The following is a 54,805-nucleotide window of genomic DNA, read 5'->3' as shown; positions in this document are numbered from 1 at the left end:
CTACAAGTCTTAGCTCATATTTTTGAAAAAGCTTAGAAGATTTGATTGTTTGAGCACAGCGAGTTATCAAAGATTCTTAGCTTTTTTAAAAATATGGGCTTTAGACTTGTCAAAAGTATTTATCGTGCTGGAAGAATGTAAATATATCCCGTAGCATAAGTTAAGTGTCGGCCGTGGATATCTATAAGTGCAACAGCCTTCTTTATATCTCTTATACTAATATTTCTTTTAAATCTCGTTTTCAAGTACTTATTGGTGCCAATTTAAATTGTTCAACCAATACATTCTACTTAATTTGTACTTGAGTCATCTCCAAGTTCCTTGTTTAAATCTTGTAATAATTTATCTAAACTTATTCCATGAACAGCTGCTGCTTGTTCTAATGATTCAGCTTGTGAAGATGGACATCCTACACATCCCATACCATTCTTCATTAATACCTCTGCAGCCTTGCTATTTAATCTTAAAAGTTCTCCAATTAACATATCGCTATTTATCTTCATTTTTTACTCCTCCTCATTAATACACAATTTCTTTGCAATTTAAATTCTGTTGTTTTCCCGTTAATGACTACATTTTATCAACAATATTCTAATAAATCGGTAACCAGCGTTACAGAAAAAAAGTTTGTTTAATAATATAATAAGTGCATAGAATAACGCTTATAGAAATCAAATTTTAATGTCATGTTTCTATCCTTATTACTTAGGATAGAATGTAAATATTTTTGTTATCTTGAAAGGAGATATAAGAATGAGTAAATTTTTAGCGCCTATTCATACATGGTTATTTAATAAAATAAAATTATATGAAAATTTAGAGGCAAACTTAGTTAAAGCATATCAAGACAAATATGGTGATGAAGTAACAAATTTATATAACAGCATAGCAGAAAAGTATGGTTATCCATTGCCTAACAAACCTCTTGAAGAGTTAATAGATGTATCCAATATTCATGGATGGCTTCAGAATAAAATATCAATTGCTGAAACAAGACATGCAGCTTTCATAACAGAAATATCGAATAAGTATAATAGCGATGATGTCTTAGATATAGCTTTAACTTCATATTCAGAACAAGGGGCAGAATGTGGAGAATTTGAAAAAGAAAACTCTTCATTTTCAAGTGCAGAAGAATTTTATAACACTATAAATAATTACATTATGGAAGGAATGCCATGTGATAGAGTAAACTCTATCACCCTAAGTACTGAAAATAAAGTTCAATGGGAAACCGAAAGATGTCTCCATAAAAGCCATTGGGAAGAAGTTGGTGGCAATATAAATATTTTTTATAAGCTTAGAGAAGTATGGATTAGATCTTTTATTGAAAGCATAAACAGTAATTTTACTTATAATGTAACCTATAATAATGAAACTACCCCAATACTTATTCATGAAATTACAAAAAAGTGATTTACATGAAATCCACCAAAAATTAAAGTGCACGTAGAAGTTTATATTTTAAAACCTCTACGTGCACTTTATCTTTGTCAAAGAATATGTAATCTTTAGTTTGGTTTATTATGGAATAAAAGCCTTATAATATGGTAATACTGTGATTAATAGTTGATATAATAGGAGGCTACAAAATGAGAATTCCAAATCATATTGGTATTATACCAGATGGAAACAGACGTTGGGCCGTTAGAGAAGGGTTAGGTAAAGAGCAAGGTTATGGTCCTGGACTTAATCCCGGATTGCAATTATTTAAAATATGCAAAGAACTTGGAGTAAAAGAATTAACTTACTATGGTTTTACTACTGACAATACTAAAAGACCAGCACTACAAACGAAAGCCTTTACTGCAGCATGTATAGAGGCAGTAAAAATGTTATCTAAAGAAGATGCTTCCCTTTTAGTTGTCGGCAATAGCTCATCACCCATGTTTCCAAAAGAACTTCTTCCCTTTACTAAAAGAAAACAATTTGGAAAGGGAGGAATGAAGGTTAATTTCTTAGTTAACTATGGCTGGGAATGGGATTTAGGAAATGCAAATGATTTATCTACAAATAATAGAAATACTATACTAAATTACTTAAAGTCTTCTGATATTACTAGAGTAGATTTAATTATAAGGTGGGGTGGAAGAAGACGACTTAGCGGCTTTTTGCCAGTTCAATCAGTATACTCAGACTTTTACATAATAGATGATTACTGGCCTGATTTCAAACCTTCACATTTCTATGAAGCCATTGATTGGTATGATAAGCAAGATATTACTCTTGGAGGTTAAAATATATTTTATTCGTCTATATTCATATGCTTTATGCTAAATCTTTACGATGACCAGTAAAAAGTTGAAGGATAAATTTTTAGCCTTCAACTTTTTTTATTTAACCTTATTATGTAGTATCTAGCTCTTCTGATGCCTTTTCTAATTTTATAAGCTTTTATCTCTCTGAAATTTATTATAATTTAAAATATAGAAAGGTCTTTACAGCTTTGGAATCAATTCAAATTTAAATTTCTACTTATAATTATGAATTTCTCATCATATAGTTTTTTCATGAAAAATTATTCATATACCTATATTGCTGATTAAAACTAATATATTAATCCATGATTTAATATTTCAAGTTTAACATCTACATTTACTTGAGCAGTTTTATAAACTTCTTTCCAGTTAACCTTTTTCCAATAATCATTATGTTTAGCTCTTACTATATCTCCAATTCCCAAGGGGTCACTCCCCACTTCTTGAGTATACTTAATTATATTGATACATTCATTTTTAAGCTCATCAGTTATATTGCTTTGTACTTCTCTATACTTCTCTTCTTTGTCCATGCTATCCCATATATATTCATCAATCATTCCTCTAAATTTTAGTTTTATATTTATATTCGGTTTTCCATTGTCTATGCTTACATTTATTTTTTTTTTCGAATCCTTAATAGTAAATGCTATACCACTTTTAGTATTGCTATGAGCATCTTCTATATTAGGAACTTTGCATATATATTCTGCTGCTCGGTTTATTTTTTCTCTCATTGCTACCATTAAAGTTGTTTGTTTGACATCAATATTTCCTACCATTTTATCTCTTGAAAATAATGCTGATCCTACAATTTTAACTGAATTTGTTTCTAATTTTACAATAGGCATTATGGTGTCTAATCCCTCTGCATAATATTGGGTATCAAAATTATAAATTCTGGATTCTACTATTTTTGAATCTTTTGAAGCAGCTTCAAGGAGTTGATGTATGTATATTCCAACTCTTGGCTTGTCTGGAAAAAGAATTGATTTTTTACATAACTCATTAGGACTTCCATCTACCACAACTAAATCTGCTAATGCAGGATTTAAAGGATCCCGAGAGAATATTGATAATAGGTCATGAATTCCTCCTTTTTCCGCCAATTCTTTTGAAATAAGAATCTCTTGAATTTTTCCTGCCTCTAATGGCCTGGAAGCTTTTGTCCTCGCTATTTCCCTTGCTTGCCTCAGCAAATCTGCTTCTTGGACATTTAATTCTACTTGATTTTTTCTACCTAGTCCTATAGCAGGATTTGCATAAGTAACTAATAATTTTTTATGCTTTTCCTTTGAAGACTCTAATCCTAATAACAATATAAAACCAACTCTTTCATAAATTTTTTGATCCCAGCATCCTGTAAAAATTGTACTTGAAAGAGTAGTTATTATAAAAACTATAATAATTCTTTCTATTTTTTTTTTAATTACTCCCTTCATTATCAACTACACCTCTTTTGTTAGCAAAGGATAATGCATAACTTATCAAAAGAAATCCTATAACTGAAATACCATATATATTAACCAGCTTTCCAAGCTTTTCAACTTGTATTACATTTTTAGGTATTCTACTCACAACCACAGTTGTAATTAGTACTAAAGTATGAAGAACTTTAGGTTTTTTTATGTTTAAAAGCCTGTAACAGCTATCATATGTACAAAAATAATAATTGCGCATTGCTCCAGTGGTAATAGGCATCCAAAACGATATAAAGAATAAGTCTACTCTCTCAATTACTTCAGATTTGTATATTCTAGATAAACTAAAGGTTGGGAATGTCATGAATTTCATTCTATTTTCTCCAAATACACCTGTACATACTATAACTATTAATACATAAAAAATTCCTGATAAAAAAGTTGCAATTATTGTAGATTTAACAACTTTATTCTTATCCTCAATATTAGGATAAATAAAGGATAAGAGTTCATAACCCAAAAATGAAAAGGATACGGTACCAACACCTTTTATAATAGTCATAAGGCCAGCTTCTCCTACCGGCTGAAGAAATGTTATTCTTATATTTTTGCTAACTAGTACTAGTAAAAGCAGCATAGTTGCCATAGATGCATAAAACAATTTACAATACCTGCATATAGCTTTTAATCCATACCAAGTTAAATAAATAGTAGGTATTGTAACAAAAAAACTTAAAATAACAGACGGCGTATTTCTTAAGATAGAAATTTTTATAAGTTCACTAAATCTCCTTAATATATATGAAGATATTAAAAATGTATATACTACTAGTACATAATTAATAAATGTACCTATATATTTGCCATATAGAAGTTTGTTAATTTCTAAAATTGATCTGTCGGAATATCTTTTAAGAAAAAATGCAATTAGTATACCTGCAACTATTGATATAAAGCATGCGGCTATTACACAAATCCATCCATCGTGTCCGACACTTTTAGCAAGGTCTGCTGGAAGTGAAAGTATTCCTACTCCTATTTCAGCAGTTAACATAAATAGTCTTGCTTGTGTAGAGTTTATACTATTCCTATTATTCTCCATTATTTTTTCCTCTTCTTTTATCTAAAGGCTTTGCTATCTCTGGTCTCTTTTTTAATAAATTAAGTGGTGCTCTTATAATAGTATCTTTCAAATCCTTCATCTTTAAAGGAATAATTGGCTGAAAATATGGTTGACCTAAAGATTCCAATACAACTAAATGAGCAATTATCATTGCCCCACATATAACGATTCCTACTATTCCAAATATAGAAGAAAAAATCATTATAATAAATCTTATAAATCTTATAGCTAAACTCATATCATAGGTAGGTTGCACAAAAGATGCAATTGCAGTTACTGATACTATAATTATAAGCAAATCACTTACAATTCCAGCTTGAACTGCAGCCTGACCTATAACAATACCTCCTACTATGCCTATTGATGATCCTACATATGTTGGAAGTCTAATAGCAGCCTCACGTAAAAATTCTATAGTTATCTCCATAACCAATGCTTCAAGAATAGGCGGTAGAAACACTCTTGATCTGGACTCAGCTAATGGTACTAGTAGATTTAAAGGAATCATATAATAATGAAAAGTTGTGATTGCTATATATAGACCTGGAAGAAAAATCGCAATAATTAAAGCAAAAAACCTCAATAGTCTCAAGAAGCTTCCAAACAACCAATTAATACTATAATCATCAAATGCCGTAAAAAATGCAAAAAAATTTACTGGAACAATAAGTGCAACAGGTGTTATATCTAATAAAATTACTAATCTTCCTTCCATAAGTGCTGCAATGGCTCTATCCGGCCTCTCTGTGGCTTGATATTGAGGAAATGGTGACTTTTTAAAATCTGTTATAAGCTGCTGTATATATCCTGTAGCAAGAAGCCCATCATAATCTATGGCATTCATTTTATTATATAAATTATCTATAAGCTTGGGATTTGCTATATCTTCAATATATGCTATCACGGCATTTTGATGGGTAGTAGTACCTAACTTTAATGTCTTGAATTTGAGATTATTGTTTCGTATTCTTTTTCTTAGTATGGACATGTTCACCTTTAAATCTTCTATAAAACCTTCATGTGGCCCTTTAACATTTTTTTCTGTTTCTGGCTCATCTACACTTCTTTTTTCAAATTTTCTACTTTCACAACACACTGCATAATCCATACCATCTAAAATAAAGACTGTTATACCTGAGACTATGTTTTGTAAAATCTCATTTAAGTCATAAACAAAATAAATATTGCTAGCTGGTATGTTCTCTATATTTTTTTGATTAAGTATTTCCTCATATTTCATCAAAATTATAGGATTTATAAAATCTCTTTGTGTTAAATTCACATCAACAAGTCCCTCTATATATATAAAATATCCCTCTTTATTATTGTTTAAATATATCCTTTTCCATATAACGTCCGGACAATCGTTAAGCTTTGTTTTTAATTTATTTATGTTATCTGTAAGAACCTTACTTAATTTCATATTCTTTAAATTATTATTCATCATATTAAAAAACACCACCATTTATGATGTTTGATTTATCATTACAGTAAATTAAAGTTATATAAATCACTTTCCAACAGTTTTATTACTTACTTGCTGCTTAACTTTTCTTACAATATTAGAAATATCTTCATAAGCTTTAAGGGTTCCATAAGTTACTATTGGCCTACCAAAAGATACAAGATTTAGCGCTCTTGAACTGAAACCTCCAATTTTCATCCATATATTAACAGTAGGATGTGTATCTATAACTAGTAAATCATTTGTATTTCCATGAGCAATAGCATACATACTTTCTATTGCCGGTATAACCAATTTAGGCTTATATTTCCGTCCAATAGTATAAACCTTTGTTCCAAATTCATCTTCTCCAATATACAATAAGGTACCTATTTGACTTTTAGTTAACTTGTCAAATGTAGGTAAATTAACTAATTGTTCTTTCGTGGGTATTGAATCTATAGGTAACTTTCCTATATGAATATTTGCTGCTGTAGCTGTAGAATGTGTACCTCCAACATCATGATAAACAACTATCATAGCTTTTCCTCCTAAATATATACATAAGTCCAACTCAATATGTCTGTAATATTGACTTATTGTTTTTATAACAACATAAATTGTCCTTTATTATATTAAAATACCTTAAATCTCACATTTCTATTCAAACCTTAATTTGGAACTAATTTACCTACACTACTTATTTAACCTATATTGTAATACATGGTATAAATTTCATTAATAGCTTTTACTTCTTTGAAGATAATAATATTGAGGAGGGGATATAATGGAAAAAAATAGATTTAAAGAACGTTTTATGGGAGTTCCTATAGAAAATCATACTACTGCTGCATGGGCTAATATGGAAAATACAAAACCAGTTTCTAATGTCAATCTGCCTAGCGAAACAGAAGTTATGAATGCAAAGGAATGGGTTGACACAAACGAAAAATAGTACTTATAAGAAAAGGGTTACTGGCTATATCAGTGACCCTTTCTTATTTATATAATTTAGATTTAATATTTCATTTCTGCCAAACGCTTATAGAATTCGTATCTTTCTTTCGCGTTCTTTTCAGCATCATCAAACATTTTATCTGCCACTTCTGGGAACACAGTCTTTAATGAAGTATATCTTATTTCTCCCTGAATGAAATCTTTAAATGGTTTTGTTGGTTCTTTTGATTCCAATACAAATGGATTCTTACCTTCATCTCCAAGCAGTGGGTTATATCTGTATAGATGCCAGTATCCAGATTCAACTGCCTTCTTTTCTTCAGCTATACTAGTTCCCATGCCAGTTTTTATACCATGATTAATGCATGGAGCATATGCTATTATAAGTGATGGGCCTTTATAATTTTCAGCCTCAATTATAGCTTTAATTGTTTGATTCATATTAGATCCCATAGCAATTTGTGCCACATATACATATCCATAAGTCATAGCCATTGCACCAAGATCTTTCTTTCTCATTCTCTTACCTGCTGCTGCAAGTTTAGCTACTGCACCAGTTGGTGTAGATTTTGAAGACTGACCTCCTGTATTAGAGTATACTTCTGTATCCATAACAAATACATTTACATCATCTCCTGATGCGAGAACATGGTCTAATCCTCCATATCCAATATCATATGCCCAACCATCTCCACCTATAATCCATTGAGATTTCTTAATTAGGAAATCTTTTCTTTCTACTATTTGTTTTACAGTAGCATCATTATTATAATCATAGTTCTTTAAAGTTTCCAATATCTTTGCTGAAGCTTCCCTTGATTGATCTCCATCATTCATTCCTTTTAACCATGAATCAAAAGCTTCTTTTAATTGTTCGTTTCCATCGGATTGTATATATTCCTTCATCAAATCAGCTAGTTTTTCTCTTATCTGCTTAACTCCCAAATACATTCCGTATCCATACTCAGCATTATCTTCAAATAATGAATTTGCCCAAGCTGGACCTTTTCCTGCAGCATTTGTTGTATATGGTATGGATGGAGCACTTGCACTCCAAATTGAAGAACAACCAGTAGCATTTGCAATTATCATTCTGTCACCAAATAATTGAGTAAGAAGTCTTATATATGGTGTTTCTCCACATCCTGGACAAGCACCATTGAATTCTAATAATGGTCTTACAAATTGACTGCCTTTTAAGGTCTTAGTATCCATAACATCATCTTTAGCTGTTACAGTCATCGCAAATTCCCAATTTTCTGCTTCCATTTCAATTTCATGATCTGCAGGCTGCATTATTAATGCTTTTCCTGGCGCTGGACATATATCTGCACAATTTCCACATCCCGTACAATCTAACGGACTAACCTGAATGCGATATTCATACTGTTCAAGCCCCTTTCCAACAGCTTTCTTTGTTTTAAATGTATCTGGAGCCTTTTTAACTTCATCTTCATTTAATAAAAATGGTCTAACTGTTGCATGTGGACATATATAGGAACACTGATTACACTGTATGCATTTATCTATCTGCCACTCAGGTACCATTACAGCTATACCTCTCTTTTCATATGCAGAAGTTCCTAATGGATATGAACCATCTTCCATACCTACAAATGTACTAACCGGAAGTTCATCTCCATCATGTCTTGCTATTGGTCTTTGTATATTTTTAATGAAATCAGGTTCTTTCTTAACTGGTGAATTCATATCTTGAGCTTCTGCCCACCCAGATGGAATATTAACCTTAACCAAAGAATCTATTCCTCTATCTACAGCAGCCTTATTCATCTCAACAATCTTTTGACCCTTTTTACCATAAGTTTTTTCTATAGAATCCTTCAGATACGTAACAGCATCTTCTATTGGAATTACATTAGCTAATTTGAAGAATGCAGATTGCATAATCATATTTATTCTTCCGCCTAATCCAATTTCTCCCGCAATAGATACTGCATCTATTGTATAAAAATTAATACTATTTTGAGCGATATATCTCTTCAAAGTCGCAGGCATCTTCTCATCTAACTCTTTTTCATCATACGGACAATTTAGTACAAAAGTACCACCTTTTTTAAGTCCCTTTAATAAATCATAATTATATATAAAAGATTTATTATGACAAGCTATATAATCAGCATTATACACTAGATAAGGTGACTTTATAGGCTTCTTTCCAAATCTTAAATGCGATACAGTTGTTCCTCCAGACTTTTTACTGTCATATGAAAAATATGCCTGAGCATACAAATCCGTTTTATCTCCTATAATCTTAACTGCACTCTTATTTGCTCCAACAGTACCATCTGAGCCCAACCCATAGAACTTACAATTAATAGTGCCCTCTGGAGTTGTTTGTATAATATCTCCCTCTGGAAGTGATGTATGTGTTACATCATCTACTATACCAATAGTAAATCCATCCTTTGGATTCTCTTGTTTCAAGTTATCAAATACAGCAAGTATTTGTGATGGTCTTGTATCCTTAGATCCTAAACCGTATCTTCCTCCTACAATTACAGGTCTATTGTCACTCTTATCATATAATTTAACAACATCAAGATATAAAGGCTCTGCTAATGACCCTGGTTCTTTTGTTCTATCTAAAACTGCTATTTTCTTCACAGTCTTAGGTAATACATCAAAGAAATATTTCAAAGAAAACGGCCTATACAAATGTACTTTTATAGATCCTACTTTTTCTCCTTTTGCCATTAAATAATCTACAGTTTCATCTATAGTATCACAAACTGATCCCATTGCTACAATTATGTACTCAGCATCTGGTGATCCATAATAATCGAATGGATGATAGACTCTTCCTGTAACCTTTTCTATTTCTCTCATATAGTTTTCCACAACATCTGGCACTGCTAAATAAAATGGATTTGAAACTTCTCTTCCTTGGAAATAAATATCTGGATTTTGAGCAGTACCTCTTACTACTGGATGTTCTGGATTTAAAGCTCTATCTCTAAATTGTTTTATAGCTTCATAATCAACTAGCTTTGCAAGCTCATCATATTCAATAACCTCTATTTTTTGATATTCGTGCGATGTTCTAAATCCATCGAAGAAATGTAAAAATGGAACCCTTGATTTAATAGCTGATAAATGCGCGATGCACCCTAAATCTAGCGCTTCCTGAACACTAGAAGAAGCTAATAATGCAAATCCTGTTTGCCTACATGCCATTACATCTTGATGATCACCAAATATTGACAATGCATGTGCTGCTATTGCACGAGCTGATACATGGAAAACTCCTGGCAAATGTTCACCTGCTATTTTATACATATTAGGAATCATTAAAAGCAATCCTTGTGAGGCCGTATATGTTGAAGTCAACGCTCCCGCTGCAAGGGAACCATGTACTGACCCCGATGCCCCTGCTTCCGATTGCAATTCAGCTACTTTTACTGTCTGACCAAATATATTTTTCTTTCCATGAGCAGCCCATTCATCTACGCCTTCTGCCATAGGTGTAGATGGTGTTATTGGATATATAGCAGCAACTTCTGTAAATGCATAAGATGCATAAGCTGCTGCTGCATTTCCATCCATAGTTTTCGTAACCTTTTTCATGAAATTAATCCTCCTAACCAAAACTCATAATATTTTCCTAACTTATTATTTGATATAGAAAGAATCTCATACATAAAATTAAAAATTATTTATAAAAATTTAATTTTACTACATTTAAAACTTAGACTCATATCTATATTATTGAATTGTGATTAATTTTCTTTATCAATTGATAATGTATATCATTAATTTTTTATTGACTTTTAAGGATTCATGGCGTATTATTGTGTTATAATCCTTTATCAAATGATAATAATAATTTTATGGAGGAATTTATAGGAATGAATAAAAAAACCAATGTCGCTAGACTTTCTATATTGTCTAATTCAAGTCTTATTATTATGAAACTATTTGTTGGAACTTTTACTGGATCAGTAAGTATAGTATCTGAGGCTATACATTCCACTATGGACTTAGCTGCAGCAATTATAGCGTATTTTTCAGTAAGAATTTCAAATAAACCAGCAGACGTTGATCATCCCTATGGCCATGGAAAAGTTGAAAACATTTCTGGGGTAATAGAAGCTCTTCTTATATTTGCAGCGTCTGTATGGATAATCATTGAAGCCGTTAAAAAAATTCTTCACCCTGAAGCCGTTGAATCAATAAGCATTGGTTTTATAGTTATGTTTATTTCTGCTGCTATAAATTATTTTGTATCTCAAAAGTTATACAAAGTAGCTAAAGAAGAAGACTCTATAGCTTTAGAAGCTGATGCTCTTCATCTAAAGGCAGACGTATATACATCGCTTGGCGTAGGTATGGGACTATTTCTAATTTGGATTACAAAACTCCATTTTCTTGATCCAATTGTTGCAATTATTGTTGCCATATTTATCTTAAAGGAGTCTTTTGAATTATTAAAAAATGCCTTCAACCCTTTACTTGATGTAAAACTTTCGGATACAGAAATTAATACTATAGAAACTACTATAAGTAAATTTAAATCAGATTATTGTGAATTTCACAACTTAAGAACAAGAAAATCGGGAAATATAAAATACATTGATTTGCACATGGTTTTTCCTGAAAACATGTCTTTAAAGGATGCACATGATATATGTGATGATATAGAAAATGGTCTTGAAAATTCATTAAAAAATACAGAAGTTCTAATTCATTTAGAATCCTGCACACACAGTTGTCCTACTTGCGAACATAAAAACAATCTAAAAAATGAATAAATAAAAAATCACAGGAATAAAATATTTATCCTGTGATTTTTCATTTACCTATTAAGCTAATGAATTTAATGCTCTTAATAAGTTATCAAGATCTATGCCATGCACTTGAGCAGCCTGCTCTATAGATTCTGCTTGCGCTGAAGGGCATCCAACACATCCCATACCAAAGTTCATTAAAACTTCAGCATATTTAGGATTTAATCTTATAGTTTCTCCTATTGTCATATCCTTTGTTACTTTTTCCATAAAACAATACCTCACTTTTCGTTTTTCTTATACTAGAATTAGTATATATCTTTATTATAAATTTATTATATTTTTATTTTGGTTTAAATGCAAGAAAGAACTTTTTAGTTAAATAGTACCCTAAATGATACCTAAGTATTATTGAGCTATTTATTTATCAATTTAAATTCATTATTAGTTATTTTAAAGTTATCCTTTAATCCTTCTGTCACATAAACCTCTTTATTTTTTGTTATAAATATTGCTTCAACTCCAGGTAAAGATTTCTTGACATACTCGGGACCTTTTTCTACTCCAAGATAAAAAATATATTTTGTCATAGCATCAGCATCAAAAGATACATCTGTAAAAACTGTTACGCTAGCTAAAGAATTATCCATAGGATATCCTGTAAATGGATTTAATATATGATGATATTTCTTTCCATTTTTCTCTATATACCTTTCATATATACCCGATGTAACTATAGTTTTATCAGTAGCGCCTAATACGCCTACCTCTTTTCCTCTGGTGTCAAAAGGATTTTGTATTCCTACTCCCCATGGTTTCCCATCTGGTTTACTACCAATAACTAGCACATTACCTCCTAAGTTTATAATTGCATGCTTTACTCCATATTGTTTCAACACCTTTGCAGCTTCATCTGCCGCAAAACCTTTTCCTATTCCACCTGCATCAATTGACATTCCTGCTCTCTTTAGCATTACTTTCTTATTTGCTTCATCTAGCACTAAATCCTTATATCCAACTAAAGCTTTTGCTGCATCTATTTCTGATTGTGTTGGAACTTTAGCTTTGTCTGTTCCTATTCCCCAAAGCTTAACTAATGGTCCTATTGTTATATCAAAAGCCCCCTTAGATTGCTGAGAATAGTATAATCCTTTTTTTATAACAGCAAAGGTATCATCAGACACTTTTACAAAATTCTTTCCAGCAGCATTGGCTACCGCATCAAATTCAGTACCTTCTTTATTTATACTCATTTCGTTTTCTATCTTTTTGACTCTTTCAAACGCCTTTGCAAGGGCTTCATCCTTCTTCCCATCATAAACCTGTATTGTACATATAGTACCAAGCATAAATTCTGTATTTTCAGCTGGTTCTGTATTTTTCAAACTACAGCCGTTTAAAAAAATAGATATAAACATAAGTATTACTAATAGAATAGGAAAGTTTCTTTTAAAAAGCTTTTTCATTATGTAAAATCCCCTTTTTATGTAATATAATTATTTCAACTTTAAAGGAAGTCCACAGGATACCAAATATACTTCATCACTTATGCTTGCCATAAATTGATTTATATGACCTAGCATATCACTAAAAATTCTGCCTAGTTTATGTTCTGATACTAATCCCCAGCCCACTTCATTTGTAACAATAATTAATTCCTTGTCATTTTCCTTCGCTGCTAATATTATTTTATTTATTTCATTTCTTATACTAATACTTAGTCTCTGTATTTCTGTCTGATCCATATTATCAAAATCATGATTTTCGCTAAACATTAAATTTGTTACCATAGTTCCTATACACTCTAACATTATATATTTATTAGTATGCTCTTTTAATGCCTTATCTAATTCCTTAAAACCTTCATATGTATCCCATTTTTGATTTCTACTTTTTTTGTGTTTTTCAACTCTCTTTTCCATCTCTTTATCTGTTACTATTGCAGTTGCAATGTATAATACATCATCTTTATCTTCTAAAAGCTTTTCTGCAAAAGTACTTTTGCCACTTCTGCTTCCTCCAGTAACTAAAGTTATTTTTGACATACTAATTCCTCCTAGTATAATTTATTTAAAGCTATAGCTTTAACATAGCTGCAATTATAATTAATGTTAATATTTCCACTAATTCGTTATTAGCACCAAGAGTATCTCCCGTGAGGCCTCCTATTACTTTTTCACAGAATATATTGAGTATCGAAGCTAATACTAACGCAGAAACTAACAAAATAACTATATGTACTGGTGACATCATCAGCATTAATGTTCCTCCTGTAATCACCAATGCAATAATAAATTGAATTATTCCAACATTTCCTATAAAAAAGTTACCTGTGCCAGTACTTTTGGCAGTCTTCCCCTTAAATCCTAAAAGTAGTGTAGAATATCTCGATATCATTGGTGCTGCTATGATTGCAAAAGAAAACCTTGGAGCTACAAAAGATAAAACTGTATATCTAAGAAGCAAGTCCATTATTATGGCAATGCATGCATATGTCCCTATTCTACTATCCTTCATTATTTCTATCACTCTGTCATTACCTTTAAACGCAAAGAAACCATCGCAAGTATCTCCAAGTCCATCTATATGTATTGCACCAGTAACTATAATTCCAATTACCAAAACTAAGACTATTACTACATTTAAGGGTAAAATTTTTATAAGAGCCTCATATACTCCCCACTGAATTCCACCTACTACTAGTCCTATAACCGGAAAAAATATTGACGCTCTTCTAAAGTTATCCTTTTCACAAGGTAAACTTATATTTACGGGAATTCTAGTTAAAAATTGAATCATCAATAAAAAATTACATACGATTTCTTTCATAATTATAATGCCTTCCTTCCATACTAAACCTATACGTGAATTATGCTATCTATATACAAATTACCATACTCATATTTTATAACACTTATATCACCATTATTGGAACCAAAGTTCCAAAAATAATCCATGTTTCCTCCAAGGATATAGCAATATATCGATCTTATAACCCCTCCATGAGTTACTATAAGTATATTTTCATCATTTAATTTTAAAATATCATCCATATAATTCTTTACTCTTTTGTAGAGATCTATATAGCTTTCTCCTCCAGGTGGTGAAACGTTTTTCCAATCTTCACACCATTGTTTCCATTCTTCTGGATAGAGCACTTCTAATTGTTTATGGTCCTTACCTTCAAAATCTCCAAAATCTCTCTCATTTATTCGTGCATCGGTCATTAATTCATATTTTTTATTTTCCAACAAAATTTCAGCTGTATTTATCGCTCTTTTTTTTTCACTTGCATATACCTTATCAAAATCTATATGCTCTAATAATTTTCCTGCCTTCTCTGCTTGTAGAATACCGTTATCGGTAAGTTCTACATCTAACCTACCATAGTAACATTTACTTTTGTTTTTTTCAGTTTCACCATGTCTTACAAAATATAAATTCACATTACTCCCCCAATCTAATTAGCAGCTAATTATCTTGTTACATTTCAATTATAACAAAACTAGCCAGAACCTGACAGATAAATTTTAAATGATAATGCATTTAAGGGATATCTCAAACCTGAGATATCCCTTTTCTTTTTACTTAAAATATCTATTTAATAATCCTTTAAATGCCATACCATGTCTTGCTTCATCTTTACACATTTCATGTACTGTATCGTGAATTGCGTCATAGTTTAATTTCTTAGCTAAAGTAGCCAAATCTTTTTTGCCTTGACAAGCTCCATGCTCTGCTTCAACTCTTACCTGTAAGTTTTTCTTTGTATCAGCAGCTACTACTTCTCCAAGTAATTCTGCAAATTTTGCAGCATGTTCAGCTTCTTCAAATGCTATTCTCTTATATGCTTCTGCTACTTCAGGAAAACCTTCTCTATCTGCTTGACGGCTCATAGCTAAGTACATTCCTACTTCTGTGCATTCACCAGTAAAGTTAGCTCTTAATCCTTCTATTACCTCAGGGTCTACTCCTGCTGCAACACCTACTTTATGTTCATCTGCCCAACTCATTTCTCCTTCTACTTTTTCTATAAACTTATCAGCTGGAGCTTTACATTGCGGACACTTTTCTGGAGCCGCATCTCCTTCGTGAACATAACCACATACTGTACAAACAAATTTTTTCATTATATATCCTCCCCATCTAAATATAATTTAATATAAGTTTTTCATAATTTAAAACATTTTTACTAACAATTATTATTATATGATACTAATTCCTTTTTTTCAAGTAGTTTTAATAATAAAAATTTATGTTTTTTAAATCTTTTTATAACTAGATTTCACTTCTTATTGAAAGTAGTGCTTTTCTAGGGTATAAAAAAACAGTAGAGATATCTGTTATATCTCTACTGTCCTTATTATAGATTATTTTAAGCTATGTCATCATCCGCTTTTTTAAATTTGCTCTTTCTAGCTTTATAAACAGGGAATCCTATTAATGTAAGTACAATTCCTAACCCAGCATTTAAAGGTTGAGTCAATAAAGTATTAAATATTATATATAACCCTCCAAGTATTGCTATGATAGGTACTATAGGATATAGAGGTACTTTATATGGTCTATGAAGATTTGGCTGATTTTTTCTAAGAACAAATACAGCATAAAACGTCATAACATAGAACATCCATATAACAAATACCAACAAGTCTGTTAACTGATCAAATTTACCTGAGAATATTAATAATATTGATATAATAGCCATTAATATACTGCTGTTTATTGGAGTCTGGAATTTTGGACTTAATTTTCCTAACCAGCTGCTTCCTGGCAACTTATTTTCTATTGCCATAGCATATGGAATTCTAGCTCCTGTTAATATATAACCATTTAATGCTCCAAATATTGATATCAATATACCAATTGTTATAATTTTTCCACCCGATGGTCCAAAAATTACTGTTGCAACATCAGCAGCTGGTGTTTTTGTAGCTGCTAAAGTACTTGCAGGTAATACAAATAGATATGCTACGTTTATTATTACATAAACAGCCATAACTAATGATAATCCACCAATAATTGCTCTTGGTAAGTCTTTACCTGGATTTTTCATTTCTCCAGCTATAGCACCAACGTTTATCCATCCCTCATAAGCAAACATTGTAGCAACAAGTGCTGATCCTAAACTTGTACCGATTGGATGATTAGCCATTGTCATTGGGAATAGTCTTACTACTCCGCCATCACCCTTCATAAGACCAACAACTATGATTGCAAATAAAGGTACTAATTTACCAATAGTAGCTACAGTTTGAATAGCACCACCAGTTTTTGATCCGAATGAGTTCATAACGGTTAAGAAAAGAGTAACTATAATTGCGATTGGTATTATCGTTCCGTCGCCTAAACTCATTAATGAAGCAGCTTGTGTTCCAAATATTATTGCAAGAGCAGCTATATTTGCTGGGAAATATATAATTGTTTGAGCCCATCCTAAAAGGTACCCCCAAACATCTCCATATGCTTCCTCCAAATATGCTACCATACCACCTGTTTTAGGTATTGCTGCAGATATTTCAGCAGCTGTTAGTCCACCTGCCACAGATATAATTCCTCCTAGATCCAGGCCATCATACCTAGTCCTGGTGCTCCAGTTGCACTAAATACAGCTTTAGGTTTAAAGAATACTCCAGAACCTATAACCATACCGATAACGATTGCAAGAGCGGGTATCAAACCAATTTCTTTTTTCAATTCATTCTTGCTCATTATGCACTTACCTCCCCATAAAGTATTGTGATTAATATTTTTCATTCCGATAAAATTTTAACATGAATAATTCATTAAATCAAGTAGATTCTTCACAATTATTTCATATTTTGCTGCTAATATTGTATAATTTTACATATTTCACAATATTATTTTATAAATTTTTATACTGAAAGACATTTTTTAAATTTTGTTTTTTATGAAATTGTTATTTATATAATTATTTTTTCATTTAAAAATTCATAAAAAAAGTATATTTTTTCATTTTTGAATAAAATAATTCATAATCTATAAATAATCGAATTATATATTTCTTTATATTGCTTCAATATAATTTATTTCGTTTCGTTTTACAATTACACTTTACTTTATTTTGTAAAAGTGAAATAATATTTGTCTTTTCATTTATAATTAATATTTGTGTAAAACTTATCAAGTTATTCTTTCCTAAATGAAATTGATATTTTAAAGCTAATTAATAATCTTATTTCTTTCTAACACCATATAAATAATTATTTCCTAAAAACTACTTTTGACAGGTAATAATTTTTATTATATAATATAATTAATTATATAGTAAGGAGGGTGTAAATGAATAACCTAACTGGAATTTTTAGAGAGAAAAAACTAAAACTTACTCCACAACGTATTGCTGTGTATAAATTCTTAAAATCTACAAAAGAACACCCATCTGCTGAAACTATATACAAAGCTCTACAACCGGAATATCCTACAATGAGTTTGGCAACTGTTTATAAAGCTTTAAAAACATTAGTTGAAGTGGATTTAGTTCAGGAAATTAACGTAGGAGAAGGTAATTTCAGATACGATGGGACTGTAGAACCCCATCCTCATGTTCAATGTTTAAATTGTGGTAAAGTTGATGACATTGAAGGAATTACTTTCTCAGATTTAAATGACAAAGTAAAAAGTTACACTAGCTATGATATTGTTGATAGCAAAATATATTTTTATGGGGTTTGCAGTTGTTGTAAAAACAATACTACACCTCATTAATAAGCAAAAAATATAAAGAGCAGTTTGAAAAGAACTGCTCTTTGTATTTTTTATTTATATGCCTCATCCACAGCCTCTTGCCATTCCTTTCCAGTATGTTTTCCATTTAATATTTGATCTATTTTTGATGTTATGCTACTCCTTAATTTATCTGGTATATTATAAACGTATACTATACTATCATCTGAACTATTTTCAAGATGCTTTACAATACTCGCTTTTGCTCCTCCTACTATATTACTATTAGCTTTTTTATTTCCGGTTATAAAACCTTTCTCTACAAGTTTTTTATTTAATTCTTCACTTATTATAAATTTCAAAAAATTCCCCATTTCCTCCCCATTCTTACCGTTTATAGGTGTACAAATAATCGCATTGCTTATAATAGGTATATTCATTTTAGTTGAAGGATCATTCGAACTATCTGCAGCTATCATTATATTATTATCCTTAAAATAATTTGAGTAATAGGACGAACAGACAATTAAAGGTATATCTCCTTTAGAAAATTTCTCTATACTAGCTTCGTTACCGATTTCAAACGTATTTTTATTTATATTTCCACTACTAACAAGTCCATATATAGTATCAAAAGCCTGCTGCATTTCTGTTAAAGATTTATAGGCTGCTGGACCACTATCAAACATACTTTCTAACTTTCTAATACTCACTCTATTATTTATTACTACTGAAGCTAATCCACTATTGATATCTATGTCATCAGTGAGTATTACAGGTATTCTGGTACCTGCATCATTTAACTTTTTTAGTACTTCTCTTAAGTCATTTATTGTAGATGGTGTAGTTAAGTTTAATTTAGCAAATACACTTTTATTGTATAATATCTCTATTGTAAAAGGAATCAAAGACATACCATAATATTTATCTTCAAATCTTCCATAAGCATTCATAATTCTATAATATTTTTCACTTACTTTATTTTCATCATACTGACTTCCTAAATCATTTAAAAGTCCTTTTCTGCTTAATTTTATCATATTATTTCTGGAAGTAATCACTATATCTTGTTCGCTTCCCTTGCTTATATCCTCTTCAATATTTCCTCCTATAGCGTTGTTTACAGTAAGTTTTACTTTAGAATTAGATTTCTTGTATTCATCTGTGATAATTTTTACTATATTCAAAGATTCTTTATCTTTAACATCAACATATATGTTCAATTGCTTTTCCTTAGGGGTATCTTTTCTAAAAGAGCAAGATGCAATGTTAAAATTTAATATTATTAATAAAAAAATAGTTAAAACTCTTTTCTTATATAGCATATGTTTCTCCTTTCACATAGATTATTTTTTCAAATGATCACCTTCTTTTTTCTCAAAATACTCCTAATTTTATTTTGTACATAATAATTAAATATATAATAAATTCATATAATTAAATGGGGGTGAAATGTATGAAATTTAGGGTTATATTTCTAAAGAAGAAATATATTTATTTTTCAGTTTTAATTTTTATTACTTTACTATTATTAACAATCATTTTAATATCAAATAATTCATCTTTAACTTTTAATAATTTTTCTAATAATAAGGAATTTAAAGCAGATTTTAATGGAGATGGAAAGGAAGAAACTTTATATGTCAAAAATGTTAATGGTAATTACACCTTGACACTCAAAGCCAAAGATAAAAATTACTCTATTATAACAGCGGATAACTCATCACCAATAGGATCGTATTGCTCTTATTGGCCTATGAGGGTCTCTCTTATAGACGTCTCAAGAGATAAAATTCCTGAGATTTTTGTACAAGCTTCGAATAATAATTTACCTCTTCAACATGTATTTTTTTGGAAAGGAGATAAATTTGAAAATGTTTTTTCTAACTCTAACAACATATTAGGATTTATAGATTGTAAAAATAATAGAACACCTAAAGTTATATCAGGAAGATTACAAAATGATACCATATGGTTATCAAATTATATATTTTTAAATTACAAATTTAAAAATTATAATTACGAAAGTAACAACACCTTTGTAGGTAAGGATACTGTCTTCACTTTTATTAAATTTATTCAGAGCCTTCCTCAAAACAAAGAATATAAACCAAAAGAAATTTTTTCTTCTAACATGTCTAACAAAAGTTTATCTATGATAGATAAGCTATCTGAGGACAATAACACCTACATATTTCAGGATGCTATATTCTCAGAAAATAAGTGTGATAAAGATGGTAATACATCTGAATTTATTTGGAGTCTAAATTTCAGAGGAGTTTCTAATAAAGATAAAAATGTAATTAAAAATTATACTTTAAGCATTACTCTAACTCCAGATGAAAATAGCAAAGAAAAATACTACTTCAAGATCTCATCAATTAATCTGAAATAATAAAAAGGGATCGCATATGCGATCCCAAGGGGGATGGGGGGTTATTGCATCAAGTAGAGATTGTTATATACTTGATGCTTTAGGAGATTTTATCTCCGAATTACATTTTTTATTTTATCCTATTCCCCACTATTTATACATTATATAATAAAATTTTTAATATTTTTTATAAATTTGTTCTATTTCCATTTTCAACTCATCTCTAAGTTTTTTAGGCTCTACAATCTCTGCATATTTTCCCAAACTCATAACCCAATTCTTTATTTCCTCTGTATCATCCAAATATAAATTAAGTAATATTGATCCGTCTTCTTGATCTTCTATTTGTTGATTAATATGCCATTTTCCATTTTTTATGAAATCCGAAACATTTTTATCAAACTTTATAGAAACCTTTATTTTCTCACCTTTAAATACTCCCCAATTATTATTTAAGTATTCCTTTAATGAAAAAGTACGAGGTATCATATATATTTCCTCTGTTACTTTTAGTGTTTTAATTCTTGACAGCTTAAAAGTTTCTACCGTATTATTCATATGACAGTATCCAATAATATACCATCCACCTTCTCTAAATAATAAATTATAAGCATCTACTTTTTTTACTGTTAGACTACTCCTATTTAGAGAAAAATAATTTATACTTATGCTTCTACCTCTATTTATAGCATAATTTATTTTTGATATTTTATCCTCCAAATCTTGTAAATTTCCAATTTCATTCATTCTAAAGAATCCAGTCTCATTTAAGCATTTTAACTCTTCATTGTCATTTATACATATATTTTTTATTTTGGACACAGCCGTCTGTAAGTTTTTTTCTAAAACAAAACCATTCTTTTCTGTAAGTATTTGTGTAGCCATAAGTAATGCTTGTAACTCTTCTTCACTAAGCTTTGATGGCTTCATGTAAAATTCTTTGTCTATGTAGAAACCTCCATATCTTCCTTTCTTCGTGTGCACAGGTATATTAGCTTTATTTAAACTATTTATATATCTGTATATTGTTTTTTTGTCTACTTCTAGAGCTTCAGCTAAATCTGCTGCTGTAGTAAGTCCTTTGTACTGTAGTGTAATTATCATCTCCAACAAATGAGAAATTTTAGACATATGTTTTCCCTCCAGAATATAGTTATCCTAATCTTTACTTTTATCGTATTATTTCAAAATTTTTTTAGTGCATTTTCATATTATTTTAAAATTTATATTACATTTCACTAAACTTCATCTATGATATTTTTTATAATTTTAATTTAATTACCTTTTTGTTGTGTCAAATCCATAATAAATGAATAGTATATACTATAAAACAAGCATAAAAAAGTTGTAAAGAGACTAATGATTAGAAAATGCTATTACCTAAGATATAAAGTAAAAAGAATTAAATAAAGCCATAGCCTAGAAAAGGGGGAATAGATATGTGTTGTAAACATCACCATCACTGCAGCAACAATAATAATAGTAATATGCCAATAACAGCTTTAGCAGCTTTAATAGCACTATTTTTATTAATATTCGGAAGATGTAAAGGAACTCGTTATGCTGTTCTAATTATACTTGCTGTATTGATAGTTTGTGGTTGTTCCTATTACAACAGACATTAATAACTTAAACTTTTAAAGGAGAAGTAACATTATATCTTACAGGTTGATATATGCTACTTACTTCCAAACGTAAGATATACTGAACTCTCTAGAAAAAAAGTTAATTAACTTAAGATATAAAGTAAAAAGAGTAAAATAAAACCACAGCCCAGAAAGGGGGGTAACGTATGTTTAATTATGGTAATTCATGGTTAATATTAGCAGCTATAATCGGTTTACTGTTATTAGCATTCAATAGAAGAAGAGGTGCTCGTTACGCTGTTCTAATTACACTTGCTATCTTAATAGTATGTGGCTGCAGCTGCAACCACTAAAACTAGCTTCAAAAGTAAATATATAGGTAGGGAGAGCATTTAAATGCTCTCCTTAACATAAAGGAGTGATAAAATGGGAAAGCATCATCGTAAAAGTAATGTTTCTCCAGTAGGTGGATTTAATATTGGTGATTTACTAAAAAATATTGATATAAATCAAATTGTATCTATAATCAGCTCTTTAGTAGGAGCCAATAATATGACTACTAACCAGCTGAGCTCTATGCTTAGAAACTTTGACTTAAGTGCTTTAGCAGGTGCTAGTGATTCAGTTAATTTAAATGAAAGCGAAGTAAAATCTCAACTTTCAGCCCTTGCTGATAGATTGGATGATATAGAAAAAGGGCAAAGCAGAAATGTTCAGGATGAAGTACTAAACGCTGTAAAATCTCTTCAGTCCTCTCCAGATGGACAGGAAGTTTTAGGAAATCTTTTAAAAGAAGCATTAAATAATAAAGATGGAAGAGATGGAAGCAAAAGAAGATAATATACATGAACTTATACAAAAAATTAAAGACATAGTTACAATAAGTAACATATGTCTTTAATTTTTATATTTTCAGTTAAAATTTTATCATTCCTAACTTTTCAAATAACAGCACCATCGTAGTCACAGAATTAAAAGTAAAATGATTAAACACCGAATACCAGTATCCCTTTTTATTAATAAGGTAACAATTGTATAAACCTATACACACCAATATAGGTAGAGCTCTTAAGTTGAAATGTATAAACGCAAAAAGTATACTACTTAATATTGCTGATAGATATACACCTATCCTAGGTCTAAACACTTTCTCAAATAGTAGCCACCTAAAAACAAATTCCTCAAGCACAGGTGCAAATATTATGACAACTGGAATTAATATTAAAAATTTATCTAGTGGCATATCAGACATCCATGTAACTATTTCCTGCTGCTTGGGTTCAATACTCATTTTAGAAAAAATAGCAGTTGAAACTGCAGAGATTAAAATTGTTATTAAATATGACTGAAGTGCATACTTAATAGCTAATAATAAATTTAGTTTCTTAATACTAAATTTAAATCTACTATAATCTTCTGCTAATCTGTTGCTTATAGTAAACTTGTTATTAAAATTCGACTCAAATGATAACATGTACTCATTTTTTGCATTGCTGTAGTAGGACGATTCTGCACTTCTTAGATATCTAATATTTAATAATACAAAGATAAATGGAATCAGGTTTTGCGTAAATAAAGAAATTATAATGTACAATATACTAATTATCACTAGTACTAAATTATTTCTTTTTCTTTCTCTTAAGAATCTTATAAATACTATAAGTGGTGGTAAATAAACAAATAGAAATACAAGGAAATCCTTACCAATATCAATTTTAGTCATTTAAATTTCTCCTTGTTTACACTTATTTAAATTTACAAAACTTCACTAATAATATCCAGTAGCTCTTCTTTTCCATATTTTTTTAGTGAAGAAAATGTTAACAATTTTTCGCTTGGATCTAATGATAAAGTTTCCCTTATCATTTTTAAATTCTTTTGTAGTTCATTTTTGGTTAGCTTATCTATTTTTGTTGCTACAACAATAATACCGTAATTATAATGTTTTATCCACTTATACATATTTATGTCATCACTACTTGGTTTATGTCTACAGTCAACAAGAAGTATTATTTTTTTTAATTGTTCTCTGTTAGTTAAATATGCTTCAATTACCTTACCCCAGCTCTCCTTCTCAACCTTTGAAACTTTTGCGTATCCATACCCAGGCAGGTCAACAAAATAAAATTCATTATTTATCAGAAAAAAGTTAACCAATCTAGTTTTTCCTGGAGTTCCGCTTACTTTAACTAACTTTCTTCTGTTAGTTAAAGTATTAATTAAAGAAGATTTTCCAACATTTGATCTTCCCACAAAAGCTATTTCTACTCTATTATCTTTAGGATATTGAGCAGGAGCTACTGCTGAAATAATAAATTCCGATTGCTTTATTTCCATAAATTCTCACTCTCTAATCGTTTTTTACCAAAGCATTTTCTAATACTATGTCTATATTGTCTGCTAATATAAACTTTAGTTTACTCTTTACTGTCTTTGGTATTTTTAATAGATCTTTTTCGTTCTCCTTAGGTATTATTACCGTATCGATACCAGCTCTATATGCTGCTAAGCTCTTTTCTTTAAGTCCTCCAATAGCAAGTACTCTACCGGTCAAAGTTATCTCTCCCGTCATAGCAACATTGTGTTTTACTTTTCTTTCACTTAAAGCAGATACCATCGCCGTAATCATAGTAACACCTGCAGATGGACCATCCTTTGGCACAGCGCCTTCAGGAACATGTATATGAATATCTTTATTTTTATAAAAGTCCGCTTCTATTCCATATCGGTGCGCATTAGCCCTAACATAACTATAACCAGCCCTTCCTGATTCTTTCATTACATCTCCAAGCTTACCTGTTAGTTCTAACTTACCAGTTCCCGGCATAACAGTTACTTCTACAGGTAAAGTGTCTCCACCATATCCTGTCCATGCCATGCCCATTACAACACCAACTTTGTCATCTTGACTTACCTTTTCATATGTAAATATTTCGGGACCTAGATAGCTCTTAGCTTTATTTGTGTTAATTATTATTTTCTCTTTATCTTTCTCAACTATTTCTGCTATTGCTTTTCTTATAAGAGAGGATATCTTTCTTTCTAAACTTCTAACCCCTGACTCTCTTGTATAATTCTCTATAATAAAATATATAGAAGAATCCGAAAGCTTTATCTTATTTTCATCAACCTCATGTTCTTTTAGCTTCTTAGATAATAAATGATTTTTAGCTATATGAAATTTTTCTTCCGTAGTATATCCTGAAACCTCTATAACCTCCATTCTATCAAGTAAAGGCCTAGGAATAGTTTCTAATGAATTAGCAGTTGTTATGAATAAAACCTTAGATAAATCATATTCTAACTCTAAATAATGATCTCTAAATGTACTATTTTGTTCCGCATCCAGTACTTCTAGTAGAGCATCTGCTGGATCTCCTTTAAAATCATTACTCATCTTGTCTATCTCATCCAATAAAAATAAAGGATTTTTTGATTTTGCTTGTTTCATTCCATATATTATTCTACCAGGAATCGCTCCTATATAAGTTTTTCTATGACCTCTTATTTCAGCTTCATCCCTAACTCCACCTAAAGACATTCTAACAAAATTTCTATTTAATGCATGAGCTATGGATTTAGCAATAGAAGTTTTACCTACTCCTGGTGGCCCGACTAAACAAAGTATAGGACCTCTTAATGAGTTACTCATTTTCTTAACTGCTAAATATTCAATTATCCTATCTTTTACATCCTCTAACCCATAGTGTTCCTTTTCTAAAACCTGTCTAGCGGATTTTATATCTAAATTGTCTTTGGTCTCATTATTCCATGGAAGATCCAATATCCAATCTAAGTACGTCCTTATTACTCCACCTTCTGCTGAATAACTTCCGCTATTTTTTAATCTATCTAGTTCATACAAAGCTTTCTCTTTGGCTTCTTTGGGAAGCTTTGCTTTTGTTATTTTATTTTTATATCTAGTTATCTCCCTTTTGTCCTCATCTTCTTCACCAAGTTCTTCTTGAATAGCTTTTAATTGTTCTTTTAAGTAATATTCTTTTTGAACCTTATCTATTTTATTTTTTACTTTAACACCTATTTTTCTTTCCAGCTTCAAAATATCAACTTCATTGATTAATATGTTCAATAGCTTTTGAAGTCTTTCTTCAATGTCAAAGGTTTCAAGAAGTTCTTGCTTATTTTCTTGCTTTAACATTAAATAAGAACTAATAACATCTGATAACCTGCCTGGATTATCTAATTCTTCTAATGTTACTATTGTTTCAACTGGTATGTTACCAGATAATTTTGTATAATCGTCAAAAGACTTTCTAACGGAACGAACTAATGCTTCACACTTATTAGTTTCAATACACCCTTCATCTTCCAATATCTCTATTTCTGCCTTAAAGAAAGGACTTTTATCAATATATTTTCCTAATCTTCCTCTACTTTCGCCTTCAACTAGCACACGTACAGTATCTCCTGGCAACTTTAATATTTGCTTTATATTACAAATAGTACCCATAGTATATATATCTTCTTCTTCTGGTTCTTCAGTCTTAGCTTCCTTCTGCGAAACTAAAAATATTTTTTGATCAACAATCATAGCTTCTTCGAGAGCAAGTATAGATTTCTCTCTACCTACATCAAAATGTATGACCATATATGGGAATATAGTAATACCTCTTAAGGGAATTAGAGGAAGGATCTTTAACTTTTTATCCATATTTTTCCCCTCACTTCTAAAAATAATTAATAAAAACTAAATTATTCACAAAATAGATAAATTTTATATATAGTTAGACTAATATATTATAACCATAAAATAGTTTTTTTTCAATTATTCAATTTCAATTCTTTAATATAATATCTTTAAATTTTAATTCTTAAAGTAAAAATAATACGACGCAAAATTTTTTCAGAGGACAATTGACAGAGGACAGAGGACAATGAAGGTTGCTTTTCGTAGCATAGCGGAGAAAAATCCTCCTTCATTGTCCTCTGTCAACTGTCCTCTGTACTCTAATAAAAATTATTGCTTCGCATAATTTTTATATTATGAATTACAGGTTAAGTGTTTAGTGATTCTGCTGATAATACATCTACATTAGATTCTATTTCAATAGTTGGTTTATCTAATTTTTCCTTTACCATAGCTATATCAATTACTTCTCTTATATTCTTTACAGGTATAACTTTCACACCATTTATTTGCGCAAAACTATCCTGCCAATTTTCATTAGGAATTATAACAATGCTTGCACCTGCTTTCTTAGCTGCTTGAATTTTAGCATTTACTCCACCAATTGGCTTAACATCTCCATGTATAGATATTTCACCAGTCATAGCTACATAGTTACTTACGGGAACATTTTTTATAGCACTATATACAGCCGTAGCTATGCTAATACCTGCTGACGGTCCGTCTACAGGTACTCCTCCTGAGAAATTCACATGTATGTCGTATTCATCACAATTCAGGTTAAATAATTTTTCAATTACAGTTAAAACATTTTCAACAGAACATCGAGCAGTACTTTTTCTTTTCATTCTTCTATTTTGATTATTTATTTCTTCCTCTTCTATTATTCCAGTTATTCTAAGGTTGCCTCTTCTAATATTCATCTTCTTTGCAGTAGCCTCAACTTCCATTAAAGCTCCCATATTTGCTCCGTAAACGGCAAGACCATTAACATACCCTACAGAAGACTTATCGCTAATCTTCTTTTCAGGTCTTATAGAATACTGACCATTTTCTATCACCCATTCTATATCACTTACGGAAATTTCATTTCTTTCCTCATTTAACGCTATTCCAGAAGCAAGTTGAACTAAGTTAACTACATCTCTTCCATTCTGTGCATACTTACCAATTAAATTACAAGCTTTATCTTCTATATTAAATCCTATTTTATCTACTGCATTTCTAGCTATAACTTCAATTTCCTCTGGAAGCAAAGATCTAAAAAATATCTCTACACATCTTGACCTTAATGCAGGAGCTATTTCTTCAGGGTTTCTCGTCGTAGCCCCTACTAGTCTAAAATCTGCTGGAAGACCATTATCAAAAATATCTTTTATGTATGTAGGCATACTATCGTCAGAAGAGTTATAATAAGAACTATCTAGAAACACTTTCCTATCTTCCAATACCTTAAGTAACTTATTCATTTCTATAGGATGGAGTTCTCCTATTTCATCTATGAACAGAATGCCACCATGTGCCTTTGTTACAGCACCAGCTTTAGGTTGAGGAATTCCTGCAACACCTAAGGGTCCTGCTCCTTGATATATTGGGTCATGAACAGAACCAATCAAAGGATCTGCTATTCCTCTATCATCAAACCTTATCGTAGTTGCATCAATTTCAATAAACTTTGAACTTTCATTGAAAGGCGATTCCTTTTTTTTCTTTGCATATTCTAATACTAATCTTGCTGCTGCAGTTTTTCCAACACCGGGTGGCCCGTATATTATAACATGCTGTGGATTTGGACCACACAATGCAGCTTGCAGTGCTTTTATACCTTTCTCCTGACCTATGATTTCATTAAAAGTAGTAGGTCTGCTTTTTTCTGTTAAAGGTTCTGTTAGTTTGATTGCTCTTAATTTTTTTAGCTTCTCCATTTCTTTGGTATTTTCTCTATCTACAATTACTCTTCGCGATTGCTGGCCTTTTAATGCATTAAAAAAATAAATCCCCATAACTACTGTAACTAATAATTCAATGATTATTAAGATGTACATCATACTTTAAAAACTCCCTCCAAGATTTATCGTATTTTCAGATTTCATCTTATTAGTATTATGCACATCTTTTATACACTATATTCTCTTAAATTGCAGAATAGTAAAAAGAGAGGAGTCAAGAAACTCCTCTCTTTTTTATTTATTCAATTACTAAGCATCAGGTAATTGCAAAAACCAAGTTTATGCCGTCTCTGAACCTTTTCGATTTCTGGACTTCTTCACCTTTAAGGGTGTTCTTTTTTCACCTTCAGCCTCAATGAGAACTGGTTCTTTTGTATTAACAGTTTCTTTATTAACTATTACTTTTGCAATTTCTTCTCTAGTAGGAATATCAAACATAATATCCTTCATAGTATCTTCTATTATAGCTCTAAGTCCTCTAGCTCCAGTATTTCTTTTTAATGCTTCGTCAGCTATTGCTTCTAATGCATCATCTAAGAATTCAAGCTCAACATTATCTATTTCAAAAAGCTTTTTATACTGCTTAACAAGCGCATTTTTTGGTTCTTTTAAAATACTAATTAGAGCAGGTCTATCTAACGCTGCAAGAGTTACTACTATTGGAAGTCTTCCAACAAATTCAGGAATAAGTCCAAATTTCAAAAGATCTCCTGGCATTATTTCACCTAAAACCTTACCTACATCTTTTTCTGTTTTAGACTGTATAGTAGCTCCAAAACCTAATGTGCTTATTCTTGTTCTTCTTTCTATGATTTTTTCTATTCCGTCAAAAGCACCACCACAAATAAATAGTATGTTAGTAGTGTTTATCTGAATAAATTCCTGATGCGGATGTTTTCTTCCACCTTGTGGCGGTACTGATGCAACTGTACCTTCAAGTATTTTTAACAATACTTGCTGTACACCTTCACCTGAAACGTCTCTTGTTATAGATGGATTTTCTGACTTTCTTGCTATCTTATCTATTTCATCTATATATACTATTCCTCTTTCAGCTCTTTCTATATCGTAATCCGCATTTTGAATAAGCTTTAAAAGTATATTCTCAACATCTTCTCCAACATATCCAGCTTCTGTCAAAGTTGTTGCATCCGCAATTGCAAATGGAACATTTAAAAACTTAGCTAAAGTTTGAGCTAAAAGGGTTTTTCCTGATCCTGTTGGTCCTAATAGTAGTATATTACTTTTTTGAAGTTCTACATCATCATTATTGGAATTGGAATTAATTCTCTTATAATGATTATAAACTGCTACTGATAGGGATTTTTTGGCATCATCCTGACCTATTACATATTGGTCAAGGTAACCTTTTATTTCTACAGGCTTTGGAAGAGAACTCATATCTACTTGAACATCTTCTTCAAATTCATCACTTATTATCTCTGAGCATAGTTCTATACATTCATCACAAATATATACCCCTGGCCCTGCTATGAGTCTTCTAACCTGATCTTGAGTCTTGCCACAGAATGAACATTTTAGTTGTTTTTTATCATCAATTTTGGCCATCATCACACCTCACTAAAGGTTATTTTCTTTTTACAATCACTTCATCTATTAAGCCATAGTTCTTAGCCTCATCAGCTTCCATAAAATTGTCTCTTTCAGTATCTCTTTCAACCTTTTCAAGCGGCTGACCTGTTCTTTCACTTAATATAGTATTTAACTTTTTCTTTATTTTTAGAATTCTATCAGCATGAATTCCTATATCTGTTGCTTGACCTTGGAATCCTCCAAGAGGTTGGTGTATCATTATCTCAGCATTTGGTAATGAGAATCTTTTTCCTTTTGCACCTGCTGCAAGTAAAAATGCACCCATTGAAGCAGCCATTCCTATACATATAGTGGAGACATCAGGCTTTATATGCTGCATAGTGTCATAAATTGCCATTCCTGATGTTATAGATCCTCCTGGACTATTTATGTATAGATGTATATCCTTATCCGGGTCTTCTGCTTCTAAAAATAATAATTGTGCTACAACTAAACTTGCAGTAACGTCATTAACCTCTTCACTTAACATAACTATTCTATCTTTTAAAAGTCTAGAATAAATATCATAAGATCTTTCTCCCCTATTAGTTTGTTCAACAACTACTGGTACTAAACTCATAAATCTCTCCTCCTTTTTAATCCTCACACTAAGTGATTTTACCCATTTAAAATTAAATTATATCATAATTTTAAAATATATATTAATTTAAAATTAATTGCCAGAAAAATTCCTGGCAATTAACCCTTTAATATATTATGCTATATCTTTAGTATTTTCTACTAACATTTTTATAACTTTTTCATTAACTACATCTACTTTTAAGTAGTTCTTTTGTGAATCAAGTATCAATTTAGCAGTTTTCTCTAATTCCTTGCTACCATATTGTTTTGCCATTTCTGTTGCTCTTGCTAATAATTCTTCTTCAGTAGCATCTATATTTTCTTTTTTAGCTATTTCTTCAATTATTAAATCAGTTTTTACTCTCTTTTCAGCTGTTTCTTTCATATATTCTCTTACTTTTTCTTCAGTGTTATTTGTATATTGGTAATATGTTTGTAGATCCAATCCTTGATATTTCAATCTCATCTCTAAATCTTTAATCATATTATCTGTTTCTTTATCAATCATAACACTTGGTATGTCAATTTTTGCGTTTCCGCAAACTGCATCTATAACTGCTTCTTCATATTCTCTTTTTGCTCTTAATTCATTTGCTTCTTGCATTTTCTTCTTTATATCAGCTTTAACTTCTTCAATAGTATCAAATTCTGAAACTTCTTTTGCAAATTCATCATCTAATGCTGGTAATTCCTTTGCTTTTATATCTTTAACTGTAACTTTGAAAAGGGCTTCTTTTCCATTTAGGTCTTCTCTGCCATATTCTTCAGGGAATTTAACTTTTACGTCTTTTTCTTCACCTTTCTTCAATCCTACCAATTGATCTTCAAAGTTATCTATAAAAGTTCCTGAACCAATTTCTAGTTCATAATCAGTTCCTTCTCCACCTTCAAAAGCTTTATCTTCTACAAAGCCCTTAAAGTCTATTACAGCAATATCTCCTTTTTCAACACTTCCATCTTCTTTTGTTTCTACTCTGGCGTTTTTTTGCTGCATTGACTTTAATTCATTTTCTACTTCTTCTTCTTTTACTTCGTATACAGGTTTCTTAACTTCTAATCCTTTATATTCTCCTAGTTCTACTTCTGGAACTATTACAACTTTAGCTGTGTATATGAAATCTTTTCCTTCACCAACTTGAACTATATCTATTTCTGGATAATCAACTGGTTTTATGTTATTTTCACTTATTGCTATTGGATATGTATCATCACAACAGAAATTTATGGCATCTTCATAGAATACTCCTTCACCATAATATTTCTTTATTATGTTCATTGGTGCTTTACCTTTTCTAAAGCCTGGTATATTGAACTTTTTAGCATTTTTAGCAAATGCCTTTTTCATAGCTTCATTAAACTTGTCTGCTGTAACTGTTATTTCTAGTTTTACTACATTGTTTTCTATTTTTTCCATCTTAACGTTCATTGCATTATTCCTCCTAATCACGTTCACACTTATTGTTAACCATATTATTATAACATACATTTAGAATTATTAACATATGTTACTGTATCTTATAACTTTTTATAATATATTTAAATATTAATGTGTAATAAGAATTTCTGTATTAATAATTATATACCAAAAAACATAATTTTTACAATTACTTTTTCACTTTAAAAATAACTTGTTAAAATTTTTTTTGCATTTGTCAATTCATCATAATTTGAATAATTGTCGCTATAAACCTCAATTATTCCTATTCCATTATACTCATTTTCCTTTAATTTTTTAAATAATTTCTTGTAGTTAACATTTCCTTTTCCAGGTAATAAACATAAATTCACATCATCCCTATCATTTATATGAAGATTTATTATATCTCTACCCATAATATCTATATATTTTTCAGGTTCAATTCCTGCTTTATATGACTGTTTTATATCAAAAGTAAAGTGTATTGGGTACTTACACTCCTCTTTAAGCATTTTTAAAAAGTCAATGTCAGAAGACATGCACCATGAAACATTTTCTTGAGAAAGCTTTATTCCTTCCTCCATAGCAGTATATATTAACTCGTTATATACCTGAACTATAAACTTTAAATTAATATACTTTGATTTTTGATATCTCATACCATGAAATGTATAGGATTGTGCTCCTAACCTTTTAGCAGCTTTACATATCTTTTTAAAATATATAAACATATCATCTCTTCTTCTTTTATAGACATCAAATAGAAAAGGTTCAAAAGATGATGAAAATCCATGAACAGAATTAATTCTAAAATTGCTTTTATCTTTTTCTTCTATTAATAGCTTTATAAATTCTTCATCATATTCACTTGCAGTATTTAAAAATAATTCTCCTACATCAAAACCTAATTTTTTCATTAAACTTATGGTGTCTTCTATATTTAAATTGGGATAAAAGCTAGCTGATGATAACCCTATTTCCATCCTTACCTCCAAAATTCAAAAATAAAAAATAACAATTTTTTTATATAAAATCTGTATTCTATTCTGAAATACTATCATTTGAAGTTAAATACATAGTTTTTCCATCTATAATTACAGTAAGTCCTTTATCTGTTATTTTATCAAACTTTATGTCCTCACCTTCAATTCCCTGAATTAAAGAATGAGTTTTATCTTTTATATTTTCAGTCCATATATATTTAGTGTTTTTGCCAATCCATGGTAACTGACTTATGTATGCAATTTTATCATCACTTACAAATCTTGGAGAAGAACACCACATGTAGTCAGGTTGTGCTGATAATTGTGATTCTTTAGTTATCTCTGTTCCATTAGTTGATACATACTTAGGATTTGTTATATCCTGCTTATTTCCATCTATATCTAATAAAATAATACTTTGTGCTTTGCTGTCAAGCAAAACCATACTTTTACTATTTGGGCTTATACTATAAAATACATTACTTTCAGCTGGCGAGACATTTTTAAAGGTTTTTTCATTATTTTTAGTTTCATAAACAGCATTTACATTGGTTCCATCACTTAACTGAATATTATACTGCTGTTCTTTCTTTTCTTCCTTATTTGGGGTAGTAGTTTGCTGTTTAGTTACATTAGAATCTTTAGTTTCATTTTTATTTGAAACAACATTACTTTTTACGTTGTTTGTGTTTCCTGTAAAGTTTTTAAATATGCCTCTAATATAGATTGTTGCAAATATAACTAGGACAACTAATATTAAAACTGCAAAGACTATTCTTTTTTTTCTTACTCGCATTCTTTTTTCATAATCCTTACTGAATATACTTGGTTTTGCCATTCTTACTCCCTCCTGTTTAATACAAGTGATATTTATGCTCAACTCAATATATTTTATAAATTCCATCTTGACAATACAAATATTATTGTTCTACGGCAATTCATATTTATTATAACTCAAAAGAATGAAAAATAGTATAATTTTTTACAAATCTTAAATTTCTGATAGTTTTAGCAAAAATTAAAAAATGACATCTCATTAAAAGCATGAGATGTCATTTTCTTAATTTAAATATTCATTAATTGTATTGTACTCTATCTCTATATTACCTTTTTTAACTTCTACAGCTTTCAAAAATACTTTTGCAGTATCTATACAAGTAAAAACAGGTACCCTATATTCTGCGGCTTTACGTCTTAACTTAAAACCAGCACTCTCAGGATTATTTCCTTTTGTTGGCGTATTAATTACTATGCTTATTTTTCCCTTACCAACTAAATCTATGACCTCTTCTATATCTATAGTATCACACTTTATTCCGTGTTGTATTAAACATTCCCCTGTTTTTTCTGAAGCATAAACTTTAAATCCTAATCTAATATAGCTTTTCAATATCTCTATACCTTCTTCTTTATCTACATCTTTAAGAGATACATATACATTACCCTCTGTAACTATATTGATTCCTGATGCACTAAAACCTTTGTATAAAGCTTTATCTAAAATTTTATCTACTCCAAGAACTTCTCCTGTGGATTTCATCTCTGGTCCTAAATATATATCCGCATCCACAAGCTTTTCTCCTGAGAATACAGGAACCTTTACAGCAAAGAAGTTCTTGTTCTCTAATAATCCTGTTCCATATTGAAGATCCTTAAGCTTATTACCTAGCATTGTTTCTATAGCAATCTTAACCATAGGTACACCTGTTACTTTACTTAATATAGGTACAGTTCTAGATGCTCTAGGATTTACTTCTATTACATATACATCGCTGCCATCAAACACATATTGTATATTTACAAGTCCTATTATATTTAAGCCTTTAGCAATTTTTTTAGTATATTCTACAAGTGTTTTAATTGTATCTTCTGTTAAGCTTATATAAGGATATACTGTTATACTATCACCTGAATGAACCCCTGTTCTTTCAATATGCTCCATTATACCAGGCATCAACAAGTCTTCTCCATCTGCAATAGCATCTACCTCTATTTCCACTCCTTTTATATATTTATCTACCAATACTGGATGTTCTGACGAAAGCTTAACGGCTTCTTTCATATATTTCTCGAGTGAATTCTTATCATAAACTACTTCCATTGCACGCCCGCCTATTACATAAGAGGGTCTTACTACTACAGGATAACCTAATTGTTTTACTGCTTCATATGCTTCCTCTATATTAGTAACAGCAGTTCCTTTAGGTGATGGAATGTTTAACTCTTCCAAAAATTTTCTAAACTTATCTCTATCCTCTGCCAAATCTATAGATTCAAAGGATGTTCCTAGAATGTTTACTCCTCTTTCATAAAGCTTTTGTGCTATATTTATAGACGTTTGGCCTCCAAGTTGTACTATAACTCCTTCTACCTTTTCTCTGTTAACTACATTCATAACATCATCTATATGCAGTGGTTCAAAATATAATTTATCTGCAATGTCAAAATCGGTGCTAACTGTTTCCGGATTATTATTTATTATAATAGCCTTATATCCTGCTTCTTTTATTCCCCATACTCCATGTACACAACTGTAATCAAATTCTATTCCTTGTCCTATTCTTATTGGACCTGAACCTATTACAAGTATCTTTTTATCCTCTGATATTATATTTTCATCTTCTTCTTCATAACAGGAATAATAGTATGGAGTCTGAGCCTCAAACTCTCCACTGCAGGTATCAACCATTTTATATACTGGATAGATACCATTTTCTTCTCTTATCTTTTCAACTTGTTCCTTTGTTGCTCCTGTAAATTCATGTATTTCCTCGTCAATAAATCCTATAGCTTCTGCCTCATATAAAAGTTTTTCATCTAGTCTTTCATTCTGCAATCTTTTTTCCATAGTAACGATATTACTTATACCATTTAAGAACCACTTATCTATTTTAGTAATATTATGAAGTTCATCTACTGTCATTCCTTTCCTAAAGCCTTCAGCTACAGCGAAAATCCTTTGATCATCCTGCATTTGTATTTTTTCTATAATTTCGACTTTACTTAACTCAGCCATTTTGTTAATTCTAAGTCCAGAAAACTTTCCATCTAGTGAAGTTACCGCCTTAAGAAGTGAACTTTCAAAATTTCTGCTTATCGCCATTACTTCTCCTGTTGCCTTCATTTGTGTACCTAATATTCTTTCAGCATTACCGAATTTATCAAAAGGCCATTTTGGTATCTTAGTTACTACATAGTCTAATGTTGGCTCAAAGCAAGCACTTGAATTACCTGTAACATAGTTTTTAAGTTCATCCAAACTATATCCAATTGCTATTTTAGCTGCAATCTTAGCAATGGGATATCCCGTAGCTTTAGAAGCCAAAGCACTGGAACGACTAACTCTTGGATTAACTTCTATGACTACATAATTACTGCTATCTGGATCTAGTGCAAATTGTATATTACAACCACCCTCTATTTTTAAGCTTCTGATTATGTCTATAGCAGCCTTTCTAAGCATGTGGTACTCCTTGTCTCTGAGTGTTTGGGATGGAGCTACTACTATACTATCACCTGTGTGAATTCCAACAGGATCAATATTTTCCATATTACAAATTATAATGCAGTTATCTTTGCCATCTCTTATTACCTCATACTCAAGTTCCTTCCACCCAGCCACACTTTGTTCTAAAAGTATTTGGCCTATTGGGCTCATCTTTATTCCTAAATCACATATTTCAAGAAGCTCATCCATATTTTCTGCTATTCCTCCGCCAGTTCCACCTAAAGTATATGCTGGTCTTATTATTACAGGAAAGCCATATTTATTTACAAATTCAACACATTGATCTACAGTCGTAGCTATAATACTCATTGGTATAGGCTGATTTGTATCTATCATTAACTTCTTAAATTCTTCTCTGTCTTCCGCTTTTTTTATAGCTTCACTATTTATTCCTAAAAGTTTTACTTCATACTTATCTAGTATACCCTCTAGTTTTAACTTCATAGCAAGATTAAGTGCCGTTTGTCCTCCAAATCCCGCTAATATTCCGTCTGGTTTTTCTTTTTCTAAAATTTTAGATATACATTCAACGGTCAGCGGTTCAATATACACCTTATCTGCTATATGACTATCTGTCATTATAGTTGCTGGATTGCTATTTATAAGAATAGTTTCTATTCCCTCTTCTTTTACTGCTTTACATGCCTGCGTCCCAGAATAGTCAAATTCAGCTGCTTGACCTATTATTATTGGACCAGAACCTAATATCATGATTTTTTTCAAGTTTTTATCTAAAGCCATTACCTATCCTCCACTTCTCAAATATCTAAGCTAATCAAATTATGCTAACTCTTCATTGAACTTATAAACTTATCAAATAAATATGCTGAATCTTGAGGTCCTGGTGCTCCCTCTGGATGAAACTGTACTGAAAATACTGGTAGTTCCTTATGTCTCATTCCTTCTATGGTATCATCATTTAAGTTTTTATGAGTTATTATAACTTTATCTTTTATACTATCACCATCTACTGCGTATCCATGATTTTGGGATGTTATATATGCTTTATCCTTCTCAATATCATATACACCGTGATTTCCACCTCTATGTCCATATTTCATTTTATAAGTATCACCATTTAAAGCTAAAGCAAGTATTTGATGTCCTAAGCATATCCCAAAGGTAGGATATTTATAGATTATCTTTTTAACCGTTTCTATTGCTTCCACAACTTCCTTTGGATCTCCTGGACCATTACTTAAAAGTATTCCTTCCGGATTAAGTTTTTCTATTTCCTCATAAGATGTGTTGTAAGGGAGAATTGTTATATCACAATTTCTATATTTTAAGTTTTCTATTATATTTGCTTTTACTCCAAAATCTATAACAACTACCTTATGACCACTTCCCTTTATATGAATTGGTTGTTTTGTACTTACCTCTTCCATATAATTTTCACTTAAGCTTGTTTTTATTAAAATTTCCTCTGCTTTACTTTTACTTAATTCTTGTGTAGATATAATGCATTTCATTGCTCCAGAATTTCTTATCTTTTTAGTTATGCTTCTTGTATCTAATCCAGAGACTCCTACTACATTCATTTTTTTAAGCATACAATCAACAGTATCCTCGCTTAAATAATTTGAAGGAGTATTAGATACAGATTTTACAACAAATCCCTTTGCATATATTTTAGCAGACTCCCCTTCTAAACTATTTACTCCATAGTTTCCTATTAGCGGATACGTCATTGTTATTATTTGCCCTGCATAAGATGGATCTGTTAATATTTCCTGATATCCTGTTATCGATGTATTAAAAACCAACTCTCCTATTGATGTTCCAATCTTTCCAAAACCTTTTCCCTCATATATAGTACCATCCTCTAGATACAAAAATCCTTTCATAGTTATCCACCTCTATATTATTATTAAAATATGGTTATATTAAATTTGTTTAGTCTCTCTTAACTTTATACACTCATTATGCATGTTTTTTCGAAATCCTTTTAATAAAACCACGAATTATCTATTTCTCGCCAAAGTTGCAATATTAATTTTTATACATTCAAGTTAATATTTATACAAAGAATATCACAATTATTTTACATTGTCAACATGTCCTAATTGGAATAGAGTTAATGAAGATTTTGCACATCAAATTCGTCGCGCTGATTATAGTTCACAAAAAATATAAAAATCAATAGGATTTTAGGAACCTTTTTAACATTGGTGAATATCCTGTTATTGGGGTAAGGCCCTTAAAATTATACAGAGTTTTCTAAAGATAAAATAACGAGGTGTAAAAATGATAGATAACAATTTTTCTTCACTAAAAAATGTATCCTATGTTGCCAATGAGATTCCACCAATACCTGGTATAGACTCATTAGGCAGAGGCTATGATATATTTGGTTTATATGCAAATCCCAAAAGTACAAAAATAGATCTATTTGATTTAGGTGAACAATCTCAAATATCAATTGCTGGAAAAAATTATTCCATTCCTATTATTGTGGCTTATCAAGAATTAATCCAAGGTTCATTTCAATCTTATTATAGTATTTCTATAAATGAATATTTAAAAAAATTAAACACAATAACTTCTTTAAGTGGAAACTATAATTTTTTTAGTGGTTCTTTACAAGTAGATTTTGAGCTTTCAGAGTTAAGAAAAAGAATTCATGAATATACAAAAATTATAGATCTTGTAGAAAAATGGAAATTAACTCTTCCTTATTCCAATATAGGAAACCTTGTTAATATATTAAAGAAAGATGTAAAAAACGATTTGTATGGTGGTTTAGACCCATTCGAATTATTTGATAAATATGGAACTCATTTCTTACAAGAAGTCATAGTAGGTGCTAAATGCGAGTATACAATTAGCACTGATCAAATAAGTTATCGTAAAACTGAAAACATTGAAACTATTGCCGAATTATCTTATAAGCGATTTACTAATCAAATATCATTGAAAGAAGAACTGGATTATGGTACAGATATAAATGAATTTAACAGAAGTTCTAATATTGTAGTGAAAGTACTAGGAGGTAGTCCTGAATACGGAAAATATATACAATTAAGCGGAAATTATGAAAAGTGGATTGAATCTATACAAGGAAATCCAATATTTTGTAACTTCTCAGATAATAGTTTAGCACCGATTTGGAATCTTTGCCCTGATGGTGCTAGAAAAGAAGAACTAAAAAAAGCTTACCAATCTTATGCTAGTAATAAATCTAAACCATTACCTCAATATTGTATTTCTAATTTAGCTGTAATTGGATCAAGTAATCCCAATATAGCACCTCCATATGGCTATACTAAAATAGATAAAGATCTAAATGCTGGTGCTGGTGGAGAATATATTTATATTTGCTATAAAGAGGACTTAGATGATCAAAGCTATCCAAATAATCCTATTACAGATATAGATGTTATTATTGCAAATTCCCTTAATGATGCTAAAAATAAATGTCCTGCAAATTACACTTTGATTGAATATGATTTGAACAAAGGTGCTGGTGGCAAATATGTATATGTTTGTTATTCTAAACAAACAAACAATGATCCTATTAGGAGTATAAATATAATGGAAGGAAGTTCTTCTGATATTCCTGCTCCTTATGGATATATAAAAATAGACAAAGATTTAAACGCTGAAGCTGGCGGCAAATATATATATTTATGCTATTCTAGAAACTTTTAAAATTCAATTTTACTAATAAAATCAACAAAAGTTACTTGACCTAGCATAGAAATATGTCTAGGTCTTTAACTTATCTTCATACTTATCATCCCGTTTTGGGAAATAGTTCTGATTATTTTATGTTTCTGCTGCCCGGTTTTATATAAGGAGTTCCTTCCTTACACATTGGACAATTTTCTTTTTCATATACATTTATGTTTAATTTAATTGCACTATATATAGGATATGGAATTGCTACCCCTTCAGCTCGTCTGTCTACTATACAGCTAATTCCTACTACTTCTCCTCCTAATCCTTCTATAACTTTAGCTACTTCTAAAGAAGATTTACCTGTAGTTACTACATCTTCTGATATTATAATCTTATCCCCTTTATTTATTTGAAAACCTCTTCTAATTGTCATTTCACCGTTTTCTCTCTCAGCAAATATACCTGGTTTTCCTGTTTGTCTTGCTAATTCATAAGAAACTACTACTCCACCCATTGCTGGCCCAACTACTAAATTAAAATCTACATCTTTTAATTTGTCTGCGACTACCTTTAATACTTTTGCAGCCTTATCAGGATATTGTAAAAGTTTAGCGCATTGACAATATCTATTACTGTGCTTTCCCGATGATAATAAAAAGTGTCCTTCTAGTAGTGCTTCTACTTCCTTTAATGTATCTATAACCATGTTATCTGTATTTTCCATGCTTTTACCTCCAATTATTTAAATTAAATATTTTCTTACTATATAATTCCTCTTATTTCATCCAAGCTATTTATACCTTCATTTTTCACGTAAGCATCTAATCCATTTATTATGTCTAAACATATATCTGGTTTCACAAAATTAGCCGTTCCAACTTGAATTGCATGAGCACCTGCCATTATAAATTCTACTGCATCTTTCCACGAAGATATGCCACCCATTCCAACTACTGGTATATCTACTGCTTTACACACCTCATATACCATTCTAAGTGCTATTGGCTTTATAGCTGGCCCCGATAGTCCTGCTGTTATATTATTAAACACTGGCTTTTTCTGTCTTATATCAATAGCCATTCCTTTAAAGGTATTTACAAGCGATAACGCATCTGCTCCTGCCCTGCAGCAGTTATATGCCATATCTACAATATCCTCTGCATTTGGAGAAAGCTTCACCATAAGTGGTTTTTTACAAATTTCTCTTACTTCTTTTACTATCTCATATGCTACCTCTGACTTTATTCCAAAGGCCATTCCACCATGCTTTACATTAGGACATGATATATTAAGCTCAATCATTTCTACGTCTGTAGGGTTTAACTTCTCTATACCTAATAAGTAGTCATCAATGCTGCCCCCACCTAAATTAGCGATTATAGCAGTACCTAACTTTCTCATTTTAGGCAGTTCATTTTTTATAAAATTATCCACTCCAGGATTTTGAAGTCCTACGCTATTTAGCATTCCACCTCTTGTCTCATACACTCTTGTTCCATCATTTCCTTCTTTAAGATTTAATGTAAGTCCTTTAGTAGATATACCTCCAAGTTTTGATACATCATAAATTTCATTGTACTCTCCACCAAATCCAAAAGTACCAGACGCTGCAATTACTGGGTTTTTTAATTTTATCCCGCATATATCAACATTTAACATGTTATCCCTACCTTCTAATTCTAAAGTACTATGTCTTCGCCTAAGAATACTGGACCATCTTTACAAGTTCTTTTATTTCCCTGTTTAGTTTTACAAGTACAAACCAGGCATGCACCTATACCACAAGCCATGTGTTTTTCCATAGATACATACACTGGCACCTTTTGTTCTCTACACATTACAACTACTCTTTCCATCATTGGTTCTGGTCCACAGCATAAAACTACATCATACAAATTCGGATGAAAAATCTCAGTTATATATCCTTTGTGTCCTATTTTGCCATCTTCAGTAGATATATTTATATTATTAACATATTTTTCAAAGTTATCTAACATATAAGTATCACTTCTAAATCCACAATATAGATCAACCTGACTATTTTTTAAACTTTCTGTTACATAAAGCATAGGTGCTATCCCTATTCCACCTGTAACAACTGCCACTTTTCCTTTTATGTTATCTACATCAAATCCATTTCCTAAGGGCCCCATAATTTTTAACTTATCAGCTAGTTCTAGTTCGCTTAAAGCCTCAGTTCCCTGACCTACTGTTTGATATAAAAATACTATTTTTTCTTCATCTAAATGATTTATACTTATCGGCCTAGGAAGAAGTGGTTCCTTATCCCAACCCTTAAGCATATAAAATTGCCCAGGCTGACCTTTGAATTTCCCCTTGATAGTTAACTTAAAAGTTCCATTATTTATTTCTATATTTTCAAAGACTTCTACTGTTAAATAATCCATCTTTTTTTCTTTCATTAGATATTCTCCTTAATTGCATTACTTATATCATTTTTCATGCGCACAGCTTCTTCTCTAGCAAACAAATCGTATTTTAGTTCCCCGTCAACTTGTTTTTTATATGCAAGAAGTATCCCCCTTGAAGAATTTACTACTCCACCATTTCCATTTTTTAAGTATAATGCAACATCTTTTGCACTTCCTCCCTGAGCACCATACCCAGGAATAAGGAAAAACATTTTATTTAGATTTTTTCTAAGTTCAATACCTTCTTCAACATGAGTACATCCAACTACTCCTCCTATTGAACTATATCCGCAACTTCCTATATAATCATTTCCTAGTTCGTGTATTTTATTTCCTACTATGTCATATACTTTTTTGCCGCACTTTGTATCAATATATTGTATATCTTCTGCACCTTTATTTGATGTCCTTATTAGCACAAATAATCCCTTTTCATTGTTTTTTACATATTCTAGATAAGGTTCTATACTATCTAATCCCATGTATGGGCTTAGGGTTACAAAATCACTTTCAAAATCTCCTTCAAAATGAGCCTTTGCATACATTTCTGCAGTTTTAGCAATATCTCCTCTTTTTATATCTGCAATTGTTATAGACTTACTATCTTTAATATACTTAAGAGTTTTTTTATAAGCATTAAGTCCCAAAATTCCTAGAGCTTCATAATAAGCTATTTGCACTTTATAGCAAGCTGCTACATCTAGTGTGGCATCTATTATTGCTTTATTATATTCAAATATCGCATCTTCAACTGATACATGTTTTTGAGTAACTGATTTAGGTATATAATCTAGAGCCGTATCTAACCCTACACACACAGGACCTTTCTTCTCAACCGCTTCATACAAGCTATCAATAATCATAATTAGTACAACCCCTATCTTCAATTTAATTTTTGCTAAAAACTACTTTTCCACCTTTTATAGTCTTAATTACATCACCATAGACCTTCATACCACTAAATGGAGTATTTTTTCCTTTAGATACAAAAGCTTCATGAGATATTTCATATTCTTTATCTATATCAACTATAGCTAAGTCTCCATCATATCCTATTTTTATTTGACCTTTTTCCACACCCATTATCCTTGCAGTATTTTTCGACATTATTTCAGAAAGTTTATTTAATGTTATATGTCCTTCCTTTACTAACTTTGTATAACAAAGTGCAAAGGCTGTTTCTATTCCTGATATTCCTGGCGATCCATTCTTTTTATCTTCAACACTATGTGGGGCATGGTCTGTACTTATAGCATCTGCCCATCCATCCTGTATAGCTTTTATTAAAAATTCTACATCTTCTTTACCTCTTATAGGAGGATTTACTCTGTAATCATTATCTGTTAGCGCTATATGATGAGGTGCTACTTCACAAGTAACCTTAACTCCTTTTTTCTTAGCTTCTATAATGTATTCCATTGACTCTTTTGTACTTACATGAGACATGTGCACTTTACATTCTGTAAATTGTGCTAATGCTAAGTTTCTCCATGTCATGACATTCTCGGACATTCTTGTATCTATACCTGTGAGTGAGTGTTCCTCACAGTGGCACATAACTATTCTCCCACTTTCCTTAGCTTTTACCATCGCTGCAATCATAACCTTGCTGTCCATAACATCTTTTCCATCTTCAGATATTACTCTTACATATGGCTTTAATTTATCTAAATGACTTATGTCTTTTCCATCAAAGTTATTTGTTATTGAAACTACTTGATGAACATCCACTACGCCTATCTTCTTTGCTTTTTCTAGAACATAGTCCACAGTATCCATATTACTGCATACCGGATTTGTATTTGCCATTAGATTAACCATGGTATACCCACCTTTGGCAGCTGCAAGACTTCCACTTTCTATATCTTCCTTGTAAGTCAAACCCGGATCTCTAAAATGTACATGAAGATCGATAAAAGATGGAAGTACTGTTGATCCTTTAGCATCTATAATTTTACAATTTTTATTCAAGTTTTTTCCTATTTCGCAAATTACTCCATCATTTATATATACATCTCCATAAAAATCCTGTGACCAATCAACTATTCTTCCATTTTTAATTAAAAGTTCCACAAAACCATCTCCTCATAGCTATATATCCTTATTCTTATACTAATATTATAGCTAAAGTTCAGAAACCTTACATATCTCATCACAGTATTCACATCTGTATTCTCCTCTTGCATGATCCACAAGGTGGAATACATGGGGAATATACTTTTCAACAGATGTTATACATCTTGGATTTTTACATTTTATTATATTTTCAACCTTATGTGGTAAACTCAATTTTATCTTTTCTCTTATTGCTTCCTTTTCAATAATATCAACTGTAATATTAGGGTCAATTAATCCAAGGATGGTAAGATCTATATCCATTTTATTTTCTATTTTAATTATATCTTTCTTCTTTAACTTTGTACTATCCGCATTCATAATAAGAGCTACTGCAAAATCAGCTTTATCTAATCCTAAATCATTAAATATTTTAATTCCTAAACCGGCCTTTATATGATCTATAACTATTCCATTTTTTATACTATTAACTGTAAGCATTTCAACTTCACCTTCCTCTAAACATTTATATTATTTAACACCTAGCAGCTTTGCTATTAAAGCCATTCTTACATACATACCATACTTTGCTTGTTTAAAGTAATATGCCCTTGGATCATCATCTACTTCACATGAGATTTCATTAACCCTTGGCAATGGGTGAAGTACTATCATTTCTTCGCTAGCCTTATTCATTTTTTCTTTATCTAATATATATCTATCTCTAAGTCTTATATAATCATCTTCATTGAAGAATCTTTCCCTTTGCACTCTAGTCATATATAGTATATCAACTTTATCTATAACATCTTCTAACTTTTCTACTTCTATAAACTCTATATTATTCTTTTCAAGTATTTCTTTCTTTATATAATCTGGAACTTTTAACTCGCTCGGAGATATTAGAACTAATTTATTATTCTCATATCTTGATAAAGCTTTAATTAATGAGTGTACAGTTCTTCCAAACTTTAAATCTCCACAGCAGCCTATTGTTAGATCATTAAGTCTTCCTTTTGCTGATCTTATTGTAAGTAAATCTGTAAGTGTTTGAGTTGGGTGTTGGTGTCCTCCATCTCCTGCATTGATTACAGGCATTTCCGAATACATGGATGCTACCTTGGGAGCACCTTCTTTTGGATGTCTCATAACTGCGATATCAGCATAGCAACCTACTGTTTTTATTGTATCTGCTACACTTTCTCCTTTGGATACTGAACTAGAGTTTGGTTCCGAGAATCCAATTACTTGGCCTCCTAGTCTTAGCATTGCAGCTTCAAAGCTAAACCTTGTTCTTGTACTTGGTTCGTAAAATAATGTAGCAAGCAACTTTCCATCACAAATATGAGCAAATTCTCTTTGACATGAAATAATTTGATCTGCTAATTTAAAAATCTCTTCAATTTCATCTGTTGTAAAATCCATTGGGTCTATTAGATGTTTTCCTTTTAACATTTCGACTCCTCCTTCTTAACCTCACTGGGCTAAATTTAAAGGTATAAAAAAATGCCTTCCATATGAAAGGCATTTATGTACACTAAAAGTTTATTATAAATAGTAAGCACTACTATTCTAATACTTAAATTAATCGCACACATGTACTTGTCTGCCTTCCCAGCCTCACAGGACCAGATTTAAAGGTAACACAGTTTCGTGTTATTCAATTTTCACTCTTACTAGCATAGCATAAATAGTATTTAAAGTCAATCTATTATTTAAGTCCTTTTGCCATTAATGCAGCACCTATAGCTCCTGCATATCTTCCCAATTTATCTGTTTTAATCTTTGATCCTAACTTTTCTGAAAGTCTCTTAGCAATATATGAATTCTCGCTTAAGCCTCCAGAAAGAAAATAATTAAAACTCTCTGAGTGCTTCTGACATAAAGATTTTACTTTTCCAGTAATTGAATCAACCACGCCACACGCTATATCTTCTCTATTTTTACCACTTCCAATTAAACTTATTACCTCTGATTCAGCAAACACAGTACACATAGAACTTATACTAATTTCCTTACCTTCTTGAGCTTTTCTACACATCTCTGTTATATCAAATCCTAAAGTATTTGCCATAAGTTCTAAAAATCTTCCTGTACCAGCAGCGCATTTGTCGTTCATGGTAAAATTGGTTACATTTCCATTTTCCACTGTAATTACCTTTGTATCTTGTCCGCCTATATCAATAACTGTACAATCTTCTCCAAGCAAATAGTAAGCTCCCTTTCCATGACAGGTTATTTCAGTAATGGTTTTATCTGCATATGGAACAGATACTCTTCCATACCCCGTAGCAACTATTTTAGAATTCTCTTCATTTATACCTAATTCATCTAATCTTCTTTTTATATCACTCGCAGTCTCTACACTACTCCATCCAGTTGGCATCACAAAAGTTTCTTTTATACTTTCATCTTCAAACACACAAACTTTCGAAGCAGTTGACCCTATATCCACTCCTACATAAAACATAACTTGATCCACCTTTTTTATTTTATAAAAATGTTATCATATTCACTATAAATAAGGGTTAACTATTTTTTTCTTTACACAATGAAATCCTAATGTTTTAACATTGTTGCTATCAACCAAAAGTTTTATTCTTTCCTCATCTTCTCTATTATACATAATCGATATACCACAAGAGGCAGACAACTCTCTAGGAGTCGGAACTATGGTGTTTTTTATTTTTTCCTTCTTTAATGCTGCTTCTAACTTAACCCCTTCAGTATGTGAAGGAAAAAGTATATAATATCTTATAGTCTCCACTTTATCACCTTATCTAATAACTAGTTCACTGCTTAAATCATCTCTAAGAATGCTTCTACTCTTGTTTTTATTTGTCCTGAATCCTCTGTAGAGTAATCAGTTTCTATATGCATAATAGGTATACTTTTTTCTTTTAATGCCTTTTCAACTGAGCTATGCTCTACGGCATAAGTATGACAGAAAGATAAATTGAAGTCTATAACTCCATCTACATTATATTCTTTTGAATATCTAATTATATCATCAATTCTTCCTGTATTTGGCGTAAAACAAGCACAATTTATCTTTAAGTATCTATCTGCTAAATTTTTAATTAGCTCCTCTATAGTTTCCCCTTCTTCACATACTTCATTTTCAAAGTATCTTGTTCCTGTACAAGTCTCTTCAACAACTATTTCTGCATCTAAGCTTTCAATTATTGAATGAAGCTTCCAATTTGGAACTGCCATTGGTGTTCCAGTTATCATTAATCTTTTCTTTCCATTTTGTTCTAAATTTTTAACTCTCTCATCTAATTCATCACAAAGCTCATTTAGTTTTTCTACAAATCTGTGTGGATCATCATAAAATGCAATTTGTGATATTAATAAAGCATCTAACCCACTTATCGGTGATGGTTTATATTTTCTTAAATCATATAATCTCTTTAATGCTCTTCTTTTTGCATTCGCTATCTTTATTCCTTCTCTAAGACTCTCAACAGTAACCTTATTTCCAGTAAGTTCTTCTATCTTAGTAATAACGTCCTTTATTTCTTCTGACCACCTTGTATAATCTTTATCTCTTTTCATTTGAGGTAAATCCATAACATGTACTGGAACATACTCATCTAGTAATTCCCATGCTTTTTTCTTACCATCACAAGTAGTTTCTCCGATTACCATGTCACAAGATTGAAAATACGGGCATGTACCACCAACTTTAGCTCCCATAAATGCCTTTATAAGAGGACATATGTTTCTTGGAAGCACCTTTTCTCCGTCTTCTATCCAGAATTGTGATCCTGCACAAAGTCCTATTCCAATAGCCTTTGCTGCCAATATTACTTCATCTGGAACAAATACACAAAATGTACCCACTACTTTTCCACCATTTTTTCTATGTTCATCAAGTTCCTGTATTCTAAGTCCATGTATTTCTGAAACAACAAAATTAAAATAATTCATACCTTCCGGTCTATTTTCTTGTGTCAAATAAGTTGCTCCAAATAATTCTGGTAAAACCGCACATAGTTTATCATGTTTTTCTAAATCTACACCTAATTTTGTCCACAAATTTCTATAATCTCCCATAATTATATCCCTCCATCTTTCTTCATACAGTAACATTTTAGCATATAGGAATTGTAAACGTTATTTAGATATATTATAGTTAGAGACTTATCTATAAATTATACAAATGCAATTACAGGTTTCCAATCTTCGATTAATAAACATCTAGTGTGCACATGATTATTAAAATAGAACTATTCAATTAAATAAGCTAATCAAACTACTTATCAAGATGCTTATAGAATGAAACCAGAGAGCAGATTTATCTATATAAGAGGATGTGATAAAGTCCACTTTATGCGCCAAAAAATGCAAATTAAAAACATCCAATACATTGCTATTTAAGAATTTACCTAATGTAAAATTTTGTTTAATCACACCCTCCTATAGATGCCCATACCAGAAAGTAGACTTATACGCAGGGAGATGTTTTCAAAGCTGAAAGCCACATATAAAAACTTTTTAGTCAATTTTAGCGAAACATTTTAGAAAATCTTAGAATTATTTATATGTCTGAGGTACGAGTTTATAAATGATTCTTAGATTTTCTAAATGTTGAGCTTTAGATTGACAAAAAGTTTTTATCGTGCTGAAACTTGGAAACATCTCCCGGAGCATAAGTCTACTTTCGGCCGTGGACATCTCTATAGCATCTCTATGAATGCTCCTATTCTTGTTTTAAGCTGCCCAATATCAGTTTGAGAATAGTCTGTCTCTATACTCATATAAGGAGTGTTTTTTTCTTTTGTTACAAACTCCTTAATTGTATAAGTTTCCACATTATAAGTATGACAAGCTTGTAATATAACATCAATGACACCATCTATCTTATAATCATCAATTAATTCTGATAAAAGCTTAATTCTGTTATCATTTGGAGTCATACACGAACAAGCAATATTGATATACTTGTCAGTAATTGCATCTATAGGGTCTATATCTTCATCAACTAAAAATCCTATATTTTTTACTCCACCGCAATTTTCATAACATACAACTACTCCTCCATTTTCCTCAATTAGATTTATTATTTTATCAGTAGCTTCTCCTAAAGGGCATCCTGTAATTAATATTCTTTTAGCTTTACTGGATACTTTTCTCTCTCCTTCATCATAACGTTTCTTAATTTCTTCAGTCATATCTTTTACAGTTTTTATTTGATTTTCTTTATCATAAGTAAATTCTGAACCTCTCAATACCTTTAGTATCTCCATACCAGACAACGGTGGAGGTGTCATTTTTCCTAGTTCATAAAACTCTCTTAAAGCCTTTCTTTCTCTATTCTTAAGCTTTATTTCATTTTTTAATTTTTCTTCAGTAATTTCTACTCCAAACTCTTCTTCTAGCTTACCTTTCAGTTTCAACATTTCATTCTTCCATAGCTTATAAGAATCTTCACTTTTTGTGGTTTGAGGAAGCTGCATTACATGTACATTTTTGAATTTTCCAAGCATTTCAAACATCTTTTTCTTTCCATCACATGTAGTTTCTCCTACTATTAAATCTGAGAAATACGTGTATGGACATTTTTGTGTTATTGCAAATCCATAACTAGACTTTATTAAAGGACATAAATTTCTTGGAAGATGTTTTTCAGCATCTGCAATTGGTTCTTCGCTTGTACCACATAACGACACTGGAATAGCACCTGAAGCTGAAATTAATTCTCTAGGTGTAAATGCACAAAATACTCCTACTACCTTCTTACCTTCATCCTTGAGATTCTTTATAGTTATGAAACCCTGTCTTCTCTTTTCAGCAAATTCATTTATCTTTTCTGGTAATTCATTCATTAAATTTTCCTCCTACTAATATCAAAAATATTCAAAATACTTAAATCAATATTATATTAACATACAATCGAATCTACAATTATTATATATTCCAATAGACACAGAATTTTCTATTAAAATACCTTATAGGAAGTTCTTTTAAAAAAATAGGCTACTTCACAAAATGAAGCAGCCTATCTTTATAAAAAACTTTCTTAAAATATATATTTCCTGTATTTTAATTAACATTATTTATGGACTTCAATACTATATCCCTTTTCTTGTAATTCTTTTATTACTTGTTGTCCGTGCTCAGCTGATTGCACTGTTATTTCTAGGAATACATCAGCATAATCAAGTCCTTTTTCATTCCAATTATTATTTTGTCTTACTGTAACAACATTTCCGCCAACTTTTCCTATTTCAGAAACTAACAGTCCTAATGTTCCTGCTTTATCCTGAAGTTCAACAGTAAATCTTACTCTTCTATTTAAAAGAACTAATTCTCTTTCTATTATCTTAGAAACTGTAGCTATATCAACATTTCCACCACTAACTAATGCTACAACATTCTTACCTTTTACTCCTTCTATTTTTCCTGCTAACAATGCTGCTATTGGAGATGCTCCCGCACCTTCAGCTATTAGTTTGTTTCTTTCCATAAGTGAGAACATACCATAAGCTATTTCATCTTCACTAATAGTAACTACTTCATCTACATATTTTTTAATGTATTCAAAACATACATCTCCTGGCGTGCTAACTGATATACCATCTGCTAATGACTTAGCTCCTGGTAATGTAACAACTTCTCCCTTTTCTAGTGAAGCTTTAGTTGATGCTACTATTTCAGGCTGTACTCCTACTACTCTTATTGAAGGCTTTATTGATTTAGCAGCAGTGGCAATACCTGATATCAATCCACCTCCGCCAATTGGAACTACTATTACATCAACATCTGGTAATTCCTCTAATATTTCGAGTCCTATTGTTCCCTGTCCAGCCATTACATCTAAATCATTAAATGGATGCAAGAAAGTTGCTCCTGTTTCTTTTTGTACTTCTACTGCTTTTGCATAGCATTCATCATATACCTGTCCTGACTGAATTACCTCAGCGCCATATCCTTTAGTTGCTTGCACTTTAGCTTGTGGTGCTGTTAATGGCATAACTATTGTAGATTTCACACCAAATGCTGTAGCAGCATAGGCAACCCCTTGTGCATGGTTCCCTGCTGATGAAGCTATCACTCCTTTGCTTTTTTCTTCTTCTGTTAAACTAGCTACTTTGTTATATGCTCCTCTTAATTTGAAAGCTCCAGTTTTCTGCTTATTTTCACATTTTAAATATAAATTGCAGCCACATTGTTTTGAAAAAGTGCTTGTATGAAATAGTGGAGTTTTTCTAACTACTTCCTTAATATTTTCTTGAGCCTTTTTAATTCTTTCTAAATTTAATTCCATAACTTATTCCCCCTACTATGATAGTAAATTTATATATTCACCTAGTATAACTAGATAAGTAATTGCATTTTTTATAGCTTTATGATTTTTTTATTTCATAATTTCATATTTTAAAATTATTATTGTATATTTATTACATATTACATTTTATTACATTTTGTTTTTGTGAGAAACGTTTACAAATGTCCTCTGTACGCGGAATGTAAATTTTTTTCGCAAAAACCTATTATTAATTATAAGTATGTATAAAATCGCGGTCTACATTTAATATATTACGTTTACATTTATTTAACTTTGATTATATTTTATCACAATCATATCATTTGTACAATTATATTTTATTTATTTTTGATACAAAATTATTGAAATATTGAATTATAAATTTCATATTTTAAATTCAATATTTCATTTTTTGTATTAATCCATAACTCAATTTATTTAAATCAATCTTTCCTCCTAAAATTCTAGCACATACTATATTATTGCCTAGTATTCTCCAAACCCAATTAATATATTCCTGTACATTATCTACAGAGACATATGTACAAAAAATACAATTATATTACTGTTTAGCCATCTTAGAGATATATAATTCTATATATTAATTACTTTACATTATAAAAATAAAGGGTTATTTCACCAAGTGAAACAACCCTTTATTTTCGCTGTTGCTTTTTTAAATAATTTGTATTATATATATTTCCTACTTAAAAATAACTGTATTTTGATCAAATTTAGAAATTACAGCCAAAGATTCTAGCTTTATTCCCTTATTCAATATTAGTTCTCTCCCACCTTGGAAGGACTTCTCAATGACTATTCCCACTCCTGATATAACTGCATTGGCTTTTTCTACTATATCTATTAATCCTGATATTGCACTTCCACTTGCAAGAAAATCATCTATTATTAAAATTTTATCTTCAGCTTTTATATATTTTTCTGAAACCTTTATTTTATACTCAGATTTTTTTGTAAATGAATATACTCTAGATTCATATACATCCTTGTCCATATTGCCTCCTGCATGTTTTTTTGCAAATACCACAGGAACATTAAAGTATTGGGCTGCTATACATGCTATGGCAATTCCAGAAGTCTCTATAGTTAAGATTTTTGTAACTTCTTGATCTTCAAATCTTCTTTTGAATTCTTTTCCTATTTCATTAAACAAATTAACATCTAGTTGGTGATTTAAAAAACTATCTACTTTTAAAATTCTATTTTCTATTATTTCTCCATCTTTAAGTATCCTATTTTTTAGTAGCTCCATAGTTACTTCCTTTCTTTAAACCAATTTTTAAATGAAACTCCTCTTCCTTTTGTCAGATGAGTAAGCGACTATCACCAAATCACAGATTTGGGATATCTGCTTAAATGAAACTCCTCTTCCTTTCGTCAGATGAGTAAGCGACTATAACCAAATTATAGATTTTGCATATCTGCTTAAAATAAAAGCTCCCTAAATTTTAGGGAGCTTATATCTTGATTTTTTATTTACTCAATAATTATGAGTAAAAATACCATACCTGATACTGCAGATTATTCAGATATGACTAAATCACAAATATAAACACCCATAGTCAAGCATTTTACGGTTGCTCGGTAGAAACGGTTAGACCTTATTACTAATCATATACGAGTGTAAATATTATTCAATTTTATTATTTAAAACTTCTTTAACTCTAGAATAGACTAATTTTACCTAAAAATCAATCTGATATTTATCTTATGTACTACTTCTAGATTAAATCAATCTTATAAAATAAAAAGCCTTTAGCTTATACTAAAGACTACCTATATAGAATTAAATTTTAAAATCTTTTAATATCATCATTATCAAGTAAGCATTGGCGCGCCCAGCAGGAGTTGAACCTGCGGCCTCTGGATTCGAAGTCCATCACTCTATCCATCTGAGCTATGGGCGCTCACAGGATATCAGTACTGCCTATATAAACTTATATAATAAAAAATGGAGCGGGTGAAGGGAATCGAACCCTCGTAACTAGCTTGGAAGGCTAGCACTCTACCATTGAGTTACACCCGCACAAATTGGAGCGGAAGACGGGATTCGAACCCGCGACGTTCACCTTGGCAAGGTGACGCTCTACCACTGAGCCACTCCCGCAATACAAAACATTAAACATAT

General features: G+C 30.8%; 50 protein-coding genes, 3 tRNA genes and 1 riboswitch. Of the genes, 10 read left to right on the top strand and 43 right to left on the bottom strand.

Annotated features, from left to right (window positions below; genetic code table 11):
- Positions 1-290 precede the first annotated feature (290 nt).
- Positions 291-503 (bottom strand): DUF1858 domain-containing protein, encoded by a 213-nt coding sequence (locus I6U48_RS05285; protein WP_218319364.1) that lies wholly within the window; start codon positions 501-503, stop codon positions 291-293.
- A gap of 250 nt (positions 504-753) precedes the next feature.
- Between I6U48_RS05285 and I6U48_RS05280 the strand changes: the two genes are divergently transcribed.
- Positions 754-1,416, top strand: coding sequence for a hypothetical protein (locus I6U48_RS05280; protein WP_218319363.1), 663 nt, complete (start codon positions 754-756; stop codon positions 1,414-1,416).
- Between the two features lie 176 nt (positions 1,417-1,592).
- On the top strand, positions 1,593-2,237 hold the full coding sequence (locus tag I6U48_RS05275; protein WP_218319362.1) for an undecaprenyl diphosphate synthase family protein: 645 nt from the start codon (positions 1,593-1,595) through the stop codon (positions 2,235-2,237).
- A 311-nt stretch (positions 2,238-2,548) separates the two neighbouring features.
- Here the strand turns inward: I6U48_RS05275 and I6U48_RS05270 are convergent, their stop codons facing one another.
- The 4 genes from I6U48_RS05270 to I6U48_RS05255 form a co-directional block, all read right to left on the bottom strand.
- Positions 2,549-3,700 carry a Ger(x)C family spore germination protein gene (locus I6U48_RS05270; protein ID WP_218319361.1) on the bottom strand — a complete coding sequence of 384 codons (1,152 nt, stop codon included), beginning with the start codon at positions 3,698-3,700 and terminating at the stop codon, positions 2,549-2,551.
- Complete coding sequence (locus tag I6U48_RS05265; protein ID WP_218319360.1) at positions 3,684-4,781, bottom strand: GerAB/ArcD/ProY family transporter; 1,098 nt, start codon at positions 4,779-4,781, stop codon at positions 3,684-3,686. Before I6U48_RS05265 ends, I6U48_RS05270 begins: the two co-directional genes overlap by 17 nt.
- Complete coding sequence (locus I6U48_RS05260) at positions 4,771-6,249, bottom strand: spore germination protein (protein ID WP_246615211.1); 1,479 nt, start codon at positions 6,247-6,249, stop codon at positions 4,771-4,773. The genes I6U48_RS05265 and I6U48_RS05260 overlap by 11 nt, the downstream gene beginning before the upstream one ends.
- A gap of 63 nt (positions 6,250-6,312) precedes the next feature.
- Positions 6,313-6,786: a DUF3189 family protein gene (locus I6U48_RS05255; protein WP_218319359.1), complete on the bottom strand. Its 474-nt coding sequence runs from the start codon at positions 6,784-6,786 to the stop codon at positions 6,313-6,315.
- A 247-nt stretch (positions 6,787-7,033) separates the two neighbouring features.
- On the opposite strand from I6U48_RS05255, the gene I6U48_RS05250 reads away from it, so the two are divergent.
- Positions 7,034-7,201: a CDIF630_02480 family spore surface protein gene (locus tag I6U48_RS05250; protein WP_218319358.1), complete on the top strand. Its 168-nt coding sequence runs from the start codon at positions 7,034-7,036 to the stop codon at positions 7,199-7,201.
- 62 nt (positions 7,202-7,263) lie between these two features.
- Here the strand turns inward: I6U48_RS05250 and nifJ are convergent, their stop codons facing one another.
- Entirely contained in the window at positions 7,264-10,788 is a 3,525-nt protein-coding gene (gene nifJ / locus I6U48_RS05245) for a pyruvate:ferredoxin (flavodoxin) oxidoreductase (RefSeq protein ID WP_218319357.1), read from the bottom strand.
- A 281-nt stretch (positions 10,789-11,069) separates the two neighbouring features.
- On the opposite strand from nifJ, the gene I6U48_RS05240 reads away from it, so the two are divergent.
- Positions 11,070-11,972 (top strand): cation diffusion facilitator family transporter, encoded by a 903-nt coding sequence (locus tag I6U48_RS05240; RefSeq protein ID WP_218319356.1) that lies wholly within the window; start codon positions 11,070-11,072, stop codon positions 11,970-11,972.
- 51 nt (positions 11,973-12,023) lie between these two features.
- Here the strand turns inward: I6U48_RS05240 and I6U48_RS05235 are convergent, their stop codons facing one another.
- The 8 genes from I6U48_RS05235 to I6U48_RS30445 all read right to left on the bottom strand — a co-directional run bounded on the left by I6U48_RS05235 (position 12,024) and on the right by I6U48_RS30445 (position 17,660).
- On the bottom strand, positions 12,024-12,218 hold the full coding sequence (locus tag I6U48_RS05235) for a DUF1858 domain-containing protein (RefSeq protein ID WP_218319355.1): 195 nt from the start codon (positions 12,216-12,218) through the stop codon (positions 12,024-12,026).
- A 146-nt stretch (positions 12,219-12,364) separates the two neighbouring features.
- Positions 12,365-13,414, bottom strand: coding sequence for an FAD:protein FMN transferase (locus tag I6U48_RS05230; RefSeq protein ID WP_218319354.1), 1,050 nt, complete (start codon positions 13,412-13,414; stop codon positions 12,365-12,367).
- Positions 13,415-13,444: 30 nt separating this feature from the next.
- Positions 13,445-13,993: a bifunctional adenosylcobinamide kinase/adenosylcobinamide-phosphate guanylyltransferase gene (gene cobU, locus I6U48_RS05225; RefSeq protein ID WP_218319353.1), complete on the bottom strand. Its 549-nt coding sequence runs from the start codon at positions 13,991-13,993 to the stop codon at positions 13,445-13,447.
- 31 nt (positions 13,994-14,024) lie between these two features.
- Positions 14,025-14,777, bottom strand: a complete 753-nt coding sequence (cobS, locus tag I6U48_RS05220; protein ID WP_218319352.1) for an adenosylcobinamide-GDP ribazoletransferase — start codon at positions 14,775-14,777, stop codon at positions 14,025-14,027.
- A gap of 29 nt (positions 14,778-14,806) precedes the next feature.
- The gene (gene cobC, locus I6U48_RS05215; protein ID WP_218319351.1) at positions 14,807-15,394 is read right to left on the bottom strand and encodes an alpha-ribazole phosphatase; all 588 of its coding nucleotides are present in this window, start codon (positions 15,392-15,394) and stop codon (positions 14,807-14,809) included.
- A gap of 138 nt (positions 15,395-15,532) precedes the next feature.
- Entirely contained in the window at positions 15,533-16,078 is a 546-nt protein-coding gene (locus I6U48_RS05210) for an NADH peroxidase (RefSeq protein WP_218319350.1), read from the bottom strand.
- Between the two features lie 245 nt (positions 16,079-16,323).
- Positions 16,324-17,493 carry an APC family permease gene (locus I6U48_RS05205; protein WP_376774532.1) on the bottom strand — a complete coding sequence of 390 codons (1,170 nt, stop codon included), beginning with the start codon at positions 17,491-17,493 and terminating at the stop codon, positions 16,324-16,326.
- 14 nt (positions 17,494-17,507) lie between these two features.
- A complete protein-coding gene (locus I6U48_RS30445) occupies positions 17,508-17,660 on the bottom strand; it encodes a hypothetical protein (protein ID WP_376774531.1) in 153 nt (50 codons plus the stop codon).
- A gap of 591 nt (positions 17,661-18,251) precedes the next feature.
- On the opposite strand from I6U48_RS30445, the gene perR reads away from it, so the two are divergent.
- The gene (perR, locus tag I6U48_RS05200) at positions 18,252-18,677 is read left to right on the top strand and encodes a transcriptional regulator PerR (RefSeq protein ID WP_218319349.1); all 426 of its coding nucleotides are present in this window, start codon (positions 18,252-18,254) and stop codon (positions 18,675-18,677) included.
- 50 nt (positions 18,678-18,727) lie between these two features.
- Here the strand turns inward: perR and I6U48_RS05195 are convergent, their stop codons facing one another.
- The gene (locus I6U48_RS05195; RefSeq protein ID WP_218319348.1) at positions 18,728-19,960 is read right to left on the bottom strand and encodes an ABC transporter substrate-binding protein; all 1,233 of its coding nucleotides are present in this window, start codon (positions 19,958-19,960) and stop codon (positions 18,728-18,730) included.
- Between the two features lie 131 nt (positions 19,961-20,091).
- Here I6U48_RS05195 and I6U48_RS05190 point away from each other — a divergent pair, with 131 nt between their 5' ends.
- Positions 20,092-21,030, top strand: a complete 939-nt coding sequence (locus tag I6U48_RS05190; RefSeq protein WP_218319347.1) for a VCBS repeat-containing protein — start codon at positions 20,092-20,094, stop codon at positions 21,028-21,030.
- Positions 21,031-21,186: 156 nt separating this feature from the next.
- On the opposite strand, the gene I6U48_RS05185 is transcribed toward I6U48_RS05190, so the two are convergent.
- Positions 21,187-22,140: a helix-turn-helix transcriptional regulator gene (locus I6U48_RS05185; RefSeq protein ID WP_218319346.1), complete on the bottom strand. Its 954-nt coding sequence runs from the start codon at positions 22,138-22,140 to the stop codon at positions 21,187-21,189.
- A 308-nt stretch (positions 22,141-22,448) separates the two neighbouring features.
- On the opposite strand from I6U48_RS05185, the gene I6U48_RS05180 reads away from it, so the two are divergent.
- From I6U48_RS05180 to I6U48_RS05170, 3 genes are all read left to right on the top strand, one after another.
- The gene (locus tag I6U48_RS05180; RefSeq protein ID WP_218319345.1) at positions 22,449-22,634 is read left to right on the top strand and encodes a hypothetical protein; all 186 of its coding nucleotides are present in this window, start codon (positions 22,449-22,451) and stop codon (positions 22,632-22,634) included.
- Positions 22,635-22,801: 167 nt separating this feature from the next.
- Positions 22,802-22,948 (top strand): hypothetical protein, encoded by a 147-nt coding sequence (locus tag I6U48_RS05175; RefSeq protein WP_218319344.1) that lies wholly within the window; start codon positions 22,802-22,804, stop codon positions 22,946-22,948.
- Positions 22,949-23,021: 73 nt separating this feature from the next.
- Positions 23,022-23,435 (top strand): hypothetical protein, encoded by a 414-nt coding sequence (locus I6U48_RS05170; protein WP_218319343.1) that lies wholly within the window; start codon positions 23,022-23,024, stop codon positions 23,433-23,435.
- 76 nt (positions 23,436-23,511) lie between these two features.
- Here the strand turns inward: I6U48_RS05170 and I6U48_RS05165 are convergent, their stop codons facing one another.
- The 11 genes from I6U48_RS05165 to carA form a co-directional block, all read right to left on the bottom strand.
- Positions 23,512-24,318, bottom strand: coding sequence for a CPBP family intramembrane glutamic endopeptidase (locus I6U48_RS05165; RefSeq protein ID WP_218319342.1), 807 nt, complete (start codon positions 24,316-24,318; stop codon positions 23,512-23,514).
- 32 nt (positions 24,319-24,350) lie between these two features.
- Positions 24,351-24,932: a ribosome biogenesis GTP-binding protein YihA/YsxC gene (gene yihA / locus I6U48_RS05160; protein WP_218319341.1), complete on the bottom strand. Its 582-nt coding sequence runs from the start codon at positions 24,930-24,932 to the stop codon at positions 24,351-24,353.
- 13 nt (positions 24,933-24,945) lie between these two features.
- Entirely contained in the window at positions 24,946-27,267 is a 2,322-nt protein-coding gene (gene lon / locus I6U48_RS05155) for an endopeptidase La (RefSeq protein ID WP_218319340.1), read from the bottom strand.
- Positions 27,268-27,611: 344 nt separating this feature from the next.
- Positions 27,612-29,291: an ATP-dependent protease LonB gene (gene lonB, locus I6U48_RS05150; protein WP_218319339.1), complete on the bottom strand. Its 1,680-nt coding sequence runs from the start codon at positions 29,289-29,291 to the stop codon at positions 27,612-27,614.
- A gap of 180 nt (positions 29,292-29,471) precedes the next feature.
- Positions 29,472-30,761 (bottom strand): ATP-dependent Clp protease ATP-binding subunit ClpX, encoded by a 1,290-nt coding sequence (clpX, locus tag I6U48_RS05145; protein ID WP_218319338.1) that lies wholly within the window; start codon positions 30,759-30,761, stop codon positions 29,472-29,474.
- 19 nt (positions 30,762-30,780) lie between these two features.
- Complete coding sequence (gene clpP / locus I6U48_RS05140) at positions 30,781-31,365, bottom strand: ATP-dependent Clp endopeptidase proteolytic subunit ClpP (RefSeq protein ID WP_218319337.1); 585 nt, start codon at positions 31,363-31,365, stop codon at positions 30,781-30,783.
- A gap of 135 nt (positions 31,366-31,500) precedes the next feature.
- Positions 31,501-32,793, bottom strand: a complete 1,293-nt coding sequence (gene tig / locus I6U48_RS05135; protein ID WP_218319336.1) for a trigger factor — start codon at positions 32,791-32,793, stop codon at positions 31,501-31,503.
- Positions 32,794-32,984: 191 nt separating this feature from the next.
- Positions 32,985-33,767 (bottom strand): sugar phosphate isomerase/epimerase family protein, encoded by a 783-nt coding sequence (locus I6U48_RS05130; RefSeq protein WP_218319335.1) that lies wholly within the window; start codon positions 33,765-33,767, stop codon positions 32,985-32,987.
- 58 nt (positions 33,768-33,825) lie between these two features.
- On the bottom strand, positions 33,826-34,605 hold the full coding sequence (locus tag I6U48_RS05125) for a hypothetical protein (protein ID WP_218319334.1): 780 nt from the start codon (positions 34,603-34,605) through the stop codon (positions 33,826-33,828).
- A 222-nt stretch (positions 34,606-34,827) separates the two neighbouring features.
- Positions 34,828-38,016: a carbamoyl-phosphate synthase (glutamine-hydrolyzing) large subunit gene (gene carB / locus I6U48_RS05120; protein ID WP_218319333.1), complete on the bottom strand. Its 3,189-nt coding sequence runs from the start codon at positions 38,014-38,016 to the stop codon at positions 34,828-34,830.
- Between the two features lie 44 nt (positions 38,017-38,060).
- Positions 38,061-39,122 carry a glutamine-hydrolyzing carbamoyl-phosphate synthase small subunit gene (gene carA / locus I6U48_RS05115; protein WP_218319332.1) on the bottom strand — a complete coding sequence of 354 codons (1,062 nt, stop codon included), beginning with the start codon at positions 39,120-39,122 and terminating at the stop codon, positions 38,061-38,063.
- 400 nt (positions 39,123-39,522) lie between these two features.
- Here carA and I6U48_RS05110 point away from each other — a divergent pair, with 400 nt between their 5' ends.
- Positions 39,523-40,926 carry an MAC/perforin domain-containing protein gene (locus I6U48_RS05110; RefSeq protein ID WP_218319331.1) on the top strand — a complete coding sequence of 468 codons (1,404 nt, stop codon included), beginning with the start codon at positions 39,523-39,525 and terminating at the stop codon, positions 40,924-40,926.
- A gap of 112 nt (positions 40,927-41,038) precedes the next feature.
- On the opposite strand, the gene pyrE is transcribed toward I6U48_RS05110, so the two are convergent.
- The 16 genes from pyrE to I6U48_RS05030 form a co-directional block, all read right to left on the bottom strand.
- Positions 41,039-41,620, bottom strand: a complete 582-nt coding sequence (gene pyrE, locus I6U48_RS05105; protein ID WP_218319330.1) for an orotate phosphoribosyltransferase — start codon at positions 41,618-41,620, stop codon at positions 41,039-41,041.
- 38 nt (positions 41,621-41,658) lie between these two features.
- A complete protein-coding gene (locus I6U48_RS05100; RefSeq protein WP_218319329.1) occupies positions 41,659-42,555 on the bottom strand; it encodes a dihydroorotate dehydrogenase in 897 nt (298 codons plus the stop codon).
- Positions 42,556-42,575: 20 nt separating this feature from the next.
- Positions 42,576-43,319: a dihydroorotate dehydrogenase electron transfer subunit gene (locus I6U48_RS05095; RefSeq protein WP_218319328.1), complete on the bottom strand. Its 744-nt coding sequence runs from the start codon at positions 43,317-43,319 to the stop codon at positions 42,576-42,578.
- Positions 43,319-44,191, bottom strand: coding sequence for an orotidine-5'-phosphate decarboxylase (pyrF, locus tag I6U48_RS05090; RefSeq protein ID WP_218319327.1), 873 nt, complete (start codon positions 44,189-44,191; stop codon positions 43,319-43,321). The genes I6U48_RS05095 and pyrF overlap by 1 nt, the downstream gene beginning before the upstream one ends.
- A gap of 25 nt (positions 44,192-44,216) precedes the next feature.
- Positions 44,217-45,401: a dihydroorotase gene (locus tag I6U48_RS05085; RefSeq protein WP_218319326.1), complete on the bottom strand. Its 1,185-nt coding sequence runs from the start codon at positions 45,399-45,401 to the stop codon at positions 44,217-44,219.
- A gap of 51 nt (positions 45,402-45,452) precedes the next feature.
- On the bottom strand, positions 45,453-45,884 hold the full coding sequence (locus tag I6U48_RS05080; protein WP_218319325.1) for an aspartate carbamoyltransferase regulatory subunit: 432 nt from the start codon (positions 45,882-45,884) through the stop codon (positions 45,453-45,455).
- Positions 45,885-45,914: 30 nt separating this feature from the next.
- On the bottom strand, positions 45,915-46,838 hold the full coding sequence (pyrB, locus tag I6U48_RS05075) for an aspartate carbamoyltransferase (RefSeq protein WP_218319324.1): 924 nt from the start codon (positions 46,836-46,838) through the stop codon (positions 45,915-45,917).
- 256 nt (positions 46,839-47,094) lie between these two features.
- Positions 47,095-47,853, bottom strand: a complete 759-nt coding sequence (locus tag I6U48_RS05070) for an acyl-CoA dehydratase activase (RefSeq protein WP_218319323.1) — start codon at positions 47,851-47,853, stop codon at positions 47,095-47,097.
- A gap of 45 nt (positions 47,854-47,898) precedes the next feature.
- Positions 47,899-48,150: a putative Se/S carrier protein gene (locus I6U48_RS05065; RefSeq protein WP_218319322.1), complete on the bottom strand. Its 252-nt coding sequence runs from the start codon at positions 48,148-48,150 to the stop codon at positions 47,899-47,901.
- Positions 48,151-48,182: 32 nt separating this feature from the next.
- On the bottom strand, positions 48,183-49,442 hold the full coding sequence (locus I6U48_RS05060) for a double-cubane-cluster-containing anaerobic reductase (RefSeq protein WP_218319321.1): 1,260 nt from the start codon (positions 49,440-49,442) through the stop codon (positions 48,183-48,185).
- Positions 49,443-50,065: 623 nt separating this feature from the next.
- Entirely contained in the window at positions 50,066-51,214 is a 1,149-nt protein-coding gene (locus I6U48_RS05055) for a double-cubane-cluster-containing anaerobic reductase (RefSeq protein WP_218319320.1), read from the bottom strand.
- A 227-nt stretch (positions 51,215-51,441) separates the two neighbouring features.
- Complete coding sequence (gene ilvA, locus I6U48_RS05050; RefSeq protein ID WP_218319319.1) at positions 51,442-52,656, bottom strand: threonine ammonia-lyase; 1,215 nt, start codon at positions 52,654-52,656, stop codon at positions 51,442-51,444.
- 703 nt (positions 52,657-53,359) lie between these two features.
- Complete coding sequence (locus tag I6U48_RS05045; protein WP_218319318.1) at positions 53,360-53,929, bottom strand: xanthine phosphoribosyltransferase; 570 nt, start codon at positions 53,927-53,929, stop codon at positions 53,360-53,362.
- A gap of 287 nt (positions 53,930-54,216) precedes the next feature.
- Positions 54,217-54,318: riboswitch (purine riboswitch) on the bottom strand.
- A 189-nt stretch (positions 54,319-54,507) separates the two neighbouring features.
- Positions 54,508-54,584: transfer RNA gene (locus tag I6U48_RS05040), tRNA-Arg, on the bottom strand.
- Between the two features lie 45 nt (positions 54,585-54,629).
- Positions 54,630-54,703 (bottom strand) — tRNA-Gly (locus I6U48_RS05035).
- A 6-nt stretch (positions 54,704-54,709) separates the two neighbouring features.
- Positions 54,710-54,784, bottom strand: a tRNA-Gly gene (locus tag I6U48_RS05030).
- Between the last annotated feature and the right edge of the window lie 21 nt (positions 54,785-54,805).

This window comes from Clostridium thailandense, assembly GCF_019207025.1.
Taxonomy (GTDB): Bacteria; Bacillota; Clostridia; order Clostridiales; family Clostridiaceae; genus Clostridium_AM; species Clostridium_AM thailandense.
The sequence above is the reverse complement of the archived record's forward strand: the minus strand, read 5'-3'. Positions and strand labels throughout refer to the sequence as shown.

Coding starts and splice junctions, on each gene's coding strand:
- I6U48_RS05165 (WP_218319342.1), bottom strand. CDS start 24,318: ATGACTAAAATTGATATTGGTAAGGATTTCCTTGTATTTCTATTTGTT.
- lonB (WP_218319339.1), bottom strand. CDS start 29,291: ATGATGTACATCTTAATAATCATTGAATTATTAGTTACAGTAGTTATG.
- I6U48_RS05250 (WP_218319358.1), top strand. CDS start 7,034: ATGGAAAAAAATAGATTTAAAGAACGTTTTATGGGAGTTCCTATAGAA.
- I6U48_RS05280 (WP_218319363.1), top strand. CDS start 754: ATGAGTAAATTTTTAGCGCCTATTCATACATGGTTATTTAATAAAATA.
- cobS (WP_218319352.1), bottom strand. CDS start 14,777: ATGAAAGAAATCGTATGTAATTTTTTATTGATGATTCAATTTTTAACT.
- I6U48_RS05125 (WP_218319334.1), bottom strand. CDS start 34,605: ATGGCAAAACCAAGTATATTCAGTAAGGATTATGAAAAAAGAATGCGA.
- I6U48_RS05170 (WP_218319343.1), top strand. CDS start 23,022: ATGGGAAAGCATCATCGTAAAAGTAATGTTTCTCCAGTAGGTGGATTT.
- I6U48_RS05130 (WP_218319335.1), bottom strand. CDS start 33,767: ATGGAAATAGGGTTATCATCAGCTAGCTTTTATCCCAATTTAAATATA.
- I6U48_RS05070 (WP_218319323.1), bottom strand. CDS start 47,853: ATGTTTTATGTAGGAGTGGATATAGGGTCAACTGCTTCGAAAGTTTGT.
- pyrF (WP_218319327.1), bottom strand. CDS start 44,191: ATGATTATTGATAGCTTGTATGAAGCGGTTGAGAAGAAAGGTCCTGTG.
- I6U48_RS05080 (WP_218319325.1), bottom strand. CDS start 45,884: ATGCTTACAGTTAATAGTATAAAAAATGGAATAGTTATAGATCATATA.
- I6U48_RS05240 (WP_218319356.1), top strand. CDS start 11,070: ATGAATAAAAAAACCAATGTCGCTAGACTTTCTATATTGTCTAATTCA.
- I6U48_RS05235 (WP_218319355.1), bottom strand. CDS start 12,218: ATGGAAAAAGTAACAAAGGATATGACAATAGGAGAAACTATAAGATTA.
- I6U48_RS30445 (WP_376774531.1), bottom strand. CDS start 17,660: ATGAGCAAGAATGAATTGAAAAAAGAAATTGGTTTGATACCCGCTCTT.
- carB (WP_218319333.1), bottom strand. CDS start 38,016: ATGGCTTTAGATAAAAACTTGAAAAAAATCATGATATTAGGTTCTGGT.
- I6U48_RS05230 (WP_218319354.1), bottom strand. CDS start 13,414: ATGAAAAAGCTTTTTAAAAGAAACTTTCCTATTCTATTAGTAATACTT.
- I6U48_RS05175 (WP_218319344.1), top strand. CDS start 22,802: ATGTTTAATTATGGTAATTCATGGTTAATATTAGCAGCTATAATCGGT.
- I6U48_RS05110 (WP_218319331.1), top strand. CDS start 39,523: ATGATAGATAACAATTTTTCTTCACTAAAAAATGTATCCTATGTTGCC.
- pyrB (WP_218319324.1), bottom strand. CDS start 46,838: ATGTTAAAAGGAAAACATCTAATAGACCCAATGGATTTTACAACAGAT.
- ilvA (WP_218319319.1), bottom strand. CDS start 52,656: ATGGAATTAAATTTAGAAAGAATTAAAAAGGCTCAAGAAAATATTAAG.
- I6U48_RS05055 (WP_218319320.1), bottom strand. CDS start 51,214: ATGAATGAATTACCAGAAAAGATAAATGAATTTGCTGAAAAGAGAAGA.
- I6U48_RS05060 (WP_218319321.1), bottom strand. CDS start 49,442: ATGGGAGATTATAGAAATTTGTGGACAAAATTAGGTGTAGATTTAGAA.
- I6U48_RS05185 (WP_218319346.1), bottom strand. CDS start 22,140: ATGTCTAAAATTTCTCATTTGTTGGAGATGATAATTACACTACAGTAC.
- I6U48_RS05190 (WP_218319347.1), top strand. CDS start 20,092: ATGAAATTTAGGGTTATATTTCTAAAGAAGAAATATATTTATTTTTCA.
- I6U48_RS05275 (WP_218319362.1), top strand. CDS start 1,593: ATGAGAATTCCAAATCATATTGGTATTATACCAGATGGAAACAGACGT.
- I6U48_RS05270 (WP_218319361.1), bottom strand. CDS start 3,700: ATGAAGGGAGTAATTAAAAAAAAAATAGAAAGAATTATTATAGTTTTT.
- I6U48_RS05265 (WP_218319360.1), bottom strand. CDS start 4,781: ATGGAGAATAATAGGAATAGTATAAACTCTACACAAGCAAGACTATTT.
- I6U48_RS05045 (WP_218319318.1), bottom strand. CDS start 53,929: ATGGAGCTACTAAAAAATAGGATACTTAAAGATGGAGAAATAATAGAA.
- pyrE (WP_218319330.1), bottom strand. CDS start 41,620: ATGGAAAATACAGATAACATGGTTATAGATACATTAAAGGAAGTAGAA.
- perR (WP_218319349.1), top strand. CDS start 18,252: ATGAATAACCTAACTGGAATTTTTAGAGAGAAAAAACTAAAACTTACT.
- I6U48_RS05095 (WP_218319328.1), bottom strand. CDS start 43,319: ATGAAAGAAAAAAAGATGGATTATTTAACAGTAGAAGTCTTTGAAAAT.
- clpX (WP_218319338.1), bottom strand. CDS start 30,761: ATGGCCAAAATTGATGATAAAAAACAACTAAAATGTTCATTCTGTGGC.
- I6U48_RS05100 (WP_218319329.1), bottom strand. CDS start 42,555: ATGTTAAATGTTGATATATGCGGGATAAAATTAAAAAACCCAGTAATT.
- yihA (WP_218319341.1), bottom strand. CDS start 24,932: ATGGAAATAAAGCAATCGGAATTTATTATTTCAGCAGTAGCTCCTGCT.
- clpP (WP_218319337.1), bottom strand. CDS start 31,365: ATGAGTTTAGTACCAGTAGTTGTTGAACAAACTAATAGGGGAGAAAGA.
- I6U48_RS05195 (WP_218319348.1), bottom strand. CDS start 19,960: ATGCTATATAAGAAAAGAGTTTTAACTATTTTTTTATTAATAATATTA.
- carA (WP_218319332.1), bottom strand. CDS start 39,122: ATGAAAGGATTTTTGTATCTAGAGGATGGTACTATATATGAGGGAAAA.
- I6U48_RS05285 (WP_218319364.1), bottom strand. CDS start 503: ATGAAGATAAATAGCGATATGTTAATTGGAGAACTTTTAAGATTAAAT.
- cobU (WP_218319353.1), bottom strand. CDS start 13,993: ATGTCAAAAATAACTTTAGTTACTGGAGGAAGCAGAAGTGGCAAAAGT.
- lon (WP_218319340.1), bottom strand. CDS start 27,267: ATGGATAAAAAGTTAAAGATCCTTCCTCTAATTCCCTTAAGAGGTATT.
- I6U48_RS05260 (WP_246615211.1), bottom strand. CDS start 6,249: ATGATGAATAATAATTTAAAGAATATGAAATTAAGTAAGGTTCTTACA.
- I6U48_RS05210 (WP_218319350.1), bottom strand. CDS start 16,078: ATGAAAAAATTTGTTTGTACAGTATGTGGTTATGTTCACGAAGGAGAT.
- tig (WP_218319336.1), bottom strand. CDS start 32,793: ATGAACGTTAAGATGGAAAAAATAGAAAACAATGTAGTAAAACTAGAA.
- nifJ (WP_218319357.1), bottom strand. CDS start 10,788: ATGAAAAAGGTTACGAAAACTATGGATGGAAATGCAGCAGCAGCTTAT.
- I6U48_RS05180 (WP_218319345.1), top strand. CDS start 22,449: ATGTGTTGTAAACATCACCATCACTGCAGCAACAATAATAATAGTAAT.
- I6U48_RS05255 (WP_218319359.1), bottom strand. CDS start 6,786: ATGATAGTTGTTTATCATGATGTTGGAGGTACACATTCTACAGCTACA.